Below are 57,671 nucleotides of genomic sequence, written 5' to 3'. Positions count from 1 at the left end.
TGCCCTTTTTAACTTCCATTGAGCCTATACCATTATCTCTAACTTCTAACTTGATAATTTTATTTAAGATTGTTATATTTACATCTATTTCTGTACCCTTAGAATATTTAATTGAATTTGTACTTAATTCCTTTACAGCTTGTACAAAAATAATCCAATTAGATGCTGATATTTTTTCTAAATCACCTGAATGTCTTATACTATATTTAAATCTTGTATTTTTAGTCTTTTCTTCTAATATTAATTTGATTCTATTAATTCCTAATTCTTCTTGCTGTGGTCTAATTTCTCTTAAAATCATTCTAATATCATTCATACCTTTTCTTAAGTTATCAATAGACATATCTAATAGTTTTTTTCCTTGCTCCTTGTTATTATCAATAGTTAGTTTAATAGCTTCTAACTGAAGCAACGTTCCCGATATTGTGTGACCTATTCTATCGTGAAGCTTTCCAGAAAGCTTATTTCTTTCTTCTAATTGCATTGTATACAGAAATTGCTCTTTAAAATTCTGTTCTTCTTTTAATCTGCTTTGAAGTTTATATATTTCTTTTCTTCTTTGTTCATTTTCTCTCTCCATTTTAAATAAGTTATGTTGTTCTTTAAAATAATAAGAAAAGAACAATGCTATAACTAAAACCAATACTATAATTTCACTATTTAATAAATAGTCTCTTATTAACAATAAAGGTAAAGCAATTAAAGCAAATAAAATACCTTTATCTTTTATCTTTCCTAGAGCAAGCTCCAGCATTGTAATTATTAATAAAACCATAGCTATAGGAATAAACTTTATTCCTATAAACAAAGCACATAAACCTTCAAAAGCACTTAGTATAATTCTATATTTCTCTTTTACTATTCCATTTGAAAATATTGATATTAAATATAAAAGCATTAAAATTATTAATGACTTATCTATTTTTTGCATTTTTGTTATTGATAATAACATATATACAAATATTATTAATTTTACTTTTATTGAAATATGTTTTAGTTCCATTCACCCACCCCCAAATGTTCACAAAAATATTTTACCATAAATTGTATAATTTAGTAAATTATATTATTATTTTTGTGATAAATAATATCATTTTTTAACAGAAGATATTATAAAAAGCTATAGATTACTCTATAGCTTTAATAAATAACTAAATATAAATTTTATACTACTTCCCATTAAACTATTATTAATCGACCTTTTTTTCAAATACTAAATCAAACTCCTTAACTTTACCTTCTCCAGTTTGATAAGTAGGTATTGCAGCTACAAATCTCCATCCCTCTCTAGCTAATTTATCTATGACCTCTCTATGATCCGGTTCTGTAAAAAACGTTCCCCCTGATGATTTTTCATATCTATACTTATACATAAATCCATCCCCTTAATCTATATTTTTTTACTATGCTTATTCTAGATAAAACACCTTATTACAGTATAATTTTACTGTTTTATGTTATTAATTACAACAAAAAAGGAGATAGTAAATATAATTACAAATAATGTTTTCTTTAGACAGAAGCCTTTAAACATAAAAAAATCTACCAAAAGAATTTATTAAAAATCAATAAAACTTAATAGAAAGAAGAATAACTCAGTAGAGAGTTTAGCCTAAACTAAACCCTCTACTGAAAATATCTACAAAAACTTATTTAACACTTCTATAGAGCTATTTATTTCATAGTAATCATTAATTTCAATAGTCATTGATGGATTGCAACAGTATTCATTAATTTTATGAAGCAAATAACAAATATCCATATTGCCTTTATTTAAGCCTTCATGTGTATCTTTAATTCCATAATTATTATGGAGATGAATATGACCTATCTTATTTCCTAAAGATTTAATCCACTCTTCTACTGGTACATCTGAATAGCAATTTGCATGTCCAATATCTAAGCATATCGTTAAGTTGTCATTATTTACTCCTTCTACAACTTCTACTAAATGGTCCATAGACTTTTCCAACACATTCTCTATATGTATTTTAATAGACTCATCCTTATCAGCTAAAAATTCTTTCCAGAATTCTATAGAGTTGGTAACATAGGCTTCTTTGAAATAAATATCTTCATAAAAACATGAGTGAAAAATTATTCTATCAGCATTAAGTTTCTTTGCAACAGAATATACTTGATTAAATCTCTGCATAGTTGCACTTCTTACTAAGCTATCAAAGCTAGCTGGGTTTAAATCAAGGAATGGTCCATGTAAAGATAAGTTTCTATTCTTTATACTATCGCCCATCCTACTTAAATAATCACTTAATCCGTTATCCTCTTTATCAAGTACGCTTCCAATACCGAACTCGATAATTTCAATACCTATATCTTTATCTTTAAGCAATTCAAATACTTCTACATCTGAAAAAAGCTGTGATACATAAATCTTTCCCATACTACTCCTATCTAGTTTACAAATTCGATGCCTTCTTTTAGCATTAATTTAAACTCTTCCCAATCTATAAACCTCCCACCCATACTTTCTAAGTGGTTAGTATGCATTTGACAATCTAAAAATATAAAGCCTTCTTCTTCAAGCTTTTTACACATACTAATCAATGCTACTTTAGATGCATTTGATTCTATTGAAAACATACTTTCTCCAAAAAAGCACTTTCCTATCTTAACTCCATAAAGACCACCTACGAGCCTTTCATTATTATACACTTCGACACTTGATGCAAAACCTCTTTTATGTAAGTTTATATACGCATCCATCATTTCATCAGTTATCCAAGTGCCTTCTTTATTTTCTCTAAGCTCTTTGCAGTTTTGTATTACCGCTTTAAAATCTTTATCAAAAGTAACAGTAAACTTACCTTTATTAAAAACTCTTTTCATAGACTTTGATACATTAACTTCATTAGGTTTTATAATAAATCTTGGCTTTGGACACCACCAAAGTATTGGTTCTCCATCACTATACCACGGGAAAATACCATTACAATAAGCCAATATAAGTCTTTCAAACTTTAAATCTCCTCCTACAGCTAGCAATCCATCCTCTTCAGCTAAGTCTGGATTTGGAAATATTATTTCTTTACTTAATCTATATACAGGCATTTTTTACTCCCTCTTTCTTAAATTTTTACTATCTAGCAATTATCATTTAATTAGAGATTATATATTTTCTGAAATATATAAATTAACAATTTAAAATTAATTATAAATATCTGAGAATTCTACATTAAACTTTTTTACATTTGTATAATCTCTCTTAAATTTAACATAATTATCACTCATCTTTTAATCCACCAAATTCCCTCTTACATACTCTTATGTATATCAAACAATTTTAGACATAATACCATATATTATACCATATTTTATATTATTATAAATTTAATTCTACATGCTATTCCTACATTTTGATTCTTAGCATTTAACTCTTTAATCTTTACTAAATCGCCATAGTTAAAGGCTAGTGCAGATGCTCCACTTTCTATATACTTTTCTATACTATAATTCAGTATATTTCTTACTATTTCCTTTAGCTTTTTCTACTGGATATTTTTTTCATTCTTATCCATCTTCTTATTTATAATATCTTCAATATCAACACCTAATGAATCTGCCATATGTAAGCAATAAACCATAACATCAGCTAGTTCTTCACATACTTCTTCTTTATTAAAATTATTGTCCCATAAAAAATGTTCTAATAACTCACCAGCTTCTATATTTATAGCCTTTGCTAAATTTTCTGGTGTATGAAATTGTGACCAATCTCTATCTTCTCTAAATTTTCTTATTCTTTCTATTGTTTTATTCATTTATTTACTCCTTTTAAATTTAATTACATATCTACATATAGTATTATTTAATAACTTTATTATTCTATAACTAATAATTTTAAGATCGCTGTTCCGCTGCCTTAATTAATTGTGCCATTTCTTTAGGAGATTCCTTCATTCCTCTTACAATCCATTCATTAATCCAACCAAATAATCCATGAGCTACCCACGAATTAAAATATGCTTGTAAATCATCTTGTTCCTCTTTAGGTCCACAGACTTCTTTAATATTCTCTAATACTAAATATGATAAATTAGAGCGATATAACAATTTGTAAACTTCACTATAATTTTTATAAAGACCAAATAAGTTTTCTATCCAATCTGACTCTTCTCTTTGTTCTAGTTTAAGTTTCTCTTCCCATTCTTTAATCAGTTGTATAAGATATTGTTTTATTACATCCTCTTTATTCGTAAAATTTCTATAAAACGAAGCTCTTCCAACCATTGCTTCTTTAACTATATTAGTTATTTTAATTTCTTCGAACACATGAGTCTCCATTAACTTCAAAAGTGCCTGTGTAATCTGCTTCTTTACATACGTATTATTTTCTTCTTTTTTCATATGATACAAAACCTCTCAACTTGTCTCATTTTTTATAAACTATTGTTTTTGCAATAAAGTGTATGATACACTTGTCTCGAACTTATGATACAGCTGTCTCATCATATTGTAAAGGGGGAGATATTAATGGTAAAAAAATTTATAAAAACCATTTTAATTGTATTTGTAATTATTCTTTTCTTAATAATTGCTTTTTTAATACTATTGAAATACTTTGCATCAAAACCTATTAATAGTGAATATTTCAATAATGTTGTCGCTGGTGGAGTTCTTGAAGAAAAATATATAGCTTATGGAGAATATGATGTTACTTCTTTAGAGATTGACAGTAACGAAGAGTTATTTAGTAAATATAAGATATGGTATCCAACTGAACTAGTCCACAATAGTAACAAAAAATATCCAATCGTATTATTTGTAAATGGAACTGGTGTACCTTATTCAAAATACGGAGCAACATTTGATCATTTAGCTTCATGGGGATTTGTTGTTATAGGAAATGATGATGAAAATACTGCATCTGGCGAATCTTCTTCAATTACATTAAGCTATATTCTATCGTTAAATAATAATGAAAAAAGCATATTTTACAATAAGCTAGATATAGAAAATATCGGTATATCAGGACATTCACAAGGGGGAGTCGGTGCAATCAATACTATAACAAACTTTAATAACAGCAGTATGTTTAAATCAATTTATACTGCAAGCACCACTTCTCTAGAGCTTGCAAATGCACTAGAGTGGAACTATGATATAACTAAAGTTAATATTCCTTATTTTATGGTGGCTGGCACAGGTAAAGCTGATGCTGAAACTATTGCACCACTTGATTCTTTGATTAGAAACTTTGAAGCATTAAATGATAATATAAAAGCAATTATGGCAAGACGAAAAAATATTGACCACGGAGATATGTTAATATATGCTGATGGTTATATGACTGCTTGGTTTAGATATACATTGATGAATGACAATGAAGCACTTGGAGTTTTTTCTGGAGCTTCACCTGAAATATTCCAAAACGTAGATAATTGGCAAGATGTACAAAGTAAAAACTTAGACTAAAAAAGTACGTAAGAAATAGTTGATAAATATTTTTCAACTATCCTTACGTACTTCTATTTTATATTTGCTAATCTCTTATTTAATAGACCTACATTATACTATATTATAATAGTTATATGCTAACCACTTTGTAATACTACTTCAACTACCTTTTAACCCCTCATAATCTTTTAAGCTACATTTTACCGCTTTAAAAAGCTGTAATGCTATCTTTTTTGTTGACTATTAAGTTTATTCTTTGTTTTCATATTATTTCATTATTTGATTTGTATTAACTTCTATTAGAAATGACTTTCATCAATTTCTATGCTATCTAAAGCCTCATTAATTTCCTGCACTTCTTCACGAGTTAGATTAATTGCTACTCCTCCAAGGTTTTCCTCTAAACGATGTAATTTCGTTGTTCCTGGAATTGGCACTATATATTCTTTTTGAGCTAATTCCCATGCTAAAACAATTTGAGCACTTGTGGCATTTTTTCTTTCTGCAATTTCTTTAAGAAGATCTAATAATACTTGATTACGCTCCATTACTTCTAGACTAAATCTTTTCATATTATTTCTAAAATCGCCTTCTTGATATTTTGTATCCTTATTATATTTACCACTTAAAAATCCATTTCCTAATGGAGAGTAAGCTACAAAACCTATATTTAACTCTTCTAAAACATTAAATAGTTCATTTTCTGCTTCTCTAAATACCATAGAATATTGATTTTCAACACAAGTAATTGGACATATAGCATGAGCACGTCTTATATAATCAATTGGTGCATTAGACACTCCCCAGTATTTTATCTTTCCTTCTTCTATTAATTCTTTCATAACCTTTGCTACATCTTCAGGCTCAACTTCTGGATCAATACGATGTTGATAATAAAGGTCTATATAATCAACCTTTAATCTTTTTAAAGATCCTTCTAACTGGTTTCTTATAGATTCTGGCTTACTATCCAATATATTTAGTGGTTTACCATCTATTACTGATTGGCCTATAATTCCAAATTTTGTTGCTATTACTACCTCTTCTCTATTGTATATTTCTAAAGCATTTCCTAATAACTCCTCATTGCTTTCACCATATACAACTGCAGTATCAAAGAAATTGCAGCCTAAATCTACAGCTTTTCTTATAAGCTTTATCATTTCATTACGATCAGCAGGAGCTCCATATGCATGGTCCATCCCCATACATCCAAGTCCAATAGCTGATACTTCTAAATCTCTACCTAAAATTCTTTTCTTCATTTTATCTTCCCCTAAAGTTTTATTTTATACCTTTTCCCATTTCATAAGCTTGTAAAAATGCTGGGGTATTTTTAATCTCTCCCTTTTCCCAGGCTCCAGTTCCATAAATAATTCCTTTTTCTTTTGCTCCACTAAGACAATCTTCTGTAAATCCACGTAATCCTTCTATAGTTCGCTCAAGCATATTTTTATCTGTATCTGCAGCAGTCATTATATAATAGAAATCTTTATTAGATATCTCTGTATATCTTGGTACAGTTCTATCAATAAGAGTTTTTAGTTGTCCATCCATTGAATAGAAATATACAGGTGTTGCTAATACAATTACATCAGCAGATACCATCTTATCAAGAATTTCTGCCATATCATCATTTTGAACACATTTATGAATTGAATTACAAACTCCACAACCTCTACAGTAATTTATATTTTTCTGAGCTATAAAAATCTTTTCTACATAATTACCACTTTCTTGTGCCCCTTTCATAAATTCATCACAAAGTAAATCAGAATTTCCACCTTTTCGTGGACTTGAAGATAAAATCAATACTTTTTTACTCATTAATATAACCCCTTACTCTTAATTTATTTTACTATTTCAATTTTAAATACTCTTCATCAAAAACAGGCTCACACCACTCATTTGATGCACCATCAGCTGGGACTTCAATAGCAAGATGTGAAAAAGCACTATCTTTTGCTGCACCATGCCAATGCTTTACTTCAGCAGGTATATTAACTATATCTCCTGGATATAACTCTTTTGGTTCTTCACCTTCTGCCTGATACCAGCCACGGCCAGATATAACAAGAAGAATTTGACCACCCTTATGATGGATATGCCAATTATTACGACAGCCTGGTTCAAATGTAACATTTCCAATTCCAACACCACTTGTAGTAAGCATATTTAGATATGCAGTGCCAATAAAATATTTTGAAATTTGTTCTGGAAGTTCATCTCCTATAGGAAATATAGTATTAATATTTTTTAGACTATCTTTATTCATTTATATTGCTCCTCTAATTTTATTAAATTATTCTCTATAAAATAAACTTACTCCTTAGAGTTAACTCGAAGTCAATACTCTAAAATGATTTTTTAATAAAAACTTCTGATTTTTAAAAGCATGCTATTGTTTTTAAAAAGTAAATATGTTACTCTTATTAAGAAGTAACTAAGGAGGCCTTTAAGTAATGAAACATAATCCATGTGGACTATTAATTAAACAAATTCATGATTCTTTAGAAAAGCAATCTAATAATGAATTACGTAGCAAAGATTTAACTATGACTCAAGTTACTGTTCTACTTCTTTTAAATGATGCTCCTGATAAAAAGTATTCTTTAAAGGAACTGGAAAAAGTTCTTCAAGTAGCTCAATCTACTGCTGCTGGGGTCATTTCAAGATTAGAGCAAAAAGGGTTTGTAGAAGGTTTTAGTGATCCATCAGATAAACGTATAAAAATGGTTAAGCTTACTCATCGAGGCGAAGAATGTTGCTTAGATGCTGAGAAAAGTATGGATGATGCTGAAAAAAGACTTTTATCTGGATTAAGTGAAGAAGAAAAATTAATCTTCAATGACCTATTAGAAAAAGTAAATAATAACATGAAATAAATGCTCGATACTATTTCGAGCTTTTAATAAAATCAAATTAATAGCATACTATTAATATTGTGCTAACGAATATTTTAAAGGAGAAATAACTATGGAAAACAAAAAATCTCTAGATGTATTTAACTCAATGCCTGTCTCAAAGGCTATATTAAAAAATTCGGTTCCTGCAATCGCTGCTATGATAATGGTTCTAATTTATAACCTAGCAGATACTTTCTTTATTGGACAGACCCACGATCCGTTTCAAGTAGCTGCTGTATCTCTAGCTACTCCAGTTTTTTTAATCTTTATGGCTATAGGTACTATTTTCGGTATAGGAGGAACTTCAGTTATATCTCGTGCCATGGGAGAAGGACGAAAAGATTATGCAAAAAAGTATGTTCATTCTGTATGTGGTCTTGTGTTATAGTTGGGATTATTATATCACTACTTTTCTTTATATTTATGGATCAAATTCTTGTATTTATTGGTGCAAGCTCAGATACTATTGAATTAACACGTAGCTATCTTATTATAGTTATTTGTTCTGGTCCTTTTGTTCTAATTTCAAACTGTTACTCAAATGTTTTAAGAGCTGAAGGTCAATCTAATAAGGCTATGATGGGTATGTTAATAGGTAATCTTTTAAACATCATTCTTGACCCAATAATGATTCTTGGTTTTGGTTGGAACATTACTGGAGCTGCTATTGCTACAGTTATTGGTAATATAATTGGAGCTCTTTACTATATTGCATACTTTATGAAGGGAAAATCTATGCTTAGCATAAATATTAAAGATTTCACTATAAAAGATAAGGTATGTAGTAGCGTACTAGCCATTGGTATACCCGCTTCTCTAGGTTCTATTCTTATGAGTGTTTCTCAAATTATAATGAATAGTCAAATGGCTTCTTATGGTGATATGGCTTTAGCTGGAATCGGTGTTGCTATGAAGGTAACTATGATTACCGGTATGGTTTGTATAGGTCTTGGGCAAGGAATTCAACCACTACTTGGTTTTTGTGTAGGATCAAAGAATTGGGATAGATATAAAAAAATATTAAAATTCTCCCTTTGGTTTGCTCTAATTCTTGGTGTATCATTAACAGCTATATGCTATTTATTTACTAATCAAATTGTAAGTACATTTTTAACTGAAGTTAGTGCCTTTGACTATGGAGTTGAGTTTTCTAGAATCCTTCTTTCAACAAGTGCACTATTTGGCGTATTTTATGTTTTAATTAATGCATTACAAGCTACAGGGGCTGCAGTTTCTTCACTAATAATAAATATTAGTCGTCAAGGAATTATATATATCCCTGCACTATTTATTCTAAAAGCTATACTTGGAATAAATGGACTTGTATGGGCTCAACCAGTAGCAGATATTCTCTCTATTTGCCTAGCTATTATTTTATATGTTATTACTTCCCAGAAACTTATGAAAGACAATGTAGATTCAAAAGTTGTCTTAGAGAAATGCTAATAATCATTGTAATAAATTTAGTTTGTTATTTATAAATATAGATAAAATCCTATGAAAATCAAAATTTATGATTTCATGGATAATAATTATATCTACGACAAGAACTTAATCATTGCCTAAGAATATACTTATTATTGTATAAGAAAGATAAAAAAGCTCTGTGTATTTAAACATAGAGCTTTCCACCTGAAAATCTACTGGACTTTCAATATAATCTATTACTATTTCATATTACTTATTATTAGCAGCACTCTTACCTGCAATTCTACCAAATGTAAATATATCTGATAATGAGCTTCCACCTACTCTATTACCGCCATGAATTCCACCTGTAACTTCTCCAGCAGCATATAAACCATCTATAACATTTCCTTCTTCATCAATAACTTCTATCTCTTTATCTTTTTAAACTCTAACTTATAATTTTGAAGCTTGATATTTTCTTCAAATTTAGTTTTCACTTCAGAGATTGAATTCCATTGAAGTATCTCATTACACTCCTTAAGTGAGAAGTCAAAACTTCTAAAAACCCTACATGCATTAAATTTTGAACTTTCATATACAAAAAAAGTGGAAAGCTAAAGCCTACCACTAAAATTATACTAATATTTTATAATGCAAAAACACTCTTGCTATATTTATTTAAATACTTTTAATCTCTATACTTAATGCTTTCTTTTTACACTCTTCAAGCCAATTTGATTTTTTATAATATATTAAAAATACAGTTGTACTTAAGAACCACGTAATAGGATATGCCCAGAATACTACTGCTATATCATTTATTAAATGTGTTGCAATTTGTATATATGAAACACGTATTACGCACCAACAAATCAGCATTGTTAACATAGGTATCTTTGACCTACCAGCCCCTCTTAAAACACCAGATACACAATGTGAAAATGATAATAAGAAGTAAAATAATGCATTTAGATGTGCTCTTTGTGCCCCTACAGCTATAACATCTGGATTATTTCCAAATATACTAATAAGATATGGAGCTAAGACAAATATAACTAGCCCAATTACTTCAGCGCAAATACAAGAAAATAAAATTCCAAATCTTGCCCCTTCTTTTACTCTATCAAAATTTTTAGCACCAATATTTTGACTTACAAATGTAGTAATTGCCATTGAAAATGCAGTAACTGGTATAAAAGCAAAGCCTTCTAATTTTATATATGCACCATTTCCAGCCATAACAACTGCCCCAAATGAATTGACACTCGATTGAACAACTACATTAGCAAAAGCAATCACTGAATTTTGTATACCTGAAGGTAATCCTATATTTATCATACTTTTAAGAATACTTTTTTCTATACAAATACCTTTTATGGTTACTTTGTATGTGCTATCAATACGAGCTAATCTAAAAAAAGCTAAAAATGCACTTGTACCTTGTGATATTACTGTAGCTATTGCAGCTCCTATAACTCCCATATTAAAAAATCCTACAAATACTATATCCAAAATGACATTAATTATAGCGGATATAACAAGATAGTATAAAGGACGTTTGCTATCTCCTACAGCTTGAAAAATACCACAAGCTGTATTATACATAACAACAAAAATAATACCTGTAAAATATGTTCTTATATATATTGATGAATCTTGAAATACATTATCAGGAGTTCCCATAAGTCTTAGAATAGTCGGTGTTAATAAAGTGCCTATTATAGTAAGGATTGTACCGCTAATCAATCCAAATGATACTGCAGTTCCAACGGCTTTTTTAATCTTTTTCTCATCCTTTGCTCCAAAGTATCTAGAAATAATTACACCTGCTCCTGAAAACATTCCTCCAAAAAAACCTACAAGTAAAAATATTAGCGCTCCAGTACTAGTAACTGCTGCTAAAGCATTTTGCCCAACATAATTCCCTACAACTATGGCATCTACAACATTATATAGCTGTTGGCATACTTGTCCTAAAAATATTGGAAAAGCGAACTTTAACATCCCAACCTTTGCATTTCCTTCTGTCAAACTTATCTTTTCGTTTGTCATTTTTATACCATCCCCAAATTACTTATATTTCTATTTATTTTACTAATTGGAAATAATTATATAATTTGACACAGTATAAGTCAATAATGTATATTAGTTCCTACAAAAGTGACAAGCAACTGCTTGCCACTGGAAATTTACTGGACCTTCAAGGTCTAGTTTTTATCTTTTTATATCAAAACGGTCTGCATTCATAACTTTATTCCAAGCATTTACGAAATCTTGCAAAAACTTTTCTTTATTATCATCACATGCATATACTTCAGCTATTGCACGAAGTTGCGAATTAGAACCAAAAATAAGATCAACTCTTGTTGCTGTCCATTTTACCTTTCCTGTCTCTCTATCACAACCTTCAAATCTTTGCTTATCTTCATCTATTGGTTTCCATACTGTATTCATATCAAGGAGATTTTGGAAGAAATCATTTGTAAGACATTCAGTTTTATTTGTAAATACACCATCTTTAGACTGCTTATAATTTATATTTAACACACGCATCCCACCAATTAATACTGTCATTTCAGGAGCAGTTAGTGTTAATAGTTGTGCACGGTCAATTAACATTTCTTCTGGTTTTGCTGAAATTTCACTTTTTATATAGTTTCTAAATCCGTCTGCTTTAGGTTCAAGTACGCTGAATGAATTTATATCTGTTTGATCTTGAGTTGCATCAGTACGGCCTGGAGTAAAAGGAACAATAATATCATATCCTGCATTTTTTGCAGCTTGTTCAATACCAGCACATCCAGCAAGTACAATAATATCTGCTAGAGAAACCTTCTTATTTCCAGATTGTGATTTATTAAACTTTACCTGGATTTCTTCTAATACATTTAGAACATTATTAAGCTCTTCTGGCTCATTTACTTCCCAATTTTTTTGTGGTTCAAGACGTATTCTTGCACCGTTTGCACCACCACGTTTATCTGAACCACGGAATGTTGATGCAGATTCCCAAGCTACTTTAACAAGCTCACATATAGATAATCCAGATGATAGAATCTTTTTCTTAAGATGTATGATATCCTTTTTATTAATCAATTTATGATTAACTACTGGCACAGGATCTTGCCAAATAAACCTTTCAGTTGGAACATCTGGTCCAAGATATCTTGATATTGGCCCCATATCTCTATGAGTTAATTTAAACCATGCACGTGCGAAAGCATCAGCAAATTTCTCTGGATTTTCTAAATAATCTAATGCTATTGCTTTATATTTAGGATCAGTAATAAGTGATAAATCTGCTGTAGTCATCATAGGTCTATGTTTCTTTAAAGGATCGTGTGCATCAACTACCATATCCTCTTCATCAACATTAATCGCTAACCATTGATATGCTCCTGCAGGACTTTTAACTAACTCCCATTTATATTTAAATAATGTTTTTAGATAACCCATATTCCACTGTGTAGGATTTGCTTTCCATGCACCTTCTATTCCACTACCTATAGTATATTCACCATTACCACTTCCATAACTATTCTTCCATCCTAGTCCTTGTTCCTCAATAGGTGCAGCCTCTGGTGCAGGACCAACATATGTAGCAGGACCTGCACCATGACACTTACCAAAGGTATGTCCCCCTGCTATAAGTGCAACAGTTTCCTCGTCATTCATAGCCATACGTGAGAAAGTTTCTCTAACATCTTTAGCTGATGCCATTGGATCTGGTTTTCCATTTGGCCCTTCCGGATTTACATAAATTAATCCCATTTGGACAGCCGCAAGTGGATTTTCTAATTCTCCATCACTTGACATTTTATTATCTCCAAGCCATTTTTTTGCACTTCCCCAATAAATCTCTTCTTGTGGCTCCCATACATCTTCACGTCCACCACCAAAACCTATCAGTTTTATTCCCATAGATTCAAATGCACAGTTACCTGCCAATATCATAAGATCCGCCCAAGATATTTTATTTCCATATTTCTTTTTAATAGGCCAAAGTAAACGACGTGCTTTATCTAGATTAACGTTATCTGGCCAGCTATTAAGAGGTGCAAAACGTTGTGTTCCTTTACCAGCACCACCTCTACCATCTCCAATCCTATATGTTCCTGCACTATGCCATGCCATACGAATAAATAATGGGCCATAGTGACCGTAATCAGCAGGCCACCAGTCTTGAGAATCTGTCATTAACTTATACAAATCATTTTTTATCTCTTTAAGGTCTAGTTTTTTGAATTCTTCAGCATAGTCAAAACATTTAGACATTGGATTACTTAAATCTGAATTTTGATGAAGAATTTGAAGATTTAATTGGTCTGGCCACCAATCTTTTGTTGTATATCCTTCACCAGACATATCTTTACTACTCCTTCCTGTCACTGGACATTTGCTTTCTGTCATACATTATCCTCCTTATATTTAATTTAACAAATTAATGCCGTTACTGTATTATATTCATAATTTAACTAATTATTTTAATTAATACGTAATATTAATGTTATGATTAAAAGCTTTTATTTCTCTAATCCAAAATACAATTTGAAAATAAAAATGCCCCAAAGGCTTATATTTTTACAAACCTTTGGGGTAATTTAACATTTATTTTATTTTAAACTTACCATCTACATTTATTACTTTAATACCTAAAGCACTTAGTAATTTTTCCATACTCTTTACTTGATTAACATATTTAATATTATTCTTTGCAACTAACTTTCCTACCATCTCTTTTATAGCTATTTTGTCATCACCAGTAAGATATATTTCCCTCTTTATATAGCCTCTATTAATATACGTAATAGTAGTCCATATCTGCTCATCTGTTATATTATTTATATTCATAAGAACTCTTGTAAATCCCTTACCTCTCATCTTCGCTGGATATGCTAGCTTAAAGTATTTGATAAATCCATGTTCTTTTTTAGGATCTTTATCACTTACAAATTTACCCAACTGAGCCTTTAAAGCATTCATTAAGAACATTATAGTATTTGGTTTTACTGAATCATTCATTTTATCTATACTGTTGTATATAAGATTGTATGTTTCTTGAACCTTTTCTGGATTAACTTCAGGATCTCTTAAAAATTTTACTATTTCTATATATTCCAATACAGTTTTCTTACTTTCTAACTTTTTACCATAAGCTCTTTCTAAAAGTTCTACTGCACTTAGCTCATTAATTTCATTTATGCTTAATTCCATTATAAAATTACTCCTTTTTTTCTTTAGTCAATACATTATATCACTTACTCTTATCTAATGCATTATTTAACTTTTCCAAAGCTTCTTCATTATCATTTTTAGCAAAATTTATCACACAATAATTTGTATGATCTTTTAGTAATATCTTTCTACTAATTTATATCCATTGCATCTAGCTTTAAATCTTCTGTAAATACAAAAATAAATCTTACATTTTTCTCAAGATATTCCGTCTTAACAGCAGTTACTGGATTTCCATCTTTTTCTCTTACTTCATAATTTAATATTTTTTTAAAAGCTCCTACATGTTCGCTAATGCCTGTCCATATACTTTCTAATGTTCCTTCAGAAATGGTTTCTTTTAAAGCATCTGTACTCATATCATAAACTGCCTCATAATTATTATGATTCAAATTATTTATTATTTGTTCTGATACTACCTTTATTTCTTCCTCATTATACTTATCACTAAGCTTCTCGGTACCACAACTTATTAATAAGCTTAAACATAAAACTAATGACATCACCTTTATAAGCTTTTTCATAATAAATCTCCCCTTTTGTATATTAAATTTTATCATAAGCTATATGATATATTTTCAATTATACATTAAATAAAATTTTGTATGAAGAAATTACTAATAAATTAATACTTTTTTTATAATTTCATACTTTTTAACCAGTTATTACTCTATGGAAAATATTTGAATACATATTATATAATATAGTTTACATAATTAGATTTTAGTCTATAATAAAGTAAGTAGTTAAAAGTATTATTTTGTGGACAAATAAAAAATTAATAAAATATAGATATTATGAGGTGTAAAAATGAAACCGATATATAAAAATATAGGAAACTCTTATGAAGTAAAAGATAATGTTGTTTACATTACAATTCTAAAAAAAGACGGAACAGAACTTATTACAAAAATAGATGAGGATGATTTAGCTTTAATAAATGATATGGGAACTTGGTTTGCAGAATGGAATAAAGATTATAACAATTATATAGCTCAAAATATAAGTAAAACCAAGAAAAATAGCAAAAATAAGCCTTTAAAGCAAAGCATAGCAAGCGTACTGTTAAAGGTTAGTCCAAAGGCACCTATAAAATATTTAAATGGTGACACTTTAGATAATAGAAGATGTAATTTAGATATAGCTAAAAAGAATAGTGGTAATGAATACGAAGAAAAAGACGAAAATACTATTTCTATAATATTAAAGGATAAACTTGATAAAAAAGAAGGCTATGCATTAATATCTAAAGAAGACTTAGCTTTAGTAATAAACGATACTTATAGTTGGGTTCTTCATAAAACTCATGGTAATGTTTCAGTTGTTGCAAATACTCCTGAAGGTAGACTTCCTCTTTGGAAGGTTATTATGAAACCTCAAGAAAATCAATATATAGAATTTAAGAATCATAATCCGCTAGATAATAGAAGATCTAATTTGATACTTAAAAATCATGAAGAAGAAAATCAATAAAATAAACAAAAGGTTCTAAATATAAGCATTTAGAACCTTTTGTTTATTTTATTAGGTTATTTTTTATTATTTATAAAACATCCTATAAAAACTTGTTTTTGTTTGCTAACAGCAACTGATATTTAAAATTTAGTAGAATCTTACTAGAATAAATCAAGATTCTACTTTTATAATAATTCAATTGTTTCTCTTGAGTCTATTTTTACAGTTTTTCCATCAACACTAATCCATACGTCTAAAGCACTTGGATTGTAAACTCTTGACTTATTTCCAGAAAACTTAAGCGACCTAACAGCAGTTATATAATCATAAACTTCTATATTTGTTGCGTACCAAATATCTTCTTTATTACTGACCTTCTCAGCAAACTCTTCAATAAGCTCCCAATTATTATCAACTTCAAATTCATAACTATGTCCCCAAATATAAAATAAATCTAACTCACCATCTTCTTTTTCTAAGAATCTCTTTGTTATTTCCATTAATCTTGGATTAGCATGTCTACAAGTTGAATGCCATTCTAGAAAATCATTTGGCAATGTAAAATCCTCATTTTCAACAACAGTTCTTGAATAGTCAACTCCGCATGTTCTAATAATATCTTTAACCTTTGAGTTATATGTTCCAAAAGGATAAGACATTCCTCTAATTACTCCTCCATAAATTCTTTCTAAGTTAATTTTATCTTCTAAAACTTCTTTAAGAATCTCATTTTCATTTAATTTCTCTAAATGTGGATGTGTTAAAGTATGAATTGCTATCTCATGTTCTTTATAAAGATCTTTATTTTCCACTAAATTTATTCTTGTTACATCTATACCTTTATTTATCCAAGTAGTTCCTGGCTTAATACCTGAATTAACATTAAATGTGGCCTTTAATTTATATCTATTAAGTATTTCTACTAATTTCTCATCAAATTGAACACCATCATCATAGCTTATTGTTAAAGCTTTACTTTTACCATGCTGATATAAAAATCTTGTTTTTCTCATATTATTCTCCTCATATATATCTATCTTTAATTAAATTATATCAAAATATATTTAAAGTAAAAAAGCTTTTGTATCTTCCTCAACCGATTCCCTATTACAATAATTAATACCCAATGGTAGTTGAGTTAAAAATACCATTAGCAAAAGAGTTTATAGACTATAATCTAAATTAATTGTTAATATATTATTAATTAAATTGCGAACGATTGTTATATAATGTAAAATGTTAAGATGTAAACTGAAACAATATTAGTATTAAAAGGAGAGTATGTCATGTTATATCTTGTTTATATTTTAGCAGGAATTGTGGCAGGTGTTGTAACAGGACTTGCTGGTCTTTCTGCAGCAGTAGTTATTACCCCTTTGCTTGTTAGTGTATGTGGATGGCAGAGTTATGATGCTGTAACAGTAGCACTTTCAGCAGATGTGCTTGCTAGTCTATTGACAGCGTACACTTATTATAAAAATAGAAATATTGATTTAAAGAATGGAATGCTTGTTACAATAACAGCTTTTATAGGATCTATCATTGGTAGCTATAGCGGATATCTTTTCTCACAGTCACAACCCGATGGCCTAGGCTATATTTCTATGGCAACTACAATTTTTCTTGGGATAAAGTTTTTAGTAAAACCTATTGAAAAAGGTCATGATGCAAAATCTGGAATAAATCAAATAAGTAAGAAAAAGATCCTACAAGCAATGTTTTTGGGATGTGCTATCGGTTGGATTTGTGGATTTACTGGAAGTGGCGGAGGAATTTTAATGCTTACAGTATTTACATTACTTCTTGGTTATAATTTAAAAGTTGCTGTAGGGACAAGCACTATGATTATGACTCTTATTGCTTTAACCGGTGCAATAAGTCATATCTCTATGGGAGCTATACTACAACCTATTCCTATGTTATTAGTTACAATCTTTTGTCTTATTGGTGCATATGTTAGTGCAAAGTTTGCAAATAAGTGTGAGATTAAAAAATTAAATAGAATTGTAGGTACATGTCTTGGAATTCTTGGAATAGTAACTATTTTAATAAAATTAATATAATAAGTATTTTTATTAATAAAATCATTAAACTTTATACTTTATATTAAAAGGAGCATCATATAACACGAAGCTCCTTATCTTTTTTATATTTTAATAAATGTAATAATAAATACCAATCCAATGCAGAATTGCACCTATCATCACAAAAAAGTGCCATATAAAATGTGAATACTTTTTATCTTTTGTAAATGGAATCATTCCAACAGTATATACAACCCCACCAATTAAAATCATCCACATAAGTGGTCTGTTATTATGAAACCAGTCTGGCAAGAACACTAATCCACTCCATCCAATTATAAAATATAAAGAAAAATGTAACCATTTAAATCTTCCTGGTCCAAAAACGCTAATCATCACTATCCCTAAAACAATTAAGGCCCATTGTATAGAGAAAATAATTATTCCAAGGGTATTCCCCCAATACACTAGGTACAACGGTGCGAATGTTCCTCCAATTAAAAGATAAATAGAACAATAATCAAACCTTCTCCATAAGCGTTTTACCTTAGACCCACTTTTAAAAGCATGATATAAGGTACTCATAATCATTAATAGAAATAAACTTATCCCATAAAAACAAGATGCCATCACCTTAAGACCTGTATCTGATTTTAATAGAAGTAGAATAAATCCCGCTATTGCAAGCCCTGCTCCTATACCATGGACAACTGCATTACCAACCTCTTCTAAAATCGTAAGCTTTGGAGGTTCATTTAACGCTTTAATTTGTTTCTTTCTCTTTTCCTTTTCTTGCTTCATATCTATATTCCTCTCCTAATTTAACTTTATATAATTTATAGATACTATACTAAATATTAAATATAATTGTTTTTATAAATAAATTATACATAATTAAAAACTATATATAAACATTTTTTACCATCAAATTATTTCCTTACTTAATTTACCCTATATTTATCTTTCATCATATTTATCTATTTCATTCCTAAATTTTGTTTTGCTTGTTATTGTATAAAATGATCAGTTTGGTTTGTTTTTTTATATTTAATCATCATTTACGAGTATTTTATTTAAAAGTAATATTCTTTAATTTACTTTCTTGAAGTCATTCCTATGAATAGATAATCCTCTTATAAAAAAATAGATGCTTGTAAATACAAAAAAACCAACTAATCATAGTGATTAGCTAGTTTTTTACACTTTAAATTTTACTTATTTTTATCTTCACGTTCAGCTAACTCTTTCATAACTTGTGGATATTGCTTATCAAGCTTGTAGAAGCAATAAAGTATAGGAAGAATTACAAGGAAGATTATAGGAGCATAAATATATAAATTAGAAATTGCTGTAATGGCAGACTCACTTTGAACTGCAAGTGCACCATTATATCCTGCCATTCCAAGAACAGTTGTTGCAACTACCATTCCAACTCCTCCTCCGACTTTTGCTCCAAATGTTGTCGCACTGTATAATGTACCTTCAATACGTACTCCAGTCTTCCAATGACCATACTCAATAGAATCTGCCATCATTGCAAACAATGTTGCCATTAATGGTGCTGCCCCAATACCTTTTACTATGTTACAAACTACTAACCATGAAAATGATGTTGGATTTACTATTATAAGAAGTTGTGAAATAAGAGAAATTATAGTTCCAACAAGAGCTACATTACGCTTTCCAAATTTTTTAACAAATGGCATCATCATTGCCATTAATACAATTGAAACTCCTTGCTGAATAACAGCTAAAAATCCGAAGTATGCTTCACTATGAAGAATATATTTTGCATAATAAACACCAACTCCCATTCCTATAGCCATACCAAGAATATTTACAACCCATATAGCACATATAAGAAGCCAAGCATCATTTTTTATCATTAATTTTAGAGTTTTAATAAATCCAATTTTACGATCTTCATCTGAAACTACATTTACACGCTCTTTTGTCTTAACAAAGCAAAGTAAAAATAATAAAGTAGCAAGAATACCGTAAACACTAGAAACTATCATCCATGCAGATTGATTTGTTGATCCTCCAACTGCATTTACAAATGGAAGTGTTAGTGCATTTATAATTAATCCGCCAATTTGAGCCATAGTCATACGGAATACATTAATAGTTTCACGTTGAGTCTGATCTCTAGTCATAAGTGAATTTAATGCACCATAAGGAATATTAATTGCCGTATATAAAAATGTAGTAACAACGTTATAAGATATAAATACATATATATACTTCCCAACATTACCCAAGTTAGGAACCATAGTTAAAAGCGCCGTACATACCCCAAAAGGAATTGCAAGCCAAAGCATCCATGCACGTGCTTTACCATGCTTTGACTTAGTTTTATCCATAATAAATCCCATAATTATATCTGTAAAACCATCAAAAAAACGTGATATTAATATTAAAGTTCCAACAATACCTACATTAAGTCCAAGTGCATCTGTATAGAAAAATGAAATGTATGTCCCTGTAAGAACCATAACTAAGTTACTTGCTAAATCTCCACAACCATATGCTAGTTTTTCTCCAACCCCTATTTTTTCTGTATAAACAGACTCTACTGTTTTCATAATATACCTCCCTATCCTTTTATACCTTTGTTTTTTTGCTAATGCTGAACTTCATCTCCCATAGTTGCTAATATAGTTTCTAAGGTTATCTCTGGAAGTGCTTCTTTTAACACTCTTAAAATTTCATCATCAAAATTATGGCGAACTTCACATGTTTTATCAAAAATCATTGTTGATTCATCTGTAGGTGTACATGGATTCCATTGAGGAATACCTTCATGATTTGGATTTCCAGTTTTCGCAAACTCTATAATTGCTTTAAACATGTTGTCTTGTAATTCTTCACTAACACCTTCTATGTTTGCTACTGGTACTTTATCAATGTTATGGAACACAAATGGAATATCTGCACAATGCCATGCTGATTTACCATGATAGCAAGGGAAGTCCAATGAAAATACATACGTATATGTAGGTGCTTCACTATACTTAGATTTTGCATGTACCAAATTCTTGCTTAATGGACGGAACACCATATCTAAACTTAACACATCAATAATTTTTTTATCAGGATATGCTTGTTTAAATGCTTCGACAATCTCAGATGTTTTATCTTGGAAACGCTCTTTTATCATTTCAATCATTTGTTCTTCACTTAGTTCATATTTGTTTATTTGACTAGGAGCAAAACTGTTGAATTCACCAAATACTGTTCCAACCATTAAAGGTGTATTTTTTGCTTGTTCACTGAATCCAGTCATTTGTGCTTCTCCAAGGAAGTAATCATTAATCATTGGATTATTTCCAACATAAGCACCTGTTTTAGCTACATCTTGAACAACTTTTAAATAAGCACCTACTAGCATTTGATAAGGAACTGTTTCTATTTTTTCAACTTCACTTACTGGAATCTGTAATTCTTCCAACATTGCAGTTACAATGGCACGTCCATCTCCATCTTCACAAGGTTTCATAAAGTCCCCAGCAACACCACTCATAATAATTCCTTTATGGAATAGACCTTTCGCACTTGGTATTTGCATTAATGCTCCAATTTTCATTCCACCACCTGATTGGCCAAATAAAGTCACATTTTCTGGATCTCCACCAAATTGAACAATGTTTTCATTAATCCATTTTAAAGCAGCAACTATATCAGCAAGTCCAGCATTAGCAGAATTTTTATATTTTTCACCAAATGGAGATAAATCCATAAATCCTAAGATATTTAAACGGTGATTTAATGAAACAACCACAACATCACCATGTTTACTCATATTTGCTCCATCATAAGCAAGTTGTTCAATTGAAGAACCTGCAAAATATCCTCCACCATGAATCCAAACAAGAACTGGTTTTTTTGCATTAGAATCTAAATTATTTGTCCACACATTAATATATTGACAATGTTCATCTTCAGGCCAATACATATGTGGTACAAGCATTTCTCCTTTTGGATTATCTGGAACCATTAATGGAGCAACTCGTCCATAAGACGTTGTATCTAATACACCTTCCCATGATCTAGGATCTGTTGGCATTTGAAATCGATCTGCATAAGCATAAGGGATACCTTTAAAAGTATATATATCATCATATCGATAACCTTTCACAAATCCTGCTGTTGTTTTCACTGCTGGAATATTATCATATTCAAATTTTAAGCCCATTTATAAGCCCTCCTCATTTATACTAATTTTTATTTATAATTTTCTTTTTATACCCTTAATCTAAAAATGATAAACTTACTTACTATACTTTTCTTGTCATTACTTTTAACATTCATAATGTATTTTATAATTATATAGAGCACCAATTAAATTCGAATCATTATAATAAGCACAATTTTCAACTATTGCATGAGGTATTTGAAAAGGGATTTTTTCATATATGATATCTAATTTCTCTTGGATTTTTTCAATCAATAGTTTCTGCTTGGAAATTCCACCACCAATGCATACTTTTTCTGGATCAAATAAGCATTGTAAATTATATATTTGCACAGCAATATTATTTGCTATATTTTCTAAAGCAACCATGGAATCATTGTCTCCTTCATGTATCCATTCAAAAATTTTCTTTCCATCAAGAGCACTTGGTTCTATTCCTTTCAAAGCTGCAACTTGAAGAATCAAGGCTGTTGTACTCCCCTTTAAAGCAAATACATTTTCCATATATTGCGAATTGAAATCAGTCATCAAATAAGATACTTCCCCAGCAAAAAAGTGTTTTCCTTTAATTAATTTTCTTTGATGGATAATACCTCCACCAATTCCAGTCCCAATAATTAATACAATTCCATCTTTACAACTCGAAAGATTTCCTTTCCATAATTCAGCTAAAGCAGCACTTTTCCCATCATTTTCAACAGCAATATTCACATTAACTCTTTCTTGAATCGCCTTAACTATATTTACATTCGCATTGTATGTAAGCGCACCAGGTGTATAAATTTCTCCTGTATCAGAATCAATATTACCAGGCATACTTAAAGCAATTCCATCCACTTTATCTTTGAACTTATAATATAAATTTGAAATAACATCTAAAAGATGTTCTAGTGTATCTGTAGGGGTATCCAATTCCCCTCTTTCATAAATAGTAGCATCCATATCCATGATGGCGTATTTAATAGCTGTTCCTCCAATATCAATAGCTAATTTTTTCATAGTATCAGTCTCCTAACCTAAACCACTTTAATTTAATAAATCTTCTTACTTACTGTTTACTCATTCAACCCCTTTTTAGTTATCGTTTACATAGATATTATACCTTAAAAGTTTTTTATGTTGTTGTCATTATTTGATTGAAAAATTCCTATTTTTTGATTTCTTTGAGAATCATCATTAAATAAAAAAACTGCAAAAATAGAAATATAAGTTTTTCTATTTTCCCAGTTTTACTTAGTCTAAATGATATTATTTACTCCAGGTAGTTTACAAAATAAGATAGTTTTCATATATTTGTTCTAACATTTAAATAAGTTGTATTATTATTTTTGTTATGATTATTATCATTTTTTGATGCTTGATATAGTTTTCTATATTGATACGGAGTCATTGAATAACTATTCTTGAATGCACTAATAAATGATTTTACATTTGAAAAACCATAATCAAATGCAATATCTTGCATACTTTTTGCCGAATCAACAACATCATGATAACAGGAATAAAGTCGATAATTTGTTAAATACGTCTTAAAATTAGTTCCAAAATATTCGCGGAATATTCTACTAAAATGCTCTTCGCTCATATGACATATCTCAGCCAATAGAGTCAGATTCAAATCCTCTTTATGATTTTCTTCTATATAATCAAGTATTTTATGTTGCCGTTTTTTTGAGATAACATACTTCTTTTCATCTTTAGATAAATCTACTTGGAATTCATTGATTAGTATATAAAGTAGTTCATAAATATATGCATTTACCATTAATTCATCATTCAATTTAGGTTTCTTAGTAAAACGTTTAAAAAATTCATAAATTTCATAAACTCGCTTTTTCTTTGGCGACTCTTTTTTTATATCAAAATATAGATTATCTATATCCGGTAATACACGTTTTAAAAAATCATAAGAAAGTATAACTAATAAAACTTCACATTCTTCATAATTTGGACTATCTAATTTATGGACTTGTCCACTATTTACAAAAATAAAATCTCCTTCTTTAAGGGTATTTTTATGGTTATTAATCCATAAATCGACTTCCCCCTTACAAACAAGTGAAAATTCAATACTTCTGTGCCAATGAGGAGGAATATAGCTTTGTTTAATTTCAAAATCTTTTTCTTTAATATTCACTTTATCTATATACTCGATGATAGCATTTAGGTCTTGTGTAATATTCACCTTTTCATAGCTTACCTTACTCAAATTATTTAACCACCTTTCTTACAATTATTTTATAAAGAAGAATCATATAAGCTCCTACTTCTAATCCGAACTTGTCTCCAAGTTAATTATATACATTTTACAAAAATTTTACATCCTAATTTTGATTCAATGTACTATACTTAGTTTATCTTAGTAATTTTTAATTACTACCCATTAGCATTTTAATTCCTACAAACTCAATTCTCCTACTAAGTATACTTCTCACTTTTAAGTTGTAAGCTAAAAAATACCGTATATTCACTTCTGAATAATACGGCATTTATATTAATTTAATATTTAATCAAATTTTGAACTACGATAAAACCCTAATAACCCATCCTCTATATAATAAAAGTTTCCTCTCTGGTCTTAGATTATTTAAATTATTATGAATCATTTGTGCTAAGAGGATATGTATAAATATCCTTTTTCTTATAATTAATTTTTCTATTAAATTATAGGTGCCATGAGGATTTTACCTGTTCCTCGATACACATTTACAAAACCTTCGCCTGAAACTGCTGATCCTACTAAGCTTTTACTTGACTTTTCTACTCTAAAATCTAAAGATTTTGACCATGCAATAGCAAAGTTACCATCAATTCTTACTTCATCATTTTCTAATATAAATTCTATAAGTTCATCTCTTGGCACTGGACTTTCAAGAATTGCAATACCGTCTCCTTCAAGACATAAATTAAATAAACCTTCATTTCCTAACATTGCTGAAGATAAATTAGTTCTTGCAACTACCTTCTGTTTTATTCTTGATTCACAAGCAAGAAAAAGTCCATCATCTAGAACTAATCCATTCCACTCAGAAACATCTTCAAGAAGAATATGTTTATATGTAGGCTCTAACATTAGTAATCCAGTTCCTTCATATTTAGGTTTAATGGCTGATTCCTTTGTAACCTTTGAAGAAATTGCTTTTCCAAAAAAGTCTCCAATCCCTTTAACATCCGCTGCCATTTTCACATTCCCAGAAGTCCATTGCATTGCCCCAGCACTAATTGTATATGCATTGCCATTTAATTCAATTAATACTTGTCTTCTTCTTACGTTCATCTCTGATGCATAATATGCAGCCATAGCATTTGCAGTGTTAACACTTAAATCTTTTTTATATTCAAGTACTTTAACGCCACCCTTTGATGCTATAACATCTATATTTTTATTATCATATAAATTATTACATTTCACCATAAGTCCTACCTCCATTTAATAAAATCATATAAATATTATACCATAAGAAAAAAACTTAGATAATTTTTACGCATATACTCTACAAAAGTAATAATCCACTCTTTTTCATTACCTTTAAATCCATTTAAATACATATACTATTACTTTATTTTGTAGTTTCATAAAATTGATTATATCTTCGTCTGATATTTCAACAACCATTTTCTTTAATTTCATAATTTATCTCCTTTGTGATTGTAGTATTTATACAACTTTTATTAATACTCTGTTTGGTTTATGTTTTTTATTTTATCATCATTTACGAGTATTTTATTTAAAAGTAATATTGTTCAATTATACTTGTAACTCTTTAATAACTAAACTATTTAATGCCGTAACTATAACTGTCAACCCCTTAGTTCATATGTACATATAACTCTCATACTATTTTAGAATTGCTAATAAAAAACACCGCTTATTCCCTTTTTGAATAATACAGTGTTTTCATTTATATATACTTAAATTCTCTTGTTTGTAAAGTGTTAAAGTATTTTATGTCTAAGATTAATTATTCTTATAAACCATAGTATATTCAAGTTCATTTGTTTCTTCATTAATCTTACTACCTAATACTTTGAAGTTATTTTTATAATAAAAATTTAATGCATTTTCATTTTTAGCATAAACATTCAATGAAAGTTCTTTATATTTGGATTTGCTATACTCTATCAATTTATGCCCTATTCCTTCTCTTTGATATTCATTCTTTATAAAAATTCCAGCAATATATCCATCCTCAATAATACCTATAAATCCTTTTATAATATTATCTTCTTCAAACACATAAATATTTGCATCTGGTAATAAACTCTTAACTAATTCATAATTATTATTCCAATACTCTTTTGATATAAAACTATGGGCATCTTCATTAACTTCAAGCCAAATTTTCATCACTTCATCTAATTGATTTATATTAAATTCTTTTATCATATTCTTCTCTCCATTTTTTAATATTAAAAGCTGTTTTTTATTACTCAATTTATAATTTTATATTTTAATTAATAATACTAAATACACTTCTCTTCAAGTTCTTCTTCAATTTTACTTATTACCTCTCTATTTGAACGTTTATACAACATATATCCTATTATTATAGCTAATCCTTCAGCTATTGGAAAGCCTAACCATACTAATGGTAGCACTTCTGTTAATGATAATAAAAATACTATTGGCATCAATAATATAATTTGCCTTGCTAAAGATAAATACATACTATACCTTGCTAAACCTAACCCTTGGAAGAATGATGATAAGACTATACTTATTCCTCCAAGTGGAATTGTTACGCTTAATATTCTAATAGCAGTTATTCCAATTGATTGCATTTCTTCTGTTGGATTAAACATATTGAGTATTAATGCTGGGATAATATTTAGTATTATCATTCCTATAGTTCCAACTACTATACTAAATATCACACTAAACTTTATTGCTTCTTTTACTCTACTTCTTTTTTTAGCACCATAATTATAGGCAACTACTGGTATAACTCCAAGTCCCATCCCATGAGGCATAATTAGTATCATATTCAATACTTTTAATACAACTCCATATATTGCAACTGCTGTAGTACTAAATGATATCAAAATCATATTTACACCCATTGTCACCACTGATACAAAACCTTGCATAAAGGCTGTTGGTATCCCTGTTTTCAACATTTCAATAAAGGTATGCCAATCTGGTATTATACTAAACTTCATATCTAGGTCTTTATTGAATTTGTAGTTAAAGTATAAAGCTAAAGATGCTGAAAATGTTTGTCCAAATACTGTTGCAACTGCTGCACCTCTAACTCCTAATGCTGGAATTCCTAAGGCAGGTAGTCCAAATATGAACACTGGATCTAAAATTATATTTATAATTGCTCCTGATGATAAAGTAATCATAAATAATTTTGTCTTCCCTGTTGAAATTAAAAGTCTTTCAAGAACCCACTGAAACATTACTCCAAAGGCTAAAAACATTACTGTATTTAAATACTCTGTTCCTTGTCTTATAATTTCTGCATCATTAGTCTGTGAATTAAAATACGGTTCTACTATTATAAGCCTTGATGTAACAATAACTATATATGATGCTAATGCTAAAAATAAAGCTGTTCTTATTGCCTTTTTCACTTTATCATTATTCTTCTCACCTAGAGCCTTTGATAATACTGCATTTAACCCTATTGCATTACCACTTCCAAATGCAGCCATCATCATCATTATAGGTGCAGATAATGAAACTGCACTTAAGGCACTTTCTCCTAAACTTGATACATACATACTGTCTATTAGATTATAAAGATTGCTTATTAATAAACTAATCATTAATGGCAAACTCATTTTTATAAGTAGCTTTCTAATCTCTTCTGTTCCCATTTTATTTTCCATTATTTTTCCCCTTTATAATTATTTTTTCAACTGAAAATTTTCTCTCTCCTATGTTACTACTTAAAGTTAACTTTAAGTCAATATAAATTTCAATTATTTCCTTAAAATGAATAATTAAATTCTTGTTTAATCATTTTAAATATTTACTATTTTATTAAAATCACTAATAAATAAAAAAGAAACCAAGCAAATTGTAATATTGACATTCTCAAAAAAGTCTATACACTCTTCTACTTGATTTCTTCAACTTTATATTTATTTTAAATACTCTTCAGAGATAGTTACATTAAAGTCTTTAGCTAATTCTCTAAAATTATTTGAATTTATAGTTTGTCTCTTTCCACCCATAGATAATACTTTTACAAGTATTTCAGCTGATTTTTCTACTGTATCCATAAGACCAAAAGTTAAATCTAAATCTTCTCCTGAACAGAATACCCCATGATGAGCCCAAAGAACTATGTCATGTTTCTTCATTAATTTACTTGTTGCTTCTGCTATTTCTGCTCCTCCTGGAACCATCCAAGGAACAACGCCTACTCCTGTGGGAAATACAACTGGACACTCTGTTGCCATTTCCCATAGCTCTCTTGTAAATACTGCTCCATCTAATGGTAGTACAAATGTTAACGCTATTAAGTTAGTTGCATGTGAATGCATTATTACTCTATGCTTTCCACCTGTTACATCAAATTTAATTGAATGACTCATAAGATGTGATGGTAATTCACTTGTTGGCTTAGCTCCATTTATTAAGCCCCAAACTATCTTATATTTTTCACCTGTTTCATCTATTTTAATTATTCCGATATTTGATTCTAAATCCACTGATATATTTCTTATAAACTTTCCACTTCCAGTTACTAAAAAATACTCATTAGCTAAGTTAGGTACTTTTACACCTATTCTATTCCATCCATTATTGTATTTAATTGATAGGGAGATTTCCTTAATATCTTCTGGTGTTAATCTATAAGTAATATTTCCACCATTTCTTTCATGCCATCCTTTTTCCCAAGCATCCTCAGTTATCTTCATAAAGTTTTTAATAAAATTCACGTTATTTAATCTCATAGTTACTCCTACTTTCTACGTTTTCACATCAATTTTGAGCTATATTTATACCTTAAATTATTTATATACTAGTTTCTCTTTGATAAAACTTTCTCTTCATATTCTTTAACTTCTTTTAACCAAGTTTCACCTACTGGTACATTATTCTTTTCACAGTAATAATTCCAAACATCTCCTATTGGATAAGTTTTAAATTCTTCCATTAAAGCTAATCTTTCTGTGAAGTTTCCTTCATTTTGAAGCTTTCTTAATACTTCATTTGGTGTTAACATTGCATTTAATAATGCTTTAATCATGTTTCTTGTTCCAATAGTCCATGCTGCTATTCTGTTAATGCTTGCATCAAAAAAATCTAATCCAATAATAACTCTATCTAAAGCATCATTTCTTACTATTTCTTTTGCGATTTCTTTTAATTCATCATCATAAATTACAACATGATCACTGTCCCATCTAACTGGTCTACTTACATGTAATGCAACCTTTTCATCAAATAATAACATTGCTGATAATTTATCTGAAACTACTTCTGTTGGATGATAATGTCCTGTATCCATTAATGAAAGAATTCCATTTTCAGCTGCAAATTTTAAATAAAATTCATTAGAACCTACAGTATAGCTTTCTGCACCAATTCCAAATACCTTTGATTCTACACAGTCTAAGTTATAGTTTTTATCAGTTTCAACTGCATATATTTGTTCTAAAGAATCCTTAAGTCTTGCTCTTGGCCCTAATCTATCTGCAGGAATATCCTTATATCCATCTGGAATCCAAAGATTTGTTAAGCAAGTTTGTCCTAATTCTTTACCAAAGTATTCTCCAATTTTTCTTGATGCAATAGAATGTCTTATCCAGAAATCTCTTATTTCTTTATCTGGGTGAGATAATGTTAATCCATCTGAAGCTTTAGGATGAGAGAATATTGTTGGATTAAAATCTAATCCTAATCCTCTTTCTTTTGCCCAGTTTACCCAATTTGCAAAGTGTTCTGGCTTTATTTGGTCTCTTTCAACAACTTCTCCATTGCTTTCTAAGTAAATAGCGTGAAGATTTACCTTATGATTACCAGGAATTAAGCTTAATGCTTTATCTAAATCTGCTCTTAACTCTTCAGCATTTCTTGCAGCTCCTGGATAATTACCATTACATTGAATTCCTCCTGATAATGCATTTTGAACTACTTCAAATCCCTTTACATCATCACCTTGCCAACAATGTATCGATACCTTTACTTTATTAAGCTCTTCTAAAACCTTGTCTACATCTATTCCCCATTTTTCATATTGCTCTTTTGCTAATTCATATTTTTCCTTAACATTCATATTAAATCTCTCCTTTATTTGGTTTAAATATATTTATCTCAAATGATTCTTTAATTACATTTCTAGCTTGTCCTAAATCTTCTAGAATTCCAGCACTTATTAATTGAGCTGCAAGATTTCCTATTGCTGTTGCTTCTATTGGTCCTGCTAACACTTCTTTGCCAGTAGCATTTGCAACTAATTGATTTAATAAATTATTTTGGCAGCCACCACCAAATATATTTATTCTTTCAAAGCTCTTTTCAAATATTTCTTCTAAGTTTCCTACTGCTTTTTTATAACTATAAGCTAAGCTGTTAAATACACAATAAGCAATTTCCCCAACTAATTCTGGTACTCTTTGCCCTGTTTCCATACAGTAAAGCTTTATTTCATCTATCATATTATTTGGATTTAAAAATCTATCATGATCTACATCTATAATAGAAGGAAAATCTTTATGCTTATTTGCTTCTTGGACTAACTCACTAAAAGAGTATTTATGATATAAATTTCTTTTTACCTCTTGTATAACCCAAAGACCCATTATATTTTTTAAAAATCTAAATCTATAATCAATTCCCCCTTCGTTTGTAAAGTTATAATCCATAGCTTGAGGTACACATATTGGGAACCTATTTTCCACACCAATTAATGACCACGTACCAGAACTTACATATATACTATCTGAATCATTACAAACTGAAGAAATAAAGGCTGATCCTGTATCATGAGTAGCTGGAAGTATAACTTCCATGTCAAAGCCGAACTCTTCTACTAATTCATCTCTTAAATTACCTAAGCTTGTTTTAGGCATTTTTATCTCTCCAAAGATTTCTTTATTTATTCCATACTCTTTTAAGATATTTTCATCCCATACTCTATCAAAAGAGTTTACTAGCTGAGTTGAAGTTGCATTTGTGTACTCGTTTACCTTCTGCCCAGTTAACAATAAATTAAAATAATCTGGTATCATCAAAAATGCTTTTGCATTATCAAGAATATCTGGCTTTTTATCTTTAATTGCAAGTAATTGATATAATGTATTAAACCTTTGAAATTGTATCCCTGTGTGTAAATACAACATATCTTTTGGAATAACTTCAAAAGCTTTTTCCATAACCACTTCTGTTCTATCATCCCTGTAAGATACTGTATTTCCTAAAACTTCATCATTTTGATCTAACAAAACAAAATCTACTGCCCATGTATCTATCCCTATTGTTTTAGGTATCTTCCCAACTTCTTTACACTTTTTTATACCATTTTTTATTTCTTTAAATAATGCTTTAAGATTCCAACAATATTCATCATCAATTTTATGAATACCATTATCGAATCTATATATCTCTTCTAATTGAAGCTTGCCATCTTTTAAACTTCCAAGTATATGTCTCCCACTAGAAGCCCCTATATCAATAGCTAAATGATAACTCATAACTCTCCCCCTTTAATTAATCCTATTTGTTTAACAGTTAATATAGCTCTCAGCTATACTCTTCTGTTTTATGTATATAAGCTTATCTAACCTTTGACTTAAACTTATAGTTTCTAAGCTCAATAATCCATTTCTTTCTATAGTTTCATGTAACAACTCTTTCATAGCTCTTATAAGAACTCTAAGTATCTTCATCCCTTTACCTCTCATATGCTATTTATTATCTTAAGTATATAAAAAAACAACCTTGGTCTTAATAACCAAAGTTGCCTAATTTATTAACCTTATTTGCATTTTTAAATATCATAACTTTTAAATTCATTTGGTGTGCATCCATATTTTTCTTTAAATATCTTATAGAAATATGTAAGATTTTCATAACCTACTGAAGTAATGACTTCTACTATTGGTAACTCTGTATCACTTAATAGTTTCTTAGCTATATCAAGCCTTTTTTCTTGAAGCAATTCCTTAAATGTCATATCTGTATGTTTTTTTATAAGCTTACTTATTTTATAATTAGGCTGATTTAACCTTTCAGAAACTTCTGTTAAAGTGGCTTTAGCATAATTATTATCTATATACTTAAATACATCAATAACCATAAGGCTATCATAATTATCTTCTGAATACATTTCAATTTTATCTGGTGTCTTTATTAATTCAACTATTAATAAGCCTACCAATAGTTTAATGCTTGTACTACTTATCATACTAGGTTCATATATCTCTATAATTATTTTCTCTAATATTTCTTGAATATATCTTTCATCGTTAACTTTAAAATAGAGATATTCACCTTTATTGTTATTCATATATATTGACTTTAATAAAAAGCTAAAAATAGTATTTTCCTCATTAGATAAAGATAGTAAAAAATCAAAAAATTCAGGCTTAATAATAAAATTAATTATTATATCATCTTTTGAACTTTCCTTAATTTTATGTGTTATATCTTTATTTAAAAATATTATTTCTCCTTCTTTTAGATTTATCTCTTTATTATGAATAACTTCTGTTAGTTTTCCTTTATATACGTAATTAAACTCAATGTAATTATGTTTATGTTCTGGAAATTCTACAAATCTAGTATGTTTCCTAATATTTATAAGTTGATCCTTTGCTAATATCTTATTGCTATCAATAATAAACTGGCTCTCATCTGTATAGATGCTCTTATCAACATCAGCCTCTCCTTCTAATATCTGTTTTTCCTCTTCTGTCAATTCAAATAACTTCTTTAATATATCTTCTCTCATAAAATTCTATATCCTTAAATTTTCTTTATTTAATTATAATTATTATATTAAAATACTTACCTGTTATCAATGTAATTTACTTATTATAATCTCACTTAAATGATATTAGAGCTGATACATTACTGTACCAGCTCTAAATAATTTATAATTTAATTTCAATATCTAATTGTTAAATATTAACTCCCCTGTTTCAACGTCTCTACTATATCTTTTAAAGAAGTTCCACATGTACTCTGCCTCTGGTTTGTAGTTCCAGTGTGCTAAATCTTTAATAGCTGCTAATTCCATAACTACACCATTTTCATTAGATAATGTACCTGTATACATTTCTTTATCGCCTAGTGTTGTCCACTTTTGGTCATCTAATGCAATGCCATAATATTCATTAGCACTCATATCCATTTCGCTTACTTCTAATCCATTTACCTTTTGATATGCTTGAAGTGAGCTAAATATATGAACATTTTCATCTTCATCCCATACCTGATTTCCAAATAAGAACGCTGTTCCGTACTCACTGCTTCCATCTACAGGTATCATTTGGAAGAAATCGTGATCTCCACATAAATAAAGTAATGGAATTTCTCCAGCAGTATAGTTGTTAGCTATTTCTGTTACTTCATTAGCAAATACATTAACTCCAGAAACAACACCTACTCCTGCAAATATATTGCTGTATTGTACTCCTAATAAGAATGATTCTGCTCCTCCAATTGAAAGTCCTGTTACATAAATTCTAGATGGGTCTATTTGAGGATATTTTACTTTTAAATCCTCTACTAAATTCATAACTCCATCTCCACCTAAACCATCACATTTGAAAAAGTTAACTTCTTTTTCTTGCCATTCTGGTGATACAACAATAAAGTTTTCCTTTGCAGCTAATTCTGGCCAGCCTGTTGAATCTCCTTGTAATCTTGGATCATTTTGGTTTCCATGTAAAGATACAACTAAAGGTACACTATTTTCTTTACTTGATGCAACTGTATTAGGTACGTATTCAAACCATGTATACTTTCCATCCATACCTGTTACATTTTGATCAATCTCTTGATTATAAGTTATTCCTAACTCTTCAAATATAGGAACTTCTATTAAATCATAATTTTCTGTAGCAGATCTTGCACTAAGCATATAAAATTCTGCAATATCATTATGTTGTCTATAATTTCTTGATAATACACTTTCCCATGCATTATTAAATGCTTCTTTTAATGTTTCTTCCTTAGAAGCAACAACTACCTTTTGTAGTGGCTTATCTTCATTTTCATATAAAACATAATTATCTTTTTCACTCTTCTTTGTAGCATCATTTATATTTTGATAAAACTCTACTGCAACATCACTTGTATTACTTGCATAAACAGGCACTACATCATTTTTTTCTAATCCATCATTCATTTCACCGCCATAAATCATCATTCCAGCGATAAAATAGCATGATTGTGAAATATAGTTATTTACAAATGTAGCTCCATCATCTATCCCAATTACTTTTACATTATTAATTGCTCCTCCGACTAAATCAATAAATGCTTCTTTATCCTTATCATCATATGCTTCACCACTTAAAGGACTAATAACATATACTTCTCCAGCCCATTCTCTAACATTTTCAAGTAACCCTAAATCAGCAATTAACTTATTAGCATCTTCTTCAGACTTATTACCAGCAAATATATAATATTTGGGAGTTAATACATCGCTTCTTATTGATGTATATCCATCTACAAGTGCATTATACATGTAATAAGAATAACCTTCTGTAACTTCACTATTGGTTAAAGTTAATATATTTTCTACTGGTTCTTCACTAACTTCATCTGTAACAGTATTGGTAACATTATCACTTGTACTTTCTTTATTTGAGCTAGCACATCCTGTTATAGAAAAGATATAAAATACTGTAACTAACGTTGATATATATCTAATAAAATTTCTTTTCATATTATTCTCCTACCCTAAACTTTTTACCATATAATTATTATCTATTTACTCATTTCCATTTCTCTTTTTTGTTCTTCTACATAAATTTGTTTATCTGCAATCTTTACGAAAGGTAACCAAATAAGTGTTGCTACAACTAATAATACAATTTGCAGAATAGAACCTGAAATACTTCCAGTAACTAGATATCCACTTATTATTGGTGGAGTTGTCCAAGGTAATTGTGCTAATCCTGTTGGAATAGGTACTAATTTAAATGCTAGTGCTGCATATGCTATTAGTGATGATACTGCTGGTGTTATTACTAGTGGTATAAAGTATATTGGGTTTAACATTAGTGGTACCCCAAATAAAACTGGTTCACCTATATTAAAGCAGTATGGTACAAGACCAACTTTTCCAACTTCTTTGTATTGCTTACTTTTTGCTACTATAACCATTGCAATTACACATCCAACAACACCTATACTTGCAAAAGCTGTTCTAAAACTTGAACCGATAATATTTACTGGTGCTTCACCTGCAATAGACGCTACTCTATTTGCATCTTCTAACATAGTCCATATAGGATTCATAGCTCCAGATGAAACTATTGATCCACCATGAATACCAAAGAACCATAAGAATTGCTCGAATAATAATGCAAAAACAAATCCACCTAAACTTCCACCTAATAATAATAAAGGTTTTCCAATAATTAAATTAATAGTAGTAAATAAATCTGAATTAAGTGCTACATCAAAAATAACTCTTACAATCCAGAAAACTAAGATTGTAACAAATGCTGGTACTAAAGAAGCAAATGGCTTTGCAACTGCAGGTGGTACCGCATCTGGCATCTTTATAACTATTCCCTTTTGTTCCATTCTTCTATATATCTCTACAGAAACCATTGCAACTATAAATGCAACGAACATAGCTTGTGCTCCTACTTTAACCATAGGAATTGCAGTTCCAGCATCACCTGAAATATAAGGTGTAACTACTAAAAATGCTGCTAATGCTGTTAATGATGCTTGTAGCTTGTCAACATTATATGACTTAGCTAAGCTATACGCAGTGGCAAATAACACGAAGAAACCTGCAACATCATTAGTGGAATTTGTTACATATACAAGCTTTCCTACCCAAGCTCCTCCATCATTAAATAAATTAGTCATAAATTCTGAATACCCCGGAATAGGTAAAAATGCTATTATCAAGAATATTGATGAAATAATTGTAAATGGAAGATATGCTAACATACCATCTCTTAATGCAGTTAAATGTCTTTGTCTACTAAACTTATCAGCTACTGGAAGTAACTTACTCTCTATAAAATTTCCGAATCCCCCAACTTTTTCTTTCATATTAAATTCTCCTCTCATACTTTTGACTTCAATACTTTTATCAAAACTTTCTCTCTTTAATATCTACATTTTTTTAATTAAGTTTAAATTAAAGCTTTATTATCATATAATACTGACCATTTTCTCTTCTTTTCCCGTTATAGTTTGTTTCTATAACTGAATAATCACTTGAAAGTATAACATCAAACTTCTCAATATCTCCTGGAATATTAAACTTCCATATTACTTGTCCATTTTCTATTTTCCAATTACTACTTATCTCTCCTGATAATGTTTTAAAGGTACATTCAACTTGATTTACTTTTTTTGAGAAATATGGTTTTAAAGTAATTTTATTAGCTTTTATAGCTTCATCATTAACTCTTATTCCAGCTAATCCTTGATAAAACCATTGAGCATAACTTGAAAACATTGCATGATTATGAGAGCAACCCTTCATATCAAATTGTTCTGATAGAGCTGTTTTTCCCTCTTTAATCATATTTCCTATACTGGGATATTCATCTTTAAACAACCATTCTTCAATAACCTCATCATATCCATATTTATTTAATACTTCAAAAGTCATCATCATTCCAAAAATACCTGAACGTAAATATCCATTATCTTCTTTTATTTTATCTACATACATTTTGCATAGCTTTTCTGGTTCGTCAGAAATATGGGTAAAAATTGCAAATGCAAAGCTACTTTGAGATTTATTGCCGTATGTTCCATCATCATTTTTAAAGTTATTATCAATAAATGCTTTTACCTTTACTAACTCTTCTTCATATTCTTTATAAATCATATCCTCTGCTAACATAGCAAAATATCTATTATACTGTAGGAATAAGTAATATGCACAACATGCTAAGAATTTCTTATCTGGAGTTCCAACTTTGAAGCTAACCTTAGTATCACTACTACCATGGTCTCCTAAGCACTTATCTTGTAATTCTTCAATTCCTATTGACTTCAAATACAACATTTGTTTTCTTAAATATTCATATTCATCTAATATTAACTCTTTATCTCCGTAATATTGATAATGTTTATATACTAGATACGGATAAGCTAATTGCCATAATATAGGCCCCTCACCTTCACCTGTACCGTTAGTTTGAATCCCCATATACGGAGCTGTTTCAGGTACTCCCCCTTTTTTAGTTTGATCTTGTCTAAAATCTATAACTGTTTTTTCATACATTTTATCTAAATCAAACATAAAAAGATTTGATGTAGCTAATGCAACTATATCTCCACCATAACCTAAACGTTCTCTTGCACAATCTTCAAAAACTGAATGAATATTATTTAACTTAGTCTTTAAAGCTAAATCGTATAATTTATTAATCCAACTATTGTCTGTTTCTAATTTACCAACTACATCTACATCTGTATAAACGTAAGTTGCTGTTATACTCTTTAAATCATCTTTCTTTAATCCTGAAACTTCAACATATCTAAATGAATGGTAAGTAAACTTGTTTGTATAATGATTTTCTCCATCCTTAGATATAATTTCATCTACTTGCATTGCATGTTCTGGAGCTCCAGGTCCTCCGTCAAACCTAATATTTACTCCTTCAAGTACTACTCCAACATTTCCTGCTAAAGAAGAATCACAATTAACAGTATTATCTTCATTAATATTTTCAGCATAAACTAGCTTAACTTTTTTATCTTTAACTCCTAAAAATGAAATATTAATTACAGCTGATAATGTCTCTCCAAAATCAATAATTAAATTTCCTTTACTATTAATATTTATAGATATTGGTTCAAGGATTTTTTTCCTCTTTACCTTAGGAATTTTACTTTTAACTAATTTACCTTTTTTATTATTATCTATAATTGCTTCTTTCCAATTAAGATCATCAAATCCTATTAGCTTCCAATGATCTTGAGCTTGTCTAGCATCAAATCTCTCACCAATATATAAATTATTAAATAGTAGAGGGCCATCACTTACTTTCCATGACTTATCTGTTTTTAATATACATATCTCATTCTCATGAATACTTGCAATTAAACAAGGCTCACCTATTAATCTTAATCGTTCTCTTAAATTATATTTTCCAAACAATCTTAAAGGTGCTGGATTATACATACCATTTCCTAGTTCAAATGAAATTACATTTTTGCCATCAGTTAATAATTCACTTACTTCATAGGTGTCGTAATATATAGTTTTATCATATTGAGTCCAATCAGAGTTAAGTTCATAATCTCCAACTCTCTTACCATTGATATAAGCTATATAATATCCAAGACAACCTACATTTAAGTAATAGTTACTATTTGTTTTTTTTATGTTGAATTCTTTTCTTATTAAAGTATTTGGATTGTCATCATAATAATCTGATGCATCATAGTTATACTCTTTAGGAAACTTAGAAATCCACTGTCCCTCCAAGTTGATTCTCTCTGTCGACATCTACTTCCTCCTAGTCTTAATATTCAGTAATTGTTTACACATCGATGTTTAATCATTTATCATAGCTATATTCTTATGATATTATAGTTTCTCACTCTCTACTATGCTTATAAATGCCATTACTTATAGTCCATTTCTGACATTTTATACTTTCATATAGCTTATGTATTGTAATCGTTATATAATATTATTATGTAAAGTTATTTTATTTGGGGGAAACTTAAAATGAACTTTTTAAATTTAGATACATATCTATCTCTATCATCATCTGAAATGATGTATAAAAACATATTTATTAACAATCCAGAATTTACATTAGATAAAGCTAAAACAGTAAAACATGTATCTTCTTTATTAGATAGTTTATGTAATTGTAAAAAAGGTGGCTCTGATTCTTCTTATGATCCATCAAGAGAGTTTATGGAAGAAAATATTATACCTGCTCCTTATGATGTATTGGTTAGCAAACATCTTCGTTACAGTCCTTGTTTTATTCATACACATAGCTTTTTTGAAGTTATCTATGTTGCAAACGGCAGTTGTATAAATGAGATTTCTGACCAATCAATCAATATGAAAAAAGGTGATCTTTGTATTTTAGCTCCTGGTACTTCTCATGCTATAAGCGTTTTTAATGATGACTCTATAGTATTTAATTTACTAATTAAAGCAAGTACCTTTGAAAGTGCATTTTTTGGTACACTTAGAAATAAGGATATCCTATCATCCTTCTTCTCTAGAGCACTATATTCACCCACTTCTGAATCATACTTATTATTTCCAACTGGAAATGATATAATTATTCAATCTTTAATATTAGAGATGCACTCCGAATTTAACTTATCTTTAAGTTATTCTGAACGTATGTTAAACACACTAACAACTAAGTTATTTATAACTTTACTTAGAAGCTATGAAGAAACAGTAATTGTTCCTAATCCTCTAGGTAATACACTTGATACAAATATTGTTAATATAATGAATTATATTTCAAGTAATTATAAATCAATAACACTTAAAGATTTATCAGTATATTTCAACTATAGCGAACGTCAAATGTCTCGTATTTTAAAGGATTATATAGGGAAAAGCTTTATAAATATAATTCAAGATATAAAAACTCAAAAAGCCTGTGAACTACTTAGAAACGCCGATATATCTATAAATAATATAATCGATATTGTTGGTTATTCTAATACTAGTCATTTTTATCGTGTATTTAAAAAACAATATAATATGACTCCTGTAGAGTATAGAAACAAATATATTTATCCAAAATAAGCTACATATTACATGAATAAATGCATGACTAAATAAATTAAGTCATGCATTTATTATATTTCTATTAGATTATTTATCTTATATCTAACTTCTTAAAATTAAACTTGGTTATATTGGTTTTTCTTACATAAAATTACTTATCTTTTATTTTCAATATAACTCTTAATTCCAGCTTCAAGTCTTGATAATCCGTCTTCTAATCTGATTCTTGGGCATGCTATATTCATACGCATAAATGTTTTACCATTACCTCCATAAACAGCTCCATTAGATACATATAATCCTGTATTGCTTCTTATATATTTGCACAATTCTGCACTATCTTCTGTTACTTTGCTACAATCAATCCATAATAAATATGTTGCATCAGATTTAACAACCTTAAGCTCTGGTAGTTTTTCATTAATAAACTCAAGTACTACACTCTTGTTTTCTGATAAATATTCAATTAGTCCATTTAGCCAAGGCTCTCCTTTTGTAAATGCTGCTATTGTAGCCTCCATTGCAAAGGCATTAGGTTCTGCAACTTCATCTGTATTTATTCCTCTATTCACTTTCTTTCTTAGCTCTTCATTTGGAATTACAATACTTGCTGTTTGTAACCCTGCTATATTAAAGGTCTTTGTAGGAGCTATACATGTTATGCTATTTTGAGCAATTTCTTTAGAAACTGATGCAAATGGAATATACTCTTTATTGCCATAAGTTAAATCACAATGAATTTCATCTGAAAGTACAGTTACATTATGCTTTAATGCTAAATTACCTATTCTTTCAAGAGTTTCTCTATCCCAAACCTTTCCTATAGGATTATGAGGATTACAAAGAATCATTAATGTTGTTTTATTATCTGAAAGCTTTCTTTCTAAATCATCAAAATCAATATAATAATTGCTACCATCATAACATAAGTCACTAGAAAGTATCTTTCTATCATTATTAACTATTGAATTATAAAAAATATTATATACAGGTGCTTGTACAACTACATTATCTCCTACAGATGTTATTTTTCTTACTATTGAAGATATAGCTGGAACAACTCCTGTACAGAATAATATCCATTCCTTCTCTATTTTAAAGTTATGCCTCTTCTCCCACCAGTTGCTTATTGATAAATAATACTCTTCTGGAATGGCTGTATAGCCGAATATACCTAACTTAACCTTATTAGAAATAGCTTCAATTATCTCAGGAGCTGTTTCAAAATCCATATCTGCCACCCACATTGGCAATTCATTTTCTTTAACATCCCATTTTAATGAATTAGTATTAAATCTATTTGTTAATTTAGAAAAATTATACTCCATCTACTCCATACCCCTCTTCAATAAAAATCTTTGTATTTAATTCATCTATATCAATATCATCCATAATTACTTCATCAATTGATTTTGCTTTGATTTTACCCTTTATAGGATTCTTTACACTTTCAATTGAAGTTGAACTTTCAACATCAATAGTTGAATATTCGAAAGCAAGATCCGTCTTTATAAATTTCGAATTTTTAATTACTAGATTTTCAACATAGCATAACCCTTGTTCACTTTTAATAAAGCAATTAATAAAAGTTAAGTTTTTTGAATTCCACCCTAAATATTCTCCAATTATTGTAGAATTATAAACTGTAACATTTTCACAGTTCCAAAATGCATCCTTTGAAATTATTTTAGAGTCGTAAACTTTTATATTTTTACCTCCATCAAAAGCATAATTACCTGATAAATTTAAATCTCTAATGTCTATATTTTTACTATTTATTCCAAAGTAATCACCTTTTGCACTTACTTTATTAATCTCAATATTATTACAATTCCACAATGTCTCTAAAGCATTAGGCATAGTTACATTTTCTAATGTAATATTTCTAGATTTTCTAAATGTTTTAGGTGCATCAATTGTACTATCTTTAATATTAATATTATCTGTATACCAAATCCCTGATCTTGCCGTTTCTAAAAATGTAGTATTTTCAACATTAATATTTTGGCAATACCATAAAGGATATTTCCATTCAAAAACACAACTTTTAATATTAATATCGCTACTCTCTTTTAAAGGCGATTCTCCATCAAAAAAATTTGAATTTACTATATCTAAATTTCTACTTTTAAAAAGTGCTCGTTCACCTGTTAATAGCTCTTCATTAATTAATTTCATAACTCTCAATCCTCTCTTTTACAACACTTCTTTTTAATATCTTAGCTATATCTCAAAAGAAACTCTTACTAATTATATCTGTGCTCAAATACCTTGTTATTATAAGGCTTAAAGTTAACTTTAGCTCAAGATATTTTTTTTAAATATTTTTATATATTATTTACTAAGGAAAAACACCAGGAATTATCCTAGTGTTTTCATTTTTTCAATAAATATCTATCAATAATATTTATTAAATACTTCTGTATTCATATATAATTTATCAAATAGTTATTTACTGCTTAAATCTTTATTATCCTTATGAATTGATTCACTTCCAGCCTCAATTGCTGTTTCGTAGTACCAAATTTTATGCTTAATAAGTTCCATAATATTATTTAACTCTTCTATTTGTTGCTTTACAATTTTTTCTCGTTCATGAAAAACTTCTAACCTTGCTTGTAAAGTACTATCACCTTCCATACACATATCCATATATCTCTTTATATCTTTTATTGGCATACCAGACCTTTTCATACATGATATTATTTCTAACCCTTTAAAATCTTCATCTTTAAATACTCTAGTTCCATTTTCTTTTTTTTCAATAAAAGGCATAAGTCCTTCTTTATCGTAATATCTTAATATCGGAACTGATACTCCCATTTTTTCTGCCACTTCTTTTATGGTATATGTCATATAAAAAACTCCTTTTTCAGTGATAATTATACCTTTCTCTACTTAACTTGTAATTGTAAATTTTACATTTAAAACTTAAAAGTTGCACATTTGACGTTAAGGAGAAGGTATTTCGTTTCATTTGTATATATCATACAGGATAAAGTTAACTTTATGTCAAGACTATATGATATTTAAATTTCCGACTCTACTTCTATATTTTTAATAAATTTTGCTGGTACTCCTGCATATACACAGTTATCTGGTACATCTTTAGTGACAACTGAACCTGCTCCAATAACAGAATTTTCTCCAACTGTTACCCCTGGACAAATTATTGCTCCAGCTCCAATCCAAGCATTACGCTTAATTTTTACACTTTTTATAATTACACCACGTCTATTTTGTGGTTCTATAGGATGGTTAACTGATAATATTTTTACCTCTGGTCCAACTAATACATTATCCTCTAAGGTGATACCACCTAAATCAACAAACATACAAGATTTATTAATAAATACATCCTTACCAATCTTTATATTTCTTCCAAAGTCAGTATTAAAAGGTGTTAAAACTTGTACAGAATTATCAATTTCACTATCTGTTATCTTTGCTAAAATCTCTCTTACTTCCTCTGGAGCTTTATACCCTAAGTTTAATTCATTTGTTAATTTTAATGTTTCTTCTAAAATTGCGTTAATTTCAGTAAATATTGCATCTTTATGTGATATAAACTCCATAGTCTCTAATCTTTTTAATAAGTCCTTACTCATATTTCCTCCTAAATTCCTCATAAGCAATACATTAATTCCAATGTCATTATATCCCTAAAGTTAACTTTACCTGCAATATATTTTTATAATTTTTCATTTTTTATCTAATATTTTTTCTATAAATTAACTACAGCATTTTCAAGCTTTAATTTTTTTGCAACTAAATAACTTTTTACTACTATATATAATAAAATTAAATTAGCGACATTAATAGTTAAAGCAATAATAAATGCATACACATAAGACCCAGTAAAATCATAAATATATCCTACTAAAGACAATGCAAATGCTCCTCCAAAATTTGTAGCAAATGAAATAATTGGATAAACAGTTGAGTAATTCTCCACCCCAAAGAAATGCTTTGTTAATAAAGCAAAACCAACTGCGCCAACTGAATAAACCGAGCCAAATAAAAATGATCCAATTAATAGTACTGTTGATGATGGTGCAAGCAATAATATAACAATTGATATAATATTTATAGCTATCATAATAATAGTTGCCTTAACTGGACCTAGTTTATCACTTATAAATCCAATTACAAGCTTTGATAAAATATTTCCAACCATACCTGCTGATAACATCATTGCTCCAATAGTTGCACTATAATTTAGAGTTTCTGCAAACCCTGGTAAATGTTGCGTTATACCTGATATCGCTGTGTGTAATATAGCAAATACAAAGAAACACACAAAGCTTACATTAAAGAAATTAAAATTATTCTCACTTTTCGTAACTTCATCTATAATTTGCTTTTCCTTTGCATTATATCCATATGCTAACAACCCTATCTCTTCAGGATCAATAGAAAATGGATATATTACTGCTGGAATACATAATACAATTATACTTATTCCCATTATTATATAAGCTATTTCCCATCCAAAACTCTGTATACACTTAGTAAATATAGGTGAACACACTGCCCCCGCTATTCCACTAAAGCTTAATACAATACTTGTAGCTAAACCATGATTTTTATAAAACCACTTATTAATAATCATTGTAATAGGAACTATAGCAAACAAGCCTGAACTAACTCCTCTAATAGCACCTAAAATATAGAAGGCTAGTACCCCTTTAGAAAATGCCATTAAAATTGTTGAACCACCTGCTACTAATACACTAAATATTAGAATTACTTTATAAGAATACTTTTTCATAATTGCTGGTACAAATAATGATATAACTGCTGTTGCTAATAATGATATAGTTCCATGCATCGAAAAAGTTCCTCTCATTATACCTAAACTTTCAGATACAGGCGTATAAAAAACTCCAGCTGAATTGACACAAACTCCTATTGAACTAGCTGCTAATCCACAGCATACTATTAATACGATTAAATGTTTTATACTTCTATTTTTATTATTCATATTACCTCTCCTAAAACTCATACCCCTATATACTTTTTCTATTAGCTCTTTTATATTAACCTATAGATTAAAAACATAGTCTAATTTACAATTTAAAAGCTTCTCCTGGTGCCATTATATAAATTCTATCTTCATTAATAACTTTTCCAATTAAAGCTGCTGGGTCTGCATTAAATGCATCCATTTCAGGTGCATCTACACTTCCCCAGTGTGAAAGTATAAGCTTTGCATCTGGATAGGCATTTGCAAGTTTAATTGCATCCTCTAAACCGATGTGCCATGAGTTATTAGAAAAATCAAAGATAATAACATCTGGATTTTTCATATTAAGATGCTCTTCTAAAAGACGTGAATCTCCTGGTGCCCATATAGTTCCATCCTTTGTTTCAATCCAAAATCCACAATAATCTTCAAAGTTAAACTTTCTTATTTTGCTATATTTACTACTTTCATTTTGCCATGCGTGATCTGCCGGTGTTAATGTTATATCCATATCTCCAATTTTAAATGTTTCTTCTATATTATGTCCTATCCCTTTAAGTCCTTCTTCTCTCATAAGCTCTGCAACATAATGAGGTCCATGATATGAATTACAAACCTCTGATAATTCTCTACAGGTTACTCTACTAAAATGATCATTATCACAATGTGTTATTAATATTCCATCTAAATGAGATATCTCCTCAACACTTATAGGCATATCAATTAATAATGGCATATCGAATCCTTTTAAAAGAGGATCTATCATTATACAAGTTCCTCTACTATTAATCATAACACCAGCGTTACCTAGCCAACGGATAACTGTATCTTCACTTTTGTTAAACGCTTCTTTACCAAAAGCTTTTGTTTTTGGTGCTACTGCTTGTTTTATTGTTTTATTCATAAATTTTCTCTCCTTAGTTTTATAATCTTATTTAAAATACTTTTTACCCTTCTATAAATACTTTTTGCTATTGAAAAAAATTTAGATTCTTTTCCATAATTTTATTTGTTAATTATATAATAACATAAACAAATTCCATGGTCTAATACTTATGTTAAATACCTATATATGCTTAAAAAGCATTGTATATTGTAAGTATGTAATAATTGTACATTAAAGCAACCATCTTCATACTCAATGTACTTTTCTGTTATTCTATAATTATTGATAAATTAAACCCTTTTATTTCTTCATAACTTTCTCTCTATTTATATTTTGTATAAGATTATTTTTTAACCTGGCCTATTGATAAACACTTAATAAATCTGTCTGTAAATCAATAATTAAAATATAAAAAAATCACCGATGCTTTAGATATTAATACACCGGCGCTTATAATAAACTTACAGATTTTCCTATTAACTTTTAGTAAAGTAGCTACATAAACGTAAGTATATATTCCTATTTTAAATCTTTTATACCTTGCTCTAGCATCTCCATTTGTAATAAAGTTTGTTCATCTGTTATTGTTTTTTCTTTACCGTTTATTATTGCATTATATAAATCATCGTAGACTCTCCCATAATCACCTTTTTCCGATTTTACCTTTTCTTCATGGTAATTTCCTTCATTATCATAATAAGTTAAAGTACCATAATGCTCTGGTAAATCAATACCAAAGTCCTCATTATGAGGCATATAGAATAATTTTAAATGTTCTTCTTGTCTATCCTTAGTCTGTTTTACAAAGCATCCTTTTTTGCCATACACAACAAAACTTGGTCTTTCTTTCACTCTAAAATAACTTGATTTTACCGATACCTTTAATGTTTCATAATATAAATCCAAGTCAAAATAATCATTCATTCTACCTTTACCTAATAACTGACGTACATCATAATGAATATTATCAGGTTTACCAAAATAGCTTATAACTTGATCTAAAGTATGACACCCATGTCCATATAAATATGAAGATGATGGTATGAAGTTATCAACTGATTCTGGTATATATGGTCTATAGTAGTCATAATGCATTTCTACTTCTAATAAATCTCCCAGCTTACCACTCTCAATAACTTTTTGTACTGTCAAAAAATCACTGTCAAATCTTCTATTTTGATAAGCTTGTACTATTAATCCTTTTTCCTTTGCTAGTTTAAATATTTCTTTAGCTTCTTCTGATGTTTCCATAAAAGGTTTTTCAACCAAACAATGTTTATTATGTTCTAAAGCTAATTTTGCATATTCATAATGACTATCATGTCTAGTACATACAACTATTAATTGAATTTCTTCATCATTTAATACTTCATTCAAATTAGAAGTATACTTTACCCCTTCAATTCTATCCCATGATTCATTTTTAGGATTTCTTTGATAAATTGTTTTCACCTTGATACTATCCCTTTGTAATACAAATGGGAGATGATATCTATTTGTACTTTTTCCATTACCTATATAACCTATTGTTAACATAATTACCTCCTAAATTATCTCTATTCCAACTTGCTTTCTAGCTTCGTCTAATATTTCAATAACATTTAATGTATGATTATTATATTCCGCAACTACTTCATAATCTTTTTCTTTAATAACTCTTGCAAACTCTTTAATTTCATAAAATAATCTATTTTTATTGCTATTAAGATTATAATGTTTAATTTCACCTAAATTACTGCCTTTAATAAAATTATTAAATACATTAGCTGGCTCATCACTATGAATAAATCCTTTATCCCCTTGAATATTTATAGTGACAGGCGCTTTACAATCCTTGGCACCTATTGATACACATTTAAATGTTGGATATTCTAATGTAAGTATTCCTGATGTATCAATATTTCTTTCAACATTTGCAATATACTGTATTTTATCTGGCTTTCCAAAAAGACCTAAAATGAAATGAATATTATATACATTAAGATCCATTAAAGCTCCTCCAGATTTCTTAGGATCAAATACTGGTAATACTTTACCTTCTTTGAACAAATCATACCTTCTTGAATATTGAGAATAATTTAATTGCACTATTTTTATATCACCAAGAACCTTTAATGTATCTTTTATATTAAGATAATTTGGTAAATACTGATTTGAAATCGCCTCAAAAATAAATAGTTTCTTCTCATTTGCAAAACCTATTAATTCTTTAGCTTCTTTATATGAAGATACAAATGGCTTTTCAAGTATTACATTTTTTCCCGCTTCTAATGCTTCCATTGCAAATTTGTAGTGAAGGCTATTTGGTACAGCTACATATACTATTTCAATATCATCTTTAAGCATATCACTATAGTTTGTGTAAATATTATTTATAGTATTTTCTTCTGCTAACTTTTTCATTATTTTTAAATCTGATTCTTGTCCTGATATACTAACTACTTCTATATCTTGAATTTCTTTTGCTGCATTTAAGAAATCTGGTACTATAGTTCCTGCACCTACAATGCCTAATTTCATATTATTCATCTCCTCTTGATAATAAGTATTTTAATCCTTTAATAATAAGTCCATGATCCTCTTCTGAAGATAATCCTGAAACTGATATTATTCCAACCGTTCCTACACTTTTAACCCTTATAGGTACTGCACCTGGAGTTACTGCATATTCTCTAGCATCACCATATTTTTCATCAAAAGTTAAATTTTCAGATTTAAGTTTATACGCAATTAGTGCTGAACTTTTATCAAATCTTTTCACAACATTAATTTTCTTTTCTATCCAATAAAAATTATTAAACGATGCATTATCATTTAAATACTCAAAAACTATATTATTATTTTTAATTATTCTAATTGCAACATCATAATTTTTAGATATTGCAATTTCACTTATGTATTTTCCTAAAATAAATGCATCCTTATTCATAAAAGAATCTAATATAATCTCACTATCCTCTTTAAGTAATTCTTTATAATCCATGTATACTTCTCCCCTTTCAACTTCATGTTATCATACTAAAATATCTATATCTATAAATCCTAGAATTCTGAAAAAAAAGTTCAGAATTTGCACTCTAAGAGAATACAAACCTGAACTTTATTTTTGTTCTAACTTTTCTATTTTATATTTTTTATTATAATTTTTTCTAAAATCGCTGGCAAAAATAATAGCATAAATACAATTTAAAATATAATTAATTGCTATTTGAGAATAATATGTAGCTATTTTTCCTTCAACTGCTTCTCTATTAGGAAATATTATAGTTCCATCATATCCAGATATATTCTTATCGGCAGTTATAATTAATATTTTACATCCACTTCTCTTTAAAACCCTCATATATCTATCTTGAATTAGATTTTTCCCTGAATATGATACAAACAAAGCTACATCATCTCTTGTAACATTATAAGTATTAGTAGAAATCTCACCATATTGATTTGCTATAACAGTATTTATTTTTAATTTACTCAATCTATTTGCAAAACCTATTGAACTTATAAGAGAATCACCATTTGCATATATATATGTGCTATTAGCATTTATTATATATTTAGCTACTTTTGAAATTGCTAAAGAATCTATTGATTCATAACATGTATCAATAGCCTCTTTAGATAAATCAGCTATTCTCTTAATTATCTCCTCTTCACTTTCTTTTTCACCAAAAGGATGATTTATATCAACATCGCTCTTTTCTTTTCGCCTTTTTTCCACTTCTTTAATAAACTGAACTTTAAATTGTCTGTATCCACTTAATCCAATTTTACGACAAAGTCGTACTATCGTTGCATTAGAAGTAAAAGTTATTGCTGCTAAATCTGATATATTAAGATTTATTATTTTATCTTGATTTTCTAATATATATCTAACTAGCTCACACTCAACAGGAGTTAAATCATCTTGAGATTTTAATCTTTCTATAATTGACATTACATTTTCCTCCTAAAATATCAGCTCTAACCTTATTAAATTCATCTATTTACTGATTTACAGCTTTCTTACGATAGTAAAAGACCTGTAATCTCTCTTCTAAAGTATCGTCACCTACTAAACACATATCCATAAACCTCTTAATTTCCTTAATTGGCATACGAGAGCTTTTCATATATGAAATCATTTGTATTCCTCCAAAATCCTCATCCTTAAAAACTCTTGTTTCGTTTTCTCTTTTATCAACAAATGGCATAAGTCCTTCTTTATAGTAATATCTTAATTTTGATACACTTACTCCTAACTTCTATGCCACTTGTTTTATTGTATAATTTATAGAGCTTCTCCTTCCTGCATTAATTAAAACTCATCTTATATACATCTTTAATTCTTTACTTACTATTACATTTAATTATAGTTTACTTTTAATATATTTAGCAATTGCTATCTTTAATCTATTAAGCCAATCTTCTAATCTTTTTCTTAGACATACAATTTTTATTCTTATAAATTTTTGTCCATTTAATCTAAACACTCTATTCCTAAATAGATTTTAAATTAAGCTTCATTTATATAAATATTATTATTTCTTCATATATCCCCTCAATAATATCTAATTATCAAAATGATAAGCTTTAATTATTTATCACATTAACCACATGCTGAACTGCATTCTGTTGGTTTCTTTTCTGGTTGTTTTCATTCCCCAGCACCACATTAACTACCATAGCTAAAAGCATACGCATTGTTTTTTCATCTAATTATTTGATTATTTAATAAGGGTTCATAAAAATAGAACTTTGTACTTCCCTATTGCTAGATATAAGTACAAATTATTTTCTTCAATATCTTTTATTCCCCCATAAAATCTGCTTTTTATTACTTATTCATTACCTTAACTTCTGTATCTTTAAATCTCATTTTAATTAGATAAAATATATTAGTTATATTTTAAAATTAAGCTTAAAAGCCGTTACACTAATGTAACAGCTCCTTAAATTGAAATCTATACAAGTTTTTGCTCAAATATATTATCTAAATTAACTTTCTTAATCCTATTATTAATTTCATTTATATCAGTAGTATAAAGACCTAACTCTTCCATCCTCTTTAAATATCCTGCTCCTGCAAAAGTATATCTATTCATTCTTCCTTCTCTTGTCGCTGCTTTTTCATTTGCATATCCAATTAAGTCTCCTATTGCTATTGATGCTGGTAATATTAATAGTGGCATTCCTAACATAAGTCTTACAGCATTATGACCTGCTAGTGATCCCGTACATATTGCTTCTGCATGATGACCAAACTGCGAAATTTTTGCTCCAGTCTGCACATTTTATTACATTTCATAACTCTTCTAACATTTTTAGGTTTTTACTGCTATATGTAATACTAATTGTATTACCTTCACTATCCCATACAATTTCTTGGAATATTTTCCTTAAAACCTTCTTTTTGTCTTCATGATCTAATAAATCAAAAGTTGATTTAAAATTACTTATTTTATCTCTAATATCTTTTATATCAATTTCTTCATTAATAATAGTAGAAGTTTTTTGTATTACATCATCCAAAGACTCTTCTAGCTCTTTAATTTGAAAATTAATATCTCTAATTATTTGTTGATATTCTAAAATTATTTCCTTATCAACTTCAGAGTCTAAAGTTTGTAACTGTAAGAACATATTTCCCTTTTTATTTTTTAGCTGTTGGATACTATTATTAATCTCATCTAACTCAGTATTATTATTTATACAATACTCATTTTTTAATATCTCATCTAACTCTTGTATTACTTTAGAAGAATCGTACCCAACTACCTCTTCAATGATCCTTTTATCTACAATTGCTCCATTTAGATTTTTCATATTACAAATTGTATTACCACTATCTATTTTCATACTACATGCATAATAATAAGGTCTTGTCCCATCCCTCAATACTCTTCCTTTAACTACATTCATTACAGCTCCACATTTACATCGTAATATCCCACTTAAAAGAGCAATACTAGAATTCCCCCTATTAGGCTTGTTAAGTTTATTTTTAGCTATTAACTCCTGAACTTTGATCCACTTATCAGCCTGTATTACACCATCATGTTTTGCTGTAGCTGCAAGTTTTGGATTATTTCTTGTTTTATCATTAGTTTTTTTACAATAAGTTAAAATACCTTTTCCATTTTCATGTTTTGTAACAATATAACCATGCTCCTCTAAAAATTCAACTATATCATCATTACAAATAACATAGCATGGATTTACTAAAACACTTAGTATAGAGCTCTTATTTATATATCCACCTTTTTTACCTGTAACCTTATTTCTAAGCAAGTATTTATGAACTCTACTTACACTTTCAAACTCTAAATAGAGTTCATACATCTGTATTACTTTAGATATTTCTTCCTCATTCATAACTAATGAGCTGTAATACCTAGTCTTACCATGTCCATCTATAAAACACTCTCTTATATGATTAAATCCTAAAGGTGCTTGTCCACCAAGCCAACGTCCATCCCTAGCCAATAAATACATATTATCTGTAATACGCTGTATCATATCATCTCGTTCAAACTGTGAAATACTTGCTAGTATTGTTAAAAACATAGTTCCCATGGGACTAGATGTATCTATTTTTTCTGTAACACTATGCAAAGCACATTTATGTTCTTTAAAAATATCTATAGTTTCTAGGATATCTTTAACCTTTCTTCCAAGTCTATTAAGTTGATACACTATAACTGCATCTAATTCCTTCATTTTAATCATATGCATCATTTTCTTAAATGCTGGTCTATCAGTATTCTTACCACTAAATCCCTCATCCTCAAATATAACAATCTCTATATCATTTTGTTCAGAATAAATAAAATTAATGTAATCTCTGCATCTATCAATTTGATTTCCTATAGAGTCTCCTTTTCCTGTGAATTTAGATTTTCTCGAATATATAGCTATTTTCATATTAATTTCACCTTTTCTAATAATTATTTTTAATTATTTAGTAAGGTATTTGTGTATTACAATTTCTAGCTTACCTTTCACCTTAATATTTTACAAGTTTTAAATATTGGAATAATAACACCTACTATTTCTTATTATCTTTATTATTAAACTCATTAACCAATAGCTTACATATATCCTTTCCTAAAGCCTTTAATACACCTCTTGCAATTGTTTTATATCCTACTGATGTAATACACTCTCCCCCTACTTCATTTACAACAACTTTAATATTGTCTTTCAAAACAAATTCACCTTATTAATTAATACTTATAATTATCTTATGAAATTAATAATGATTTTGTTACTAAACCTAACCTTAAATAATTTTCATTAAAATACAAAGAGATTTCTGACATATTTATTATCAGAAATCTCTTTAAATCTATTTATTCTTATTTATATAAACCATTTCGGTATCTGCATCCCAAATTATCTCTTTAAACATCATTTTTAATATATTTTTTCTTATTTCTATATCCGCTTCTTCAAATAATATATCATCTATTTCTTTCGACTTAAATAACTCTATATAACCTTTAACACTATCATAAATATTTGACATATTACTTTCTATTGAATATATTTTCTCATTTAATTCTTGAATACTTTTATATTTATCTTCAGCATCCTTATTTAAATATTGAATCCTAGCTTCTTTTTTCATTTCAAGAAATATTATTTTTTCTCTTAATTTATTATAGGATTTCATTAAATAGCTTCTTCTTTTAACTAGTTCGCTAAGTCTAACATCTAATTTTTTAACTACTTTTTTATAATTTTTATTCATTTGATTCACTAAAGCATCTTTATTAATATTTACTACATCCTCGAATATCATTTTCTCTAACTTATTTCCATTTACATTCTTCCTACCGCATTTATTTGTACAGCAATAATATACAGTTTCACCCTTAATTGAAGCTATTTTCATGTCAGCACCACACTTGCATTTCAATAAATTATCTAAAGAACTCTTCTTAGATTTTCCTTTTTTAGTTATCTTATTGATTGACTTTTCATCAAGAATATGTTGGGTTTTTAACCATATTTCAGGATCAATTACACCATTGTGGTCTAATGTAAAGAAATATTTTTTTCTATTTTCCTCATCTATAAACTCTGCTTTGGAATTTACTCCGTACCTATTTCCACCTTTTCCAAACTCAATTTTGCCAATAACAAAGCCTTTATTTAAAAAGTAATCTACGACCTGTTGGTTCGTTTTAACATTAACAGGATTTTTTAATACACTTGCAATTGTTGCTTTAGATATTAATTCTCCATTTTTCCCTCTAACATCATCTTCCCTTAAAATTTTTGTAACTTTTGAAATTGATTTATACTTTAGATATAAATCATATATACGCATAACAATAACTATTTCAGATTCTTTAATAGTATAAGATGATTTATTAAATATTTTTTCTCCTTCAAAAATTTCTTCACTTTTATGTTCATATCCATATGCCGCTTGGCAACCTGTCTTAATCGACATACTTCCTTTTTTAAAAGCATTTTCTGCTTGATTCTTTTTTACTCTATTTAATTCTGTTTCAGCATTATTACACTGGGATAAAAAGAAGCTTCTACCTTCTGGTGTTTCTATATGCATTCTACCAATATCATAAATGTATAACTGGCAGTTTTCCTTTGTTAAAAACTTAGCTAAATTTTCACCTTCAGCAACATCTCTAACAAGTCTATTAACAGCATACGAAAATACAATACAATTATTATGCAACTTAATGAGCTCTTTCATTTCATTATATTTTTCTCTACTAACATCATCACCAGACTTATTTTCTTCTATAAATATTTTTATTTTTACATTCTCTCCGAACTTTTTCTTAGCTTCTCTCTTACATCTGTCAACTTGTGTTTCAAACGTTATCCCTTTATCTAACTTCTTACTCTTTCTTACATATATAAGAATAAGTAGATCTATTGTAGCTGAATCATATTCTAATTTAATCATAGTAGTCTACCATCCATTAGAATATAATCATTATCTTGCTTTAATAATCTTGTTAAATACTTTTCTAATAATTCTTCTGCTATTAATTCATATTGTGTATTTCCAAGTTCTATTTCCTTTTCATCATTTTCGTAAACTTCAAACTTAATTTTTTTAATCATTTTATGGTCTCCTAACAAATTAATTTATTAGGTCATCCATAACCATTCAAGATAAATTCCGTTTTATCTTTTTTTCAATTTAAATTCTAATTCTAACTTTTCAAGTCTATATTTAATATCATTATCGAAATACCTCTTACATTCCTTATATAACAAAGATATTTTTTCATCACGTATTTTTATTTCTTCATCTTTTTCTAGTATAATCTCATCTAGAAGTCTACCTTCACAACATTTTTCTTCTTGGTATTTTTCATTTTTATACTGCAAATTATTTTTTTGAAAACCATCAATAAGATTATGCATAAATTCTGCCTGCGTAATTCCATTTTCTTTAGCTAGTAACTTAAATAGTTCATAATCATCGTTATACATTCTAACTGATTTAATAACAGCATCTTCTACATTTATCTCGTTCATAATTTCACCTCCAAATTTTTATATAAATTTTAGAGGCTTCCATGCCAAAAATAATCTATTACTAAATTATTTTTTCTTTTAAATTCATCTATCCATAGATAAATTTTTATCTTGTGAATTTAAAATACTTTATCAATAAGCTTAACATTTTTAACGTTATTTGGTTTATTATAACAACATTAAAAAATAATTTTATATATATTCTATCACAAAAATACAATTATGTAAATATATAACTTTTGTTATTTGTTAAATTTTAATTACCTTATAATGAAGCTATAATAACTTTTCTAAAGTATATAATTTTTTTGTGATTTAATCGTAAAAAATATTAATTTCAAATTTTATACTATATAATCTTTTAAATAAGCATTATACCACACACATATGTGATATTATCAATAGACATAAATATTAAATTATAAGCTAAAAAGGCTTAATTTTACTTAAACCCTTACATCATTCATTATTAAATTCTAGATTTTTAAATATTTCAGGCTATTCAAACATATATGTATGCTACAACTATATCTCTATAGTTGAAGAGTATCTATATAAAATCTAGAAATAATAGATAAACTCTTATTAGAATTTTATACATTAACTTTTTATATAATATCGCTAATTTCTCCTTATTTATAAATAAACTTTTCATTATAAACTTGAGAAGTTTATCTTCTCTCCTTTTCCTTAATAAGGTATTATACTATTTTAAATATTTTTTTATAATTTGGCTCTGTTTTAAATTAAGGTTGATAATAAATAGTATAAAAGTGAACAAATAGTAATCTTGTCCACTTTTATTTTAAATCGCAATATATTAATATTGCGAACAAAGGAGGGTTGTATAAGAGTATAAAATTTGTAAGGTTTCTCCTAATTGTTATAATGAAAATTTTTATAATTGTGATGATGGAGATTTTGCTTGTGTGGAATGTGGGAGAATATACGATAATGTGATGCAATTGGAAGATATGGATTTTGAAAGTGAAGATAAAAATTAAGTTATTAGTAAAGCAAATATAAGATTCATTAGAAGCTCAAACTATTTGAGCTTCTTTTAAATTACACCTCTTAATCGTCACCCAATTATTAGAATATATAATAGAAATATTATCAATTTGAAATTCTCAAGCTTGAGGTATACAATTATAACAAACAACTAGTATAAGGAGAATATATGAAAGTCATAAATATATGTGATAAGTTAAACTCAATAAACCTAACACAATTCTTAGTTGAAAAATTAAGTGATAATTTAGATAGTATAAAGATTGACACTTGGATAAAACCATTAGAAATTGAAAACAACAATGGGGATTTCAAAATCATCTGTCCTAATGCATTTCATATAAATATAATTAAAAAACGATATGAAGATATGATAATGTCAGCTTTAGAGTCTAAATTTAGTGTAAAATCAATAATTTTTATGTAAGTTAAAATTCAAAAACAAAATATACTAGAGTATTAAAACAACGGGTTCGCTTTTGGGTGCAAAAAGGATTTTCACATTGAAAACCACAAACACTTTTGTAAAAGAGTTCACAGTAAGATAGAAAAGAAAAAGTCGGCAAAAGTGCCGACTTTTTAATTCGTCTTATAATACGATTGTTCAAAACTTTATACTCTTATTATACATAATGGTCTTATGTCAATATTTTGGACACAAAAAGTCAAACTTTTTTATGCTGCACTTCTAGCTAATAATTCACATTGATCTGGAGTCATGTAATTAATAGAAGAGTGTAGCCTTTTTCTGTTATACCAACCTTCAATATATTTAAAAA

Annotated in this window: 50 protein-coding genes and 5 pseudogenes (1 of these 55 running past the window's edge); 7 read left to right on the top strand and 48 right to left on the bottom strand. The window is 28.5% G+C overall.

Annotated features, from left to right (window positions below; all coding sequences use genetic code 11):
• From ARA56_RS11795 to ARA56_RS11770, 6 genes and pseudogenes are all read right to left on the bottom strand, one after another.
• On the bottom strand, window positions 1-1,003 hold the 5' portion of the coding sequence (locus ARA56_RS11795) for a sensor histidine kinase (protein ID WP_055266924.1). 101 nt of this gene lie to the left of the window's left edge; 1,003 of the gene's 1,104 nt are visible here — the first part of the coding sequence; it begins with the start codon at window positions 1,001-1,003; its stop codon lies off the left edge, out of view.
• A gap of 187 nt (window positions 1,004-1,190) precedes the next feature.
• Complete coding sequence (locus ARA56_RS11790) at window positions 1,191-1,373, bottom strand: DUF4177 domain-containing protein (RefSeq protein ID WP_055266922.1); 183 nt, start codon at window positions 1,371-1,373, stop codon at window positions 1,191-1,193.
• A 266-nt stretch (window positions 1,374-1,639) separates the two neighbouring features.
• Window positions 1,640-2,401 (bottom strand): sugar phosphate isomerase/epimerase family protein, encoded by a 762-nt coding sequence (locus tag ARA56_RS11785; protein WP_055266920.1) that lies wholly within the window; start codon window positions 2,399-2,401, stop codon window positions 1,640-1,642.
• An 11-nt stretch (window positions 2,402-2,412) separates the two neighbouring features.
• Window positions 2,413-3,069, bottom strand: coding sequence for a leucyl/phenylalanyl-tRNA--protein transferase (aat, locus tag ARA56_RS11780; RefSeq protein WP_055266918.1), 657 nt, complete (start codon window positions 3,067-3,069; stop codon window positions 2,413-2,415).
• A 396-nt stretch (window positions 3,070-3,465) separates the two neighbouring features.
• A pseudogene (locus tag ARA56_RS11775) lies at window positions 3,466-3,779 on the bottom strand (nucleotide pyrophosphohydrolase).
• Window positions 3,780-3,858: 79 nt separating this feature from the next.
• Window positions 3,859-4,365: a TetR/AcrR family transcriptional regulator gene (locus ARA56_RS11770; protein ID WP_055266916.1), complete on the bottom strand. Its 507-nt coding sequence runs from the start codon at window positions 4,363-4,365 to the stop codon at window positions 3,859-3,861.
• A 126-nt stretch (window positions 4,366-4,491) separates the two neighbouring features.
• Here ARA56_RS11770 and ARA56_RS11765 point away from each other — a divergent pair, with 126 nt between their 5' ends.
• Window positions 4,492-5,433 (top strand): poly(ethylene terephthalate) hydrolase family protein, encoded by a 942-nt coding sequence (locus ARA56_RS11765; RefSeq protein ID WP_055266914.1) that lies wholly within the window; start codon window positions 4,492-4,494, stop codon window positions 5,431-5,433.
• A gap of 281 nt (window positions 5,434-5,714) precedes the next feature.
• On the opposite strand, the gene ARA56_RS11760 is transcribed toward ARA56_RS11765, so the two are convergent.
• The 3 genes from ARA56_RS11760 to ARA56_RS11750 are packed head-to-tail and all read right to left on the bottom strand — an operon-like array spanning window position 5,715 to window position 7,690.
• The gene (locus tag ARA56_RS11760; protein WP_055266912.1) at window positions 5,715-6,680 is read right to left on the bottom strand and encodes an aldo/keto reductase; all 966 of its coding nucleotides are present in this window, start codon (window positions 6,678-6,680) and stop codon (window positions 5,715-5,717) included.
• Between the two features lie 19 nt (window positions 6,681-6,699).
• Complete coding sequence (locus tag ARA56_RS11755; protein ID WP_055266910.1) at window positions 6,700-7,242, bottom strand: flavodoxin family protein; 543 nt, start codon at window positions 7,240-7,242, stop codon at window positions 6,700-6,702.
• Window positions 7,243-7,273: 31 nt separating this feature from the next.
• Entirely contained in the window at window positions 7,274-7,690 is a 417-nt protein-coding gene (locus ARA56_RS11750) for a cupin domain-containing protein (protein ID WP_055266908.1), read from the bottom strand.
• Window positions 7,691-7,877: 187 nt separating this feature from the next.
• Between ARA56_RS11750 and ARA56_RS11745 the strand changes: the two genes are divergently transcribed.
• Together ARA56_RS11745 and ARA56_RS11735 are read left to right on the top strand one after the other, a co-directional pair.
• Window positions 7,878-8,300, top strand: a complete 423-nt coding sequence (locus tag ARA56_RS11745; RefSeq protein WP_055266906.1) for a MarR family winged helix-turn-helix transcriptional regulator — start codon at window positions 7,878-7,880, stop codon at window positions 8,298-8,300.
• A gap of 91 nt (window positions 8,301-8,391) precedes the next feature.
• Window positions 8,392-9,767: pseudogene (locus ARA56_RS11735) on the top strand (MATE family efflux transporter).
• Between the two features lie 231 nt (window positions 9,768-9,998).
• On the opposite strand, the pseudogene ARA56_RS16480 reads toward ARA56_RS11735, so the two are convergent.
• The 5 genes and pseudogenes from ARA56_RS16480 to ARA56_RS11715 form a co-directional block, all read right to left on the bottom strand.
• Window positions 9,999-10,157 (bottom strand): annotated as a pseudogene (locus ARA56_RS16480) (FAD-binding protein); the annotation flags it as partial.
• A 252-nt stretch (window positions 10,158-10,409) separates the two neighbouring features.
• Window positions 10,410-11,783 (bottom strand): MATE family efflux transporter, encoded by a 1,374-nt coding sequence (locus ARA56_RS11730; protein WP_055266904.1) that lies wholly within the window; start codon window positions 11,781-11,783, stop codon window positions 10,410-10,412.
• A 162-nt stretch (window positions 11,784-11,945) separates the two neighbouring features.
• Entirely contained in the window at window positions 11,946-14,141 is a 2,196-nt protein-coding gene (gene katG / locus ARA56_RS11725) for a catalase/peroxidase HPI (protein ID WP_055266902.1), read from the bottom strand.
• Window positions 14,142-14,339: 198 nt separating this feature from the next.
• Window positions 14,340-14,945, bottom strand: a complete 606-nt coding sequence (locus ARA56_RS11720) for a hypothetical protein (protein WP_055266900.1) — start codon at window positions 14,943-14,945, stop codon at window positions 14,340-14,342.
• A 152-nt stretch (window positions 14,946-15,097) separates the two neighbouring features.
• The gene (locus tag ARA56_RS11715; RefSeq protein ID WP_055266898.1) at window positions 15,098-15,490 is read right to left on the bottom strand and encodes a DUF3887 domain-containing protein; all 393 of its coding nucleotides are present in this window, start codon (window positions 15,488-15,490) and stop codon (window positions 15,098-15,100) included.
• A 286-nt stretch (window positions 15,491-15,776) separates the two neighbouring features.
• Here ARA56_RS11715 and ARA56_RS11710 point away from each other — a divergent pair, with 286 nt between their 5' ends.
• On the top strand, window positions 15,777-16,439 hold the full coding sequence (locus tag ARA56_RS11710) for a hypothetical protein (protein WP_055266896.1): 663 nt from the start codon (window positions 15,777-15,779) through the stop codon (window positions 16,437-16,439).
• 167 nt (window positions 16,440-16,606) lie between these two features.
• Here ARA56_RS11710 and ARA56_RS11705 read toward each other — a convergent pair whose 3' ends face one another.
• Window positions 16,607-17,434 carry a polysaccharide deacetylase family protein gene (locus ARA56_RS11705; RefSeq protein WP_055266894.1) on the bottom strand — a complete coding sequence of 276 codons (828 nt, stop codon included), beginning with the start codon at window positions 17,432-17,434 and terminating at the stop codon, window positions 16,607-16,609.
• Window positions 17,435-17,707: 273 nt separating this feature from the next.
• On the opposite strand from ARA56_RS11705, the gene ARA56_RS11700 reads away from it, so the two are divergent.
• Complete coding sequence (locus tag ARA56_RS11700; protein ID WP_055266891.1) at window positions 17,708-18,484, top strand: sulfite exporter TauE/SafE family protein; 777 nt, start codon at window positions 17,708-17,710, stop codon at window positions 18,482-18,484.
• 90 nt (window positions 18,485-18,574) lie between these two features.
• Here the strand turns inward: ARA56_RS11700 and trhA are convergent, their stop codons facing one another.
• From trhA to ARA56_RS11625, 16 genes are all read right to left on the bottom strand, one after another.
• Window positions 18,575-19,246 carry a PAQR family membrane homeostasis protein TrhA gene (gene trhA, locus ARA56_RS11695; RefSeq protein WP_055266888.1) on the bottom strand — a complete coding sequence of 224 codons (672 nt, stop codon included), beginning with the start codon at window positions 19,244-19,246 and terminating at the stop codon, window positions 18,575-18,577.
• Window positions 19,247-19,656: 410 nt separating this feature from the next.
• Window positions 19,657-21,030, bottom strand: coding sequence for an MFS transporter (locus ARA56_RS11690; protein WP_055266886.1), 1,374 nt, complete (start codon window positions 21,028-21,030; stop codon window positions 19,657-19,659).
• Window positions 21,031-21,068: 38 nt separating this feature from the next.
• Window positions 21,069-22,640, bottom strand: coding sequence for a carboxylesterase/lipase family protein (locus ARA56_RS11685; RefSeq protein WP_055266884.1), 1,572 nt, complete (start codon window positions 22,638-22,640; stop codon window positions 21,069-21,071).
• A gap of 105 nt (window positions 22,641-22,745) precedes the next feature.
• A complete protein-coding gene (locus ARA56_RS11680; protein ID WP_055266882.1) occupies window positions 22,746-23,639 on the bottom strand; it encodes an ROK family protein in 894 nt (297 codons plus the stop codon).
• A gap of 286 nt (window positions 23,640-23,925) precedes the next feature.
• Window positions 23,926-24,849, bottom strand: coding sequence for an AraC family transcriptional regulator (locus ARA56_RS11675; protein WP_055266880.1), 924 nt, complete (start codon window positions 24,847-24,849; stop codon window positions 23,926-23,928).
• A 450-nt stretch (window positions 24,850-25,299) separates the two neighbouring features.
• Window positions 25,300-26,055 carry an AIM24 family protein gene (locus tag ARA56_RS11670; RefSeq protein ID WP_055266878.1) on the bottom strand — a complete coding sequence of 252 codons (756 nt, stop codon included), beginning with the start codon at window positions 26,053-26,055 and terminating at the stop codon, window positions 25,300-25,302.
• 543 nt (window positions 26,056-26,598) lie between these two features.
• Complete coding sequence (locus ARA56_RS11665) at window positions 26,599-27,027, bottom strand: N-acetyltransferase (protein WP_055266876.1); 429 nt, start codon at window positions 27,025-27,027, stop codon at window positions 26,599-26,601.
• A gap of 77 nt (window positions 27,028-27,104) precedes the next feature.
• Window positions 27,105-28,475: an MATE family efflux transporter gene (locus ARA56_RS11660; RefSeq protein WP_055266874.1), complete on the bottom strand. Its 1,371-nt coding sequence runs from the start codon at window positions 28,473-28,475 to the stop codon at window positions 27,105-27,107.
• Window positions 28,476-28,730: 255 nt separating this feature from the next.
• Entirely contained in the window at window positions 28,731-29,549 is an 819-nt protein-coding gene (gene rhaD, locus ARA56_RS11655; RefSeq protein WP_055266872.1) for a rhamnulose-1-phosphate aldolase, read from the bottom strand.
• Window positions 29,550-29,617: 68 nt separating this feature from the next.
• Window positions 29,618-30,874: an L-rhamnose isomerase gene (gene rhaA / locus ARA56_RS11650; protein WP_055266870.1), complete on the bottom strand. Its 1,257-nt coding sequence runs from the start codon at window positions 30,872-30,874 to the stop codon at window positions 29,618-29,620.
• Window position 30,875: 1 nt separating this feature from the next.
• Window positions 30,876-32,291, bottom strand: a complete 1,416-nt coding sequence (gene rhaB / locus ARA56_RS11645; RefSeq protein WP_055266868.1) for a rhamnulokinase — start codon at window positions 32,289-32,291, stop codon at window positions 30,876-30,878.
• Between the two features lie 30 nt (window positions 32,292-32,321).
• Window positions 32,322-32,486, bottom strand: coding sequence for an aspartyl-phosphate phosphatase Spo0E family protein (locus tag ARA56_RS16475; RefSeq protein WP_148315771.1), 165 nt, complete (start codon window positions 32,484-32,486; stop codon window positions 32,322-32,324).
• A 101-nt stretch (window positions 32,487-32,587) separates the two neighbouring features.
• On the bottom strand, window positions 32,588-33,550 hold the full coding sequence (locus ARA56_RS11640; RefSeq protein ID WP_055266866.1) for an AraC family transcriptional regulator: 963 nt from the start codon (window positions 33,548-33,550) through the stop codon (window positions 32,588-32,590).
• A gap of 162 nt (window positions 33,551-33,712) precedes the next feature.
• Window positions 33,713-35,497: a CE1 family esterase gene (locus tag ARA56_RS11635; protein WP_084759027.1), complete on the bottom strand. Its 1,785-nt coding sequence runs from the start codon at window positions 35,495-35,497 to the stop codon at window positions 33,713-33,715.
• A 41-nt stretch (window positions 35,498-35,538) separates the two neighbouring features.
• Window positions 35,539-36,846 (bottom strand): PTS sugar transporter subunit IIC, encoded by a 1,308-nt coding sequence (locus ARA56_RS11630; protein ID WP_055266864.1) that lies wholly within the window; start codon window positions 36,844-36,846, stop codon window positions 35,539-35,541.
• A gap of 88 nt (window positions 36,847-36,934) precedes the next feature.
• A complete protein-coding gene (locus tag ARA56_RS11625; protein ID WP_055266862.1) occupies window positions 36,935-39,265 on the bottom strand; it encodes a family 78 glycoside hydrolase catalytic domain in 2,331 nt (776 codons plus the stop codon).
• A 225-nt stretch (window positions 39,266-39,490) separates the two neighbouring features.
• Here ARA56_RS11625 and ARA56_RS11620 point away from each other — a divergent pair, with 225 nt between their 5' ends.
• Entirely contained in the window at window positions 39,491-40,546 is a 1,056-nt protein-coding gene (locus ARA56_RS11620; RefSeq protein WP_055266860.1) for an AraC family transcriptional regulator, read from the top strand.
• Window positions 40,547-40,683: 137 nt separating this feature from the next.
• Here the strand turns inward: ARA56_RS11620 and ARA56_RS11615 are convergent, their stop codons facing one another.
• The 17 genes and pseudogenes from ARA56_RS11615 to ARA56_RS11545 form a co-directional block, all read right to left on the bottom strand.
• Window positions 40,684-41,856 (bottom strand): MalY/PatB family protein, encoded by a 1,173-nt coding sequence (locus ARA56_RS11615; RefSeq protein WP_055266858.1) that lies wholly within the window; start codon window positions 41,854-41,856, stop codon window positions 40,684-40,686.
• Window positions 41,846-42,706 (bottom strand): DUF3737 family protein, encoded by an 861-nt coding sequence (locus ARA56_RS11610; protein WP_055266856.1) that lies wholly within the window; start codon window positions 42,704-42,706, stop codon window positions 41,846-41,848. Before ARA56_RS11610 ends, ARA56_RS11615 begins: the two co-directional genes overlap by 11 nt.
• 270 nt (window positions 42,707-42,976) lie before the next feature.
• A complete protein-coding gene (locus tag ARA56_RS11605; RefSeq protein WP_055266854.1) occupies window positions 42,977-43,384 on the bottom strand; it encodes a MerR family transcriptional regulator in 408 nt (135 codons plus the stop codon).
• 173 nt (window positions 43,385-43,557) lie between these two features.
• The gene (locus ARA56_RS11600) at window positions 43,558-44,136 is read right to left on the bottom strand and encodes a sugar O-acetyltransferase (RefSeq protein ID WP_084759026.1); all 579 of its coding nucleotides are present in this window, start codon (window positions 44,134-44,136) and stop codon (window positions 43,558-43,560) included.
• 116 nt (window positions 44,137-44,252) lie between these two features.
• Complete coding sequence (locus tag ARA56_RS11595) at window positions 44,253-45,512, bottom strand: MFS transporter (RefSeq protein WP_055266853.1); 1,260 nt, start codon at window positions 45,510-45,512, stop codon at window positions 44,253-44,255.
• An 85-nt stretch (window positions 45,513-45,597) separates the two neighbouring features.
• The gene (locus tag ARA56_RS11590; RefSeq protein WP_055266851.1) at window positions 45,598-46,398 is read right to left on the bottom strand and encodes an MBL fold metallo-hydrolase; all 801 of its coding nucleotides are present in this window, start codon (window positions 46,396-46,398) and stop codon (window positions 45,598-45,600) included.
• A gap of 501 nt (window positions 46,399-46,899) precedes the next feature.
• Window positions 46,900-47,916 carry an oxidoreductase gene (locus ARA56_RS11585; RefSeq protein WP_055266850.1) on the bottom strand — a complete coding sequence of 339 codons (1,017 nt, stop codon included), beginning with the start codon at window positions 47,914-47,916 and terminating at the stop codon, window positions 46,900-46,902.
• A gap of 9 nt (window positions 47,917-47,925) precedes the next feature.
• The gene (locus ARA56_RS11580) at window positions 47,926-48,900 is read right to left on the bottom strand and encodes a Gfo/Idh/MocA family protein (RefSeq protein WP_055266848.1); all 975 of its coding nucleotides are present in this window, start codon (window positions 48,898-48,900) and stop codon (window positions 47,926-47,928) included.
• Window position 48,901: 1 nt separating this feature from the next.
• Window positions 48,902-49,363, bottom strand: a complete 462-nt coding sequence (locus ARA56_RS11575) for a heme-binding protein (protein ID WP_055266846.1) — start codon at window positions 49,361-49,363, stop codon at window positions 48,902-48,904.
• Window positions 49,364-49,480: 117 nt separating this feature from the next.
• A complete protein-coding gene (locus ARA56_RS11570; RefSeq protein WP_055266844.1) occupies window positions 49,481-50,317 on the bottom strand; it encodes a MurR/RpiR family transcriptional regulator in 837 nt (278 codons plus the stop codon).
• A 49-nt stretch (window positions 50,318-50,366) separates the two neighbouring features.
• A pseudogene (locus ARA56_RS11565) lies at window positions 50,367-50,612 on the bottom strand (MerR family transcriptional regulator); the annotation flags it as partial.
• A gap of 711 nt (window positions 50,613-51,323) precedes the next feature.
• Window positions 51,324-51,617 (bottom strand): annotated as a pseudogene (locus tag ARA56_RS11560) (FAD-dependent oxidoreductase); the annotation flags it as partial.
• Between the two features lie 46 nt (window positions 51,618-51,663).
• Window positions 51,664-53,283, bottom strand: coding sequence for a recombinase family protein (locus ARA56_RS11555; RefSeq protein WP_055266838.1), 1,620 nt, complete (start codon window positions 53,281-53,283; stop codon window positions 51,664-51,666).
• 124 nt (window positions 53,284-53,407) lie between these two features.
• On the bottom strand, window positions 53,408-53,566 hold the full coding sequence (locus tag ARA56_RS16685; RefSeq protein ID WP_156334265.1) for a hypothetical protein: 159 nt from the start codon (window positions 53,564-53,566) through the stop codon (window positions 53,408-53,410).
• Window positions 53,567-53,707: 141 nt separating this feature from the next.
• The gene (locus ARA56_RS11550) at window positions 53,708-55,300 is read right to left on the bottom strand and encodes a recombinase family protein (RefSeq protein ID WP_055266836.1); all 1,593 of its coding nucleotides are present in this window, start codon (window positions 55,298-55,300) and stop codon (window positions 53,708-53,710) included.
• On the bottom strand, window positions 55,297-55,461 hold the full coding sequence (locus tag ARA56_RS16680; RefSeq protein ID WP_156334264.1) for a hypothetical protein: 165 nt from the start codon (window positions 55,459-55,461) through the stop codon (window positions 55,297-55,299). Before ARA56_RS16680 ends, ARA56_RS11550 begins: the two co-directional genes overlap by 4 nt.
• A gap of 63 nt (window positions 55,462-55,524) precedes the next feature.
• Entirely contained in the window at window positions 55,525-55,881 is a 357-nt protein-coding gene (locus ARA56_RS11545; protein WP_055266834.1) for a hypothetical protein, read from the bottom strand.
• 1,180 nt (window positions 55,882-57,061) lie between these two features.
• Between ARA56_RS11545 and ARA56_RS11540 the strand changes: the two genes are divergently transcribed.
• Window positions 57,062-57,319 (top strand): DnaA N-terminal domain-containing protein, encoded by a 258-nt coding sequence (locus ARA56_RS11540; RefSeq protein ID WP_055266832.1) that lies wholly within the window; start codon window positions 57,062-57,064, stop codon window positions 57,317-57,319.
• Window positions 57,320-57,671: the final 352 nt, after the last annotated feature.

This window comes from Clostridium disporicum (assembly GCF_001405015.1).
Lineage (GTDB): Bacteria > Bacillota > Clostridia > Clostridiales > Clostridiaceae > Clostridium > Clostridium disporicum_B.
The sequence above is the reverse complement of the archived record's forward strand: the minus strand, read 5'-3'. Positions and strand labels throughout refer to the sequence as shown.

What these genes read in the sequence shown, in the direction of transcription:
- ARA56_RS11685 (WP_055266884.1), bottom strand. Translation starts at nt 22,640, where the DNA reads ATGGGCTTAAAATTTGAATATGATAATATTCCAGCAGTGAAAACAACA.
- rhaD (WP_055266872.1), bottom strand. Translation starts at nt 29,549, where the DNA reads ATGAGATTAAATAACGTGAATTTTATTAAAAACTTTATGAAGATAACT.
- ARA56_RS11630 (WP_055266864.1), bottom strand. Translation starts at nt 36,846, where the DNA reads ATGAAAGAAAAAGTTGGGGGATTCGGAAATTTTATAGAGAGTAAGTTA.
- ARA56_RS11555 (WP_055266838.1), bottom strand. Translation starts at nt 53,283, where the DNA reads ATGAAAATAGCTATATATTCGAGAAAATCTAAATTCACAGGAAAAGGA.
- ARA56_RS11605 (WP_055266854.1), bottom strand. Translation starts at nt 43,384, where the DNA reads ATGACATATACCATAAAAGAAGTGGCAGAAAAAATGGGAGTATCAGTT.
- ARA56_RS11680 (WP_055266882.1), bottom strand. Translation starts at nt 23,639, where the DNA reads ATGAAAAAATTAGCTATTGATATTGGAGGAACAGCTATTAAATACGCC.
- ARA56_RS11640 (WP_055266866.1), bottom strand. Translation starts at nt 33,550, where the DNA reads ATGAGAGAAGATATATTAAAGAAGTTATTTGAATTGACAGAAGAGGAA.
- ARA56_RS11755 (WP_055266910.1), bottom strand. Translation starts at nt 7,242, where the DNA reads ATGAGTAAAAAAGTATTGATTTTATCTTCAAGTCCACGAAAAGGTGGA.
- ARA56_RS11705 (WP_055266894.1), bottom strand. Translation starts at nt 17,434, where the DNA reads ATGAGAAAAACAAGATTTTTATATCAGCATGGTAAAAGTAAAGCTTTA.
- ARA56_RS11770 (WP_055266916.1), bottom strand. Translation starts at nt 4,365, where the DNA reads ATGAAAAAAGAAGAAAATAATACGTATGTAAAGAAGCAGATTACACAG.
- ARA56_RS11665 (WP_055266876.1), bottom strand. Translation starts at nt 27,027, where the DNA reads ATGATAAAAGAATTTAATATAAATCAATTAGATGAAGTGATGAAAATT.
- ARA56_RS11620 (WP_055266860.1), top strand. Translation starts at nt 39,491, where the DNA reads ATGAACTTTTTAAATTTAGATACATATCTATCTCTATCATCATCTGAA.
- ARA56_RS11790 (WP_055266922.1), bottom strand. Translation starts at nt 1,373, where the DNA reads ATGTATAAGTATAGATATGAAAAATCATCAGGGGGAACGTTTTTTACA.
- ARA56_RS16680 (WP_156334264.1), bottom strand. Translation starts at nt 55,461, where the DNA reads ATGATTAAAAAAATTAAGTTTGAAGTTTACGAAAATGATGAAAAGGAA.
- ARA56_RS11545 (WP_055266834.1), bottom strand. Translation starts at nt 55,881, where the DNA reads ATGAACGAGATAAATGTAGAAGATGCTGTTATTAAATCAGTTAGAATG.
- ARA56_RS11615 (WP_055266858.1), bottom strand. Translation starts at nt 41,856, where the DNA reads ATGGAGTATAATTTTTCTAAATTAACAAATAGATTTAATACTAATTCA.
- ARA56_RS11585 (WP_055266850.1), bottom strand. Translation starts at nt 47,916, where the DNA reads ATGTTAACAATAGGTTATATAGGTAATGGAAAAAGTACAAATAGATAT.
- ARA56_RS11610 (WP_055266856.1), bottom strand. Translation starts at nt 42,706, where the DNA reads ATGAAATTAATTAATGAAGAGCTATTAACAGGTGAACGAGCACTTTTT.
- ARA56_RS11590 (WP_055266851.1), bottom strand. Translation starts at nt 46,398, where the DNA reads ATGAATAAAACAATAAAACAAGCAGTAGCACCAAAAACAAAAGCTTTT.
- ARA56_RS11720 (WP_055266900.1), bottom strand. Translation starts at nt 14,945, where the DNA reads ATGGAATTAAGCATAAATGAAATTAATGAGCTAAGTGCAGTAGAACTT.
- aat (WP_055266918.1), bottom strand. Translation starts at nt 3,069, where the DNA reads ATGCCTGTATATAGATTAAGTAAAGAAATAATATTTCCAAATCCAGAC.
- ARA56_RS11595 (WP_055266853.1), bottom strand. Translation starts at nt 45,512, where the DNA reads ATGAATAATAAAAATAGAAGTATAAAACATTTAATCGTATTAATAGTA.
- ARA56_RS16475 (WP_148315771.1), bottom strand. Translation starts at nt 32,486, where the DNA reads ATGAAGATACTTAGAGTTCTTATAAGAGCTATGAAAGAGTTGTTACAT.
- ARA56_RS11550 (WP_055266836.1), bottom strand. Translation starts at nt 55,300, where the DNA reads ATGATTAAATTAGAATATGATTCAGCTACAATAGATCTACTTATTCTT.
- ARA56_RS11765 (WP_055266914.1), top strand. Translation starts at nt 4,492, where the DNA reads ATGGTAAAAAAATTTATAAAAACCATTTTAATTGTATTTGTAATTATT.
- rhaB (WP_055266868.1), bottom strand. Translation starts at nt 32,291, where the DNA reads ATGAGTTATCATTTAGCTATTGATATAGGGGCTTCTAGTGGGAGACAT.
- ARA56_RS11715 (WP_055266898.1), bottom strand. Translation starts at nt 15,490, where the DNA reads ATGAAAAAGCTTATAAAGGTGATGTCATTAGTTTTATGTTTAAGCTTA.
- ARA56_RS11540 (WP_055266832.1), top strand. Translation starts at nt 57,062, where the DNA reads ATGAAAGTCATAAATATATGTGATAAGTTAAACTCAATAAACCTAACA.
- ARA56_RS11745 (WP_055266906.1), top strand. Translation starts at nt 7,878, where the DNA reads ATGAAACATAATCCATGTGGACTATTAATTAAACAAATTCATGATTCT.
- rhaA (WP_055266870.1), bottom strand. Translation starts at nt 30,874, where the DNA reads ATGAATGTTAAGGAAAAATATGAATTAGCAAAAGAGCAATATGAAAAA.
- ARA56_RS11580 (WP_055266848.1), bottom strand. Translation starts at nt 48,900, where the DNA reads ATGAAATTAGGCATTGTAGGTGCAGGAACTATAGTACCAGATTTCTTA.
- ARA56_RS11670 (WP_055266878.1), bottom strand. Translation starts at nt 26,055, where the DNA reads ATGGTGAAATGTAATAATTTATATGATAATAAAAATATAGATGTTATA.
- ARA56_RS11710 (WP_055266896.1), top strand. Translation starts at nt 15,777, where the DNA reads ATGAAACCGATATATAAAAATATAGGAAACTCTTATGAAGTAAAAGAT.
- katG (WP_055266902.1), bottom strand. Translation starts at nt 14,141, where the DNA reads ATGACAGAAAGCAAATGTCCAGTGACAGGAAGGAGTAGTAAAGATATG.
- trhA (WP_055266888.1), bottom strand. Translation starts at nt 19,246, where the DNA reads ATGAAGCAAGAAAAGGAAAAGAGAAAGAAACAAATTAAAGCGTTAAAT.
- ARA56_RS11660 (WP_055266874.1), bottom strand. Translation starts at nt 28,475, where the DNA reads ATGGAAAATAAAATGGGAACAGAAGAGATTAGAAAGCTACTTATAAAA.
- ARA56_RS11690 (WP_055266886.1), bottom strand. Translation starts at nt 21,030, where the DNA reads ATGAAAACAGTAGAGTCTGTTTATACAGAAAAAATAGGGGTTGGAGAA.
- ARA56_RS11700 (WP_055266891.1), top strand. Translation starts at nt 17,708, where the DNA reads ATGTTATATCTTGTTTATATTTTAGCAGGAATTGTGGCAGGTGTTGTA.
- ARA56_RS11750 (WP_055266908.1), bottom strand. Translation starts at nt 7,690, where the DNA reads ATGAATAAAGATAGTCTAAAAAATATTAATACTATATTTCCTATAGGA.
- ARA56_RS11760 (WP_055266912.1), bottom strand. Translation starts at nt 6,680, where the DNA reads ATGAAGAAAAGAATTTTAGGTAGAGATTTAGAAGTATCAGCTATTGGA.
- ARA56_RS11575 (WP_055266846.1), bottom strand. Translation starts at nt 49,363, where the DNA reads ATGGATTATAAAGAATTACTTAAAGAGGATAGTGAGATTATATTAGAT.
- ARA56_RS11785 (WP_055266920.1), bottom strand. Translation starts at nt 2,401, where the DNA reads ATGGGAAAGATTTATGTATCACAGCTTTTTTCAGATGTAGAAGTATTT.
- ARA56_RS11635 (WP_084759027.1), bottom strand. Translation starts at nt 35,497, where the DNA reads ATGAAAAGAAATTTTATTAGATATATATCAACGTTAGTTACAGTATTT.
- ARA56_RS11730 (WP_055266904.1), bottom strand. Translation starts at nt 11,783, where the DNA reads ATGACAAACGAAAAGATAAGTTTGACAGAAGGAAATGCAAAGGTTGGG.
- ARA56_RS11570 (WP_055266844.1), bottom strand. Translation starts at nt 50,317, where the DNA reads ATGTCAATTATAGAAAGATTAAAATCTCAAGATGATTTAACTCCTGTT.
- ARA56_RS11625 (WP_055266862.1), bottom strand. Translation starts at nt 39,265, where the DNA reads ATGTCGACAGAGAGAATCAACTTGGAGGGACAGTGGATTTCTAAGTTT.
- ARA56_RS11600 (WP_084759026.1), bottom strand. Translation starts at nt 44,136, where the DNA reads ATGAGTAAGGACTTATTAAAAAGATTAGAGACTATGGAGTTTATATCA.